The sequence below is a fragment of the Psychrobacillus sp. AK 1817 genome, assembly GCF_008807035.1.
Classification (GTDB): Bacteria; Bacillota; Bacilli; order Bacillales_A; family Planococcaceae; genus Psychrobacillus; species Psychrobacillus faecigallinarum.
Window position 1 is genome coordinate 2537544 of record NZ_CP031739.1, and the last position, 57671, is coordinate 2595214.

At 37.3% G+C, this 57671-nt stretch carries 56 protein-coding genes, 1 pseudogene and 2 riboswitches (2 of these 59 cut by a window edge); of the genes and pseudogenes, 32 read left to right on the plus strand and 25 right to left on the minus strand.

Going from position 1 to position 57671, the window contains the following annotated elements:
- Positions 1 to 714, plus strand: partial view of a spore photoproduct lyase gene (gene splB / locus D0S48_RS12615; protein WP_151111958.1) — the 3' portion only. The gene continues 315 nt to the left of window position 1, outside the view; only the last 714 of its 1029 coding nucleotides appear in the window; its start codon lies off the left edge, out of view; its stop codon occupies positions 712 to 714.
- Positions 715 to 763: 49 nt separating this feature from the next.
- Here splB and D0S48_RS12620 read toward each other — a convergent pair whose 3' ends face one another.
- Together D0S48_RS12620 and pgeF are read right to left on the minus strand one after the other, a co-directional pair.
- The gene (locus D0S48_RS12620) at positions 764 to 2437 is read right to left on the minus strand and encodes a M3 family metallopeptidase (RefSeq protein ID WP_151111960.1); all 1674 of its coding nucleotides are present in this window, start codon (positions 2435 to 2437) and stop codon (positions 764 to 766) included.
- A gap of 138 nt (positions 2438 to 2575) precedes the next feature.
- The gene (pgeF, locus tag D0S48_RS12625) at positions 2576 to 3337 is read right to left on the minus strand and encodes a peptidoglycan editing factor PgeF (RefSeq protein WP_151111962.1); all 762 of its coding nucleotides are present in this window, start codon (positions 3335 to 3337) and stop codon (positions 2576 to 2578) included.
- 300 nt (positions 3338 to 3637) lie between these two features.
- Between pgeF and safA the strand changes: the two genes are divergently transcribed.
- From safA to D0S48_RS12660, 7 genes are all read left to right on the plus strand, one after another.
- On the plus strand, positions 3638 to 4246 hold the full coding sequence (gene safA, locus D0S48_RS12630; protein WP_151111964.1) for a SafA/ExsA family spore coat assembly protein: 609 nt from the start codon (positions 3638 to 3640) through the stop codon (positions 4244 to 4246).
- A gap of 908 nt (positions 4247 to 5154) precedes the next feature.
- Positions 5155 to 5337, plus strand: a riboswitch (Lysine riboswitch).
- A 128-nt stretch (positions 5338 to 5465) separates the two neighbouring features.
- The gene (locus D0S48_RS12635; protein WP_151111966.1) at positions 5466 to 6302 is read left to right on the plus strand and encodes a transporter substrate-binding domain-containing protein; all 837 of its coding nucleotides are present in this window, start codon (positions 5466 to 5468) and stop codon (positions 6300 to 6302) included.
- Between the two features lie 112 nt (positions 6303 to 6414).
- A complete protein-coding gene (locus D0S48_RS12640; protein WP_144540145.1) occupies positions 6415 to 7176 on the plus strand; it encodes an amino acid ABC transporter permease in 762 nt (253 codons plus the stop codon).
- A gap of 17 nt (positions 7177 to 7193) precedes the next feature.
- Entirely contained in the window at positions 7194 to 7928 is a 735-nt protein-coding gene (locus D0S48_RS12645; RefSeq protein ID WP_151111968.1) for an amino acid ABC transporter ATP-binding protein, read from the plus strand.
- 164 nt (positions 7929 to 8092) lie between these two features.
- The gene (locus tag D0S48_RS12650) at positions 8093 to 8896 is read left to right on the plus strand and encodes an alpha/beta fold hydrolase (RefSeq protein WP_151111970.1); all 804 of its coding nucleotides are present in this window, start codon (positions 8093 to 8095) and stop codon (positions 8894 to 8896) included.
- A gap of 16 nt (positions 8897 to 8912) precedes the next feature.
- A complete protein-coding gene (locus tag D0S48_RS12655; protein WP_144540139.1) occupies positions 8913 to 9887 on the plus strand; it encodes a sensor domain-containing diguanylate cyclase in 975 nt (324 codons plus the stop codon).
- A gap of 11 nt (positions 9888 to 9898) precedes the next feature.
- Entirely contained in the window at positions 9899 to 10606 is a 708-nt protein-coding gene (locus tag D0S48_RS12660; protein ID WP_151111972.1) for a GNAT family N-acetyltransferase, read from the plus strand.
- Positions 10607 to 10665: 59 nt separating this feature from the next.
- Here the strand turns inward: D0S48_RS12660 and D0S48_RS12665 are convergent, their stop codons facing one another.
- Entirely contained in the window at positions 10666 to 11004 is a 339-nt protein-coding gene (locus tag D0S48_RS12665) for a heme oxygenase (protein ID WP_144540135.1), read from the minus strand.
- Between the two features lie 326 nt (positions 11005 to 11330).
- Here D0S48_RS12665 and D0S48_RS12670 point away from each other — a divergent pair, with 326 nt between their 5' ends.
- Positions 11331 to 12497: a TraB/GumN family protein gene (locus tag D0S48_RS12670; protein ID WP_144540133.1), complete on the plus strand. Its 1167-nt coding sequence runs from the start codon at positions 11331 to 11333 to the stop codon at positions 12495 to 12497.
- 208 nt (positions 12498 to 12705) lie between these two features.
- Positions 12706 to 13704 carry an EAL domain-containing protein gene (locus D0S48_RS12675; RefSeq protein WP_370455702.1) on the plus strand — a complete coding sequence of 333 codons (999 nt, stop codon included), beginning with the start codon at positions 12706 to 12708 and terminating at the stop codon, positions 13702 to 13704.
- A 54-nt stretch (positions 13705 to 13758) separates the two neighbouring features.
- On the opposite strand, the gene tatA is transcribed toward D0S48_RS12675, so the two are convergent.
- Both tatA and tatC read right to left on the minus strand, forming a co-directional pair.
- On the minus strand, positions 13759 to 13962 hold the full coding sequence (gene tatA, locus D0S48_RS12680; RefSeq protein ID WP_144540131.1) for a twin-arginine translocase TatA/TatE family subunit: 204 nt from the start codon (positions 13960 to 13962) through the stop codon (positions 13759 to 13761).
- A gap of 102 nt (positions 13963 to 14064) precedes the next feature.
- Entirely contained in the window at positions 14065 to 14829 is a 765-nt protein-coding gene (gene tatC / locus D0S48_RS12685; protein ID WP_144540129.1) for a twin-arginine translocase subunit TatC, read from the minus strand.
- A 480-nt stretch (positions 14830 to 15309) separates the two neighbouring features.
- On the opposite strand from tatC, the gene D0S48_RS12690 reads away from it, so the two are divergent.
- Genes D0S48_RS12690 through D0S48_RS12700 form a run of 3 tightly spaced genes read left to right on the plus strand, consistent with a single transcriptional unit; the run spans position 15310 to position 18225 of the window.
- A complete protein-coding gene (locus D0S48_RS12690; protein ID WP_144540127.1) occupies positions 15310 to 16509 on the plus strand; it encodes an MFS transporter in 1200 nt (399 codons plus the stop codon).
- Between the two features lie 24 nt (positions 16510 to 16533).
- On the plus strand, positions 16534 to 17595 hold the full coding sequence (locus D0S48_RS12695) for a CapA family protein (protein WP_151111973.1): 1062 nt from the start codon (positions 16534 to 16536) through the stop codon (positions 17593 to 17595).
- 21 nt (positions 17596 to 17616) lie between these two features.
- Positions 17617 to 18225 (plus strand): class I SAM-dependent methyltransferase, encoded by a 609-nt coding sequence (locus D0S48_RS12700; protein WP_144540123.1) that lies wholly within the window; start codon positions 17617 to 17619, stop codon positions 18223 to 18225.
- 97 nt (positions 18226 to 18322) lie between these two features.
- On the opposite strand, the gene D0S48_RS12705 is transcribed toward D0S48_RS12700, so the two are convergent.
- From D0S48_RS12705 to D0S48_RS12725, 5 genes are all read right to left on the minus strand, one after another.
- Positions 18323 to 20248: a GTP-binding protein gene (locus D0S48_RS12705; protein WP_151111975.1), complete on the minus strand. Its 1926-nt coding sequence runs from the start codon at positions 20246 to 20248 to the stop codon at positions 18323 to 18325.
- 71 nt (positions 20249 to 20319) lie between these two features.
- The gene (locus D0S48_RS12710) at positions 20320 to 21207 is read right to left on the minus strand and encodes a metal ABC transporter permease (protein ID WP_144540119.1); all 888 of its coding nucleotides are present in this window, start codon (positions 21205 to 21207) and stop codon (positions 20320 to 20322) included.
- Positions 21200 to 22093 carry a metal ABC transporter permease gene (locus D0S48_RS12715; protein WP_144540117.1) on the minus strand — a complete coding sequence of 298 codons (894 nt, stop codon included), beginning with the start codon at positions 22091 to 22093 and terminating at the stop codon, positions 21200 to 21202. The genes D0S48_RS12710 and D0S48_RS12715 overlap by 8 nt, the downstream gene beginning before the upstream one ends.
- A gap of 15 nt (positions 22094 to 22108) precedes the next feature.
- Entirely contained in the window at positions 22109 to 22858 is a 750-nt protein-coding gene (locus D0S48_RS12720) for a metal ABC transporter ATP-binding protein (RefSeq protein ID WP_144540116.1), read from the minus strand.
- 11 nt (positions 22859 to 22869) lie between these two features.
- Positions 22870 to 23787 carry a metal ABC transporter solute-binding protein, Zn/Mn family gene (locus tag D0S48_RS12725; protein WP_151111977.1) on the minus strand — a complete coding sequence of 306 codons (918 nt, stop codon included), beginning with the start codon at positions 23785 to 23787 and terminating at the stop codon, positions 22870 to 22872.
- Between the two features lie 334 nt (positions 23788 to 24121).
- Here D0S48_RS12725 and D0S48_RS20660 point away from each other — a divergent pair, with 334 nt between their 5' ends.
- Positions 24122 to 24298: a hypothetical protein gene (locus D0S48_RS20660; protein WP_169361273.1), complete on the plus strand. Its 177-nt coding sequence runs from the start codon at positions 24122 to 24124 to the stop codon at positions 24296 to 24298.
- Between the two features lie 345 nt (positions 24299 to 24643).
- Here the strand turns inward: D0S48_RS20660 and D0S48_RS12730 are convergent, their stop codons facing one another.
- Positions 24644 to 24862 carry a hypothetical protein gene (locus tag D0S48_RS12730; RefSeq protein WP_144540112.1) on the minus strand — a complete coding sequence of 73 codons (219 nt, stop codon included), beginning with the start codon at positions 24860 to 24862 and terminating at the stop codon, positions 24644 to 24646.
- Positions 24863 to 25089: 227 nt separating this feature from the next.
- A riboswitch (cobalamin riboswitch) is annotated at positions 25090 to 25279 on the minus strand.
- 102 nt (positions 25280 to 25381) lie between these two features.
- On the opposite strand from D0S48_RS12730, the gene D0S48_RS12735 reads away from it, so the two are divergent.
- Positions 25382 to 26614, plus strand: coding sequence for an MFS transporter (locus D0S48_RS12735; protein ID WP_191963800.1), 1233 nt, complete (start codon positions 25382 to 25384; stop codon positions 26612 to 26614).
- 207 nt (positions 26615 to 26821) lie between these two features.
- Here the strand turns inward: D0S48_RS12735 and D0S48_RS12740 are convergent, their stop codons facing one another.
- Positions 26822 to 27724, minus strand: coding sequence for an AraC family transcriptional regulator (locus tag D0S48_RS12740; RefSeq protein WP_151111981.1), 903 nt, complete (start codon positions 27722 to 27724; stop codon positions 26822 to 26824).
- Positions 27725 to 27817: 93 nt separating this feature from the next.
- Here D0S48_RS12740 and D0S48_RS12745 point away from each other — a divergent pair, with 93 nt between their 5' ends.
- A complete protein-coding gene (locus D0S48_RS12745; RefSeq protein WP_191697366.1) occupies positions 27818 to 28627 on the plus strand; it encodes a serine hydrolase in 810 nt (269 codons plus the stop codon).
- A 104-nt stretch (positions 28628 to 28731) separates the two neighbouring features.
- On the opposite strand, the pseudogene D0S48_RS12750 reads toward D0S48_RS12745, so the two are convergent.
- Positions 28732 to 30361, minus strand: a pseudogene (locus D0S48_RS12750) (FAD-binding dehydrogenase).
- Positions 30362 to 30518: 157 nt separating this feature from the next.
- Here D0S48_RS12750 and D0S48_RS12755 point away from each other — a divergent pair.
- From D0S48_RS12755 to D0S48_RS12765, 3 genes are all read left to right on the plus strand, one after another.
- On the plus strand, positions 30519 to 31472 hold the full coding sequence (locus D0S48_RS12755) for a TRM11 family SAM-dependent methyltransferase (RefSeq protein ID WP_151111984.1): 954 nt from the start codon (positions 30519 to 30521) through the stop codon (positions 31470 to 31472).
- A 25-nt stretch (positions 31473 to 31497) separates the two neighbouring features.
- A complete protein-coding gene (locus D0S48_RS12760; protein ID WP_144540100.1) occupies positions 31498 to 32142 on the plus strand; it encodes a LytTR family DNA-binding domain-containing protein in 645 nt (214 codons plus the stop codon).
- A 227-nt stretch (positions 32143 to 32369) separates the two neighbouring features.
- Positions 32370 to 33887, plus strand: coding sequence for a succinyl-CoA:acetate CoA-transferase ScpC (locus tag D0S48_RS12765; RefSeq protein WP_151111986.1), 1518 nt, complete (start codon positions 32370 to 32372; stop codon positions 33885 to 33887).
- A 431-nt stretch (positions 33888 to 34318) separates the two neighbouring features.
- On the opposite strand, the gene D0S48_RS12770 is transcribed toward D0S48_RS12765, so the two are convergent.
- On the minus strand, positions 34319 to 35215 hold the full coding sequence (locus tag D0S48_RS12770) for a YitT family protein (RefSeq protein WP_370455703.1): 897 nt from the start codon (positions 35213 to 35215) through the stop codon (positions 34319 to 34321).
- Between the two features lie 314 nt (positions 35216 to 35529).
- Here D0S48_RS12770 and adh point away from each other — a divergent pair, with 314 nt between their 5' ends.
- The 3 genes from adh (at position 35530) to nfsA (ending at position 38373) form a co-directional block, all read left to right on the plus strand.
- Positions 35530 to 37050: an aldehyde dehydrogenase gene (adh, locus tag D0S48_RS12775; protein ID WP_144540096.1), complete on the plus strand. Its 1521-nt coding sequence runs from the start codon at positions 35530 to 35532 to the stop codon at positions 37048 to 37050.
- A gap of 26 nt (positions 37051 to 37076) precedes the next feature.
- Positions 37077 to 37439 carry a DUF779 domain-containing protein gene (locus tag D0S48_RS12780; RefSeq protein WP_144540310.1) on the plus strand — a complete coding sequence of 121 codons (363 nt, stop codon included), beginning with the start codon at positions 37077 to 37079 and terminating at the stop codon, positions 37437 to 37439.
- 202 nt (positions 37440 to 37641) lie between these two features.
- Positions 37642 to 38373: an oxygen-insensitive NADPH nitroreductase gene (nfsA, locus tag D0S48_RS12785; protein ID WP_151111988.1), complete on the plus strand. Its 732-nt coding sequence runs from the start codon at positions 37642 to 37644 to the stop codon at positions 38371 to 38373.
- A gap of 52 nt (positions 38374 to 38425) precedes the next feature.
- Here nfsA and D0S48_RS12790 read toward each other — a convergent pair whose 3' ends face one another.
- From D0S48_RS12790 to D0S48_RS12815, 6 genes are all read right to left on the minus strand, one after another.
- A complete protein-coding gene (locus tag D0S48_RS12790; protein WP_151113817.1) occupies positions 38426 to 39508 on the minus strand; it encodes a CAP domain-containing protein in 1083 nt (360 codons plus the stop codon).
- A 17-nt stretch (positions 39509 to 39525) separates the two neighbouring features.
- Entirely contained in the window at positions 39526 to 40062 is a 537-nt protein-coding gene (locus D0S48_RS12795; RefSeq protein ID WP_151111990.1) for a superoxide dismutase family protein, read from the minus strand.
- Between the two features lie 194 nt (positions 40063 to 40256).
- Positions 40257 to 41432: an MFS transporter gene (locus D0S48_RS12800; protein WP_151111992.1), complete on the minus strand. Its 1176-nt coding sequence runs from the start codon at positions 41430 to 41432 to the stop codon at positions 40257 to 40259.
- 6 nt (positions 41433 to 41438) lie between these two features.
- Positions 41439 to 41843: a MarR family winged helix-turn-helix transcriptional regulator gene (locus tag D0S48_RS12805; protein WP_144540086.1), complete on the minus strand. Its 405-nt coding sequence runs from the start codon at positions 41841 to 41843 to the stop codon at positions 41439 to 41441.
- Between the two features lie 155 nt (positions 41844 to 41998).
- Positions 41999 to 42433 carry a collagen-like protein gene (locus D0S48_RS12810; protein WP_144540084.1) on the minus strand — a complete coding sequence of 145 codons (435 nt, stop codon included), beginning with the start codon at positions 42431 to 42433 and terminating at the stop codon, positions 41999 to 42001.
- Positions 42434 to 42496: 63 nt separating this feature from the next.
- The gene (locus D0S48_RS12815; RefSeq protein ID WP_151111994.1) at positions 42497 to 43669 is read right to left on the minus strand and encodes an alanyl-tRNA editing protein; all 1173 of its coding nucleotides are present in this window, start codon (positions 43667 to 43669) and stop codon (positions 42497 to 42499) included.
- A 202-nt stretch (positions 43670 to 43871) separates the two neighbouring features.
- Here D0S48_RS12815 and D0S48_RS12820 point away from each other — a divergent pair, with 202 nt between their 5' ends.
- The 4 genes from D0S48_RS12820 (at position 43872) to D0S48_RS12835 (ending at position 48915) form a co-directional block, all read left to right on the plus strand.
- Positions 43872 to 44315 (plus strand): ASCH domain-containing protein, encoded by a 444-nt coding sequence (locus D0S48_RS12820; RefSeq protein WP_151111996.1) that lies wholly within the window; start codon positions 43872 to 43874, stop codon positions 44313 to 44315.
- A 13-nt stretch (positions 44316 to 44328) separates the two neighbouring features.
- Positions 44329 to 44982 (plus strand): glyoxalase, encoded by a 654-nt coding sequence (locus tag D0S48_RS12825; protein ID WP_151111998.1) that lies wholly within the window; start codon positions 44329 to 44331, stop codon positions 44980 to 44982.
- Positions 44983 to 45250: 268 nt separating this feature from the next.
- Positions 45251 to 47872, plus strand: coding sequence for a cation-translocating P-type ATPase (locus tag D0S48_RS12830; RefSeq protein ID WP_151112000.1), 2622 nt, complete (start codon positions 45251 to 45253; stop codon positions 47870 to 47872).
- A 23-nt stretch (positions 47873 to 47895) separates the two neighbouring features.
- Positions 47896 to 48915 (plus strand): serine hydrolase domain-containing protein, encoded by a 1020-nt coding sequence (locus tag D0S48_RS12835; RefSeq protein ID WP_151112002.1) that lies wholly within the window; start codon positions 47896 to 47898, stop codon positions 48913 to 48915.
- Between the two features lie 3 nt (positions 48916 to 48918).
- Here the strand turns inward: D0S48_RS12835 and D0S48_RS12840 are convergent, their stop codons facing one another.
- Positions 48919 to 49101 carry a hypothetical protein gene (locus tag D0S48_RS12840; RefSeq protein WP_144540072.1) on the minus strand — a complete coding sequence of 61 codons (183 nt, stop codon included), beginning with the start codon at positions 49099 to 49101 and terminating at the stop codon, positions 48919 to 48921.
- A gap of 96 nt (positions 49102 to 49197) precedes the next feature.
- Here D0S48_RS12840 and D0S48_RS12845 point away from each other — a divergent pair, with 96 nt between their 5' ends.
- Positions 49198 to 49491 (plus strand): DUF6509 family protein, encoded by a 294-nt coding sequence (locus D0S48_RS12845; protein ID WP_151112004.1) that lies wholly within the window; start codon positions 49198 to 49200, stop codon positions 49489 to 49491.
- Between the two features lie 265 nt (positions 49492 to 49756).
- Complete coding sequence (locus D0S48_RS12850; protein ID WP_225321617.1) at positions 49757 to 51298, plus strand: Mur ligase family protein; 1542 nt, start codon at positions 49757 to 49759, stop codon at positions 51296 to 51298.
- A 45-nt stretch (positions 51299 to 51343) separates the two neighbouring features.
- Here the strand turns inward: D0S48_RS12850 and rluF are convergent, their stop codons facing one another.
- Positions 51344 to 52048, minus strand: a complete 705-nt coding sequence (rluF, locus tag D0S48_RS12855; RefSeq protein ID WP_144540865.1) for a 23S rRNA pseudouridine(2604) synthase RluF — start codon at positions 52046 to 52048, stop codon at positions 51344 to 51346.
- 93 nt (positions 52049 to 52141) lie between these two features.
- Here rluF and D0S48_RS12860 point away from each other — a divergent pair, with 93 nt between their 5' ends.
- The 4 genes from D0S48_RS12860 to D0S48_RS12875 all read left to right on the plus strand — a co-directional run bounded on the left by D0S48_RS12860 (position 52142) and on the right by D0S48_RS12875 (position 55252).
- Complete coding sequence (locus tag D0S48_RS12860) at positions 52142 to 53104, plus strand: DUF4003 family protein (protein WP_191963801.1); 963 nt, start codon at positions 52142 to 52144, stop codon at positions 53102 to 53104.
- A 52-nt stretch (positions 53105 to 53156) separates the two neighbouring features.
- A complete protein-coding gene (locus D0S48_RS12865; protein WP_144540869.1) occupies positions 53157 to 53660 on the plus strand; it encodes an acyl-CoA thioesterase in 504 nt (167 codons plus the stop codon).
- Positions 53661 to 53678: 18 nt separating this feature from the next.
- The gene (locus D0S48_RS12870; RefSeq protein WP_151112008.1) at positions 53679 to 54053 is read left to right on the plus strand and encodes a hypothetical protein; all 375 of its coding nucleotides are present in this window, start codon (positions 53679 to 53681) and stop codon (positions 54051 to 54053) included.
- A 389-nt stretch (positions 54054 to 54442) separates the two neighbouring features.
- Positions 54443 to 55252, plus strand: a complete 810-nt coding sequence (locus D0S48_RS12875; protein ID WP_144540873.1) for a hypothetical protein — start codon at positions 54443 to 54445, stop codon at positions 55250 to 55252.
- Positions 55253 to 55313: 61 nt separating this feature from the next.
- Here D0S48_RS12875 and D0S48_RS12880 read toward each other — a convergent pair whose 3' ends face one another.
- From D0S48_RS12880 to D0S48_RS12890, 3 genes are all read right to left on the minus strand, one after another.
- A complete protein-coding gene (locus tag D0S48_RS12880) occupies positions 55314 to 56408 on the minus strand; it encodes an RtcB family protein (RefSeq protein WP_186318256.1) in 1095 nt (364 codons plus the stop codon).
- Positions 56409 to 56428: 20 nt separating this feature from the next.
- A complete protein-coding gene (gene corA / locus D0S48_RS12885) occupies positions 56429 to 57391 on the minus strand; it encodes a magnesium/cobalt transporter CorA (protein WP_144540875.1) in 963 nt (320 codons plus the stop codon).
- Positions 57392 to 57497: 106 nt separating this feature from the next.
- A protein-coding gene (locus D0S48_RS12890) for a glycine betaine uptake BCCT transporter (protein ID WP_151112010.1) crosses the window boundary here: on the minus strand, positions 57498 to 57671 show its 3' portion. Its footprint extends 1317 nt past the window's final position; only the last 174 of its 1491 coding nucleotides appear in the window; its start codon lies beyond the right edge, outside the window — the gene reads right to left on this strand; it ends in the stop codon at positions 57498 to 57500.

Below are 57671 nucleotides of genomic sequence, written 5' to 3' on the forward strand. Positions count from 1 at the left end.
AGCAAGCCGTATATTCGAACCTATGTAAATGTGGAGGAAATTCTCGGAGCAGCTGACAAGTATATTGAAGAACGTGCACCAGAAATCACAAGATTTGAAGCATCCTGTACTTCTGATATAGTGGGAATCGACCATCTTACACATACATTAAAAAGGGCAATTGAACATTTTGGTCAATCTGAATTTGGCAGGCTAAGATTTGTGACAAAGTTTCACTTTGTAGATCACTTATTGGATGCAAAGCATAATGGGAACACGAGATTTCGCTTTAGTGTGAATGCTGATTATGTGATTAAAAATTTCGAACCAGGTACTTCTCCACTGGATAAGCGTATTGAGGCGGCAGGGAAGGTTGCTAGAGCAGGCTACCCTTTGGGATTTATCGTAGCTCCAATTTACCTTCATGGAGGTTGGAAAGAAGGGTATTATCACATGTTTGAAAGATTAGATGCTGAACTTCCAAAGGACGCTCGCGATAATATAACCTTTGAATTCATACAGCATCGCTTTACTAAACCAGCTAAAAAAGTAATCGAAAAAAACTATCCTATGACCAAGCTTGAGCTAGATGAAGAATCCAGAAGAATAAAGTGGGGAAAATATGGGATAGGGAAATATATTTATCAAAAAGAAGAAGAGGAAGATATTAAAGAACATCTTTACAGTTATATGGAAAAGTTTTTTCCTAATGCTAAATTTGAATATTTTACTTAAATAGCAGATAGCCCGATTCCTCAAAAGGAGAATCAGGCTATTTTATAATTTATATGAAATAACCTTTTTTTATTAACCATTTTTCAACAAAAAGTAAAGCATTCTGTATACTATCGTTCTCAAATGGTGAAGTAATGTTAGCGTTCTCTAGTAGCTCCAAAAAAGATAGACTTCCCCCAGCCTTACATAACTTTTCATAGTCATACCATGTCGTATGATCTAGTTTTTCCATATGCTGCCAAAACTGTATAGAAATAAGCTGAGCAAAATCATAATCGATAAAATAGAACGGCTCCTCAAAAATATGTGAAATTAAGTAAAAACTACCCCCACGTAGTAGAAACTTATTGTCACCGTAATTTTTAATGGGAAAATAACTGTTTTCAATATCTCGCCATTTGCTCTTTCGTTCTTCCATGGAGACATCTGGTGAGTCGTATAAATAGTGCTGAAATTCATCAACTGCACTAGCGTATGGCATCTTTGACAGTGCTGCAAGTAATTGACTAATAATATAGTGATGAGCGTTCTCTCCTAGGATAGAGTCTATCTTGCTCCACGCAAAGCGTTCCATGATAAAAGAGAAAATTTCGGCTGAATCCATTGGAATAATATATTCTGGGATTTTTTTATCTGTCATATAAAATTGAAAAGCATGTCCAGCTTCATGAGTTAAGAGCCGTAAATCATCTATACTGTTAGATAAATTTGCATAAATATAAGGTGTTACTTGTCCATCCTTCTGTAAGTAAGTAGCATAAGCTCCCCCAGACTTGGAGGAACGTGCATCTAAATCATAGTTTCCTTTAAAAATTTGTTGAGAAAAAGTTCCCATGTGAGTGGACAGTTCTGAAAATAGAGATTTTAATTTATCTATAAGTTCCTTTTCGGAAAGATTTATAGAAAGACTGTTTTCATAGAATAAAGTAGATTCATCGTAATAATGTAGTATTTCTAAATTCTTCTTCTTACATTGTAATAGTTGAAGTCTTGTTATAAAGGGGACAGCATGCTCTTTAACTTGAAATCTATACTTTTGAACATCGCTAGGTTGAATATCTGTTCGATGTAAGCGGGCATAGCCTAAAGGAGTAAAACTAGCATAACCAAGTTTTTTGGCTATAGATGTTCTCGTAGTCACCAGACTATCTAAGATTTGATCAAATTTTTCTTCATGGTCCTCTACAGCATTATACATAGCTTCTTGTGCTTGCTTACGTACCATATCGTCAGAAGAAAACATGTAAATTCGAAGTTTAGTTATGGAGACCTCTACTCCCTTGTAATTTGCTTTAAGCTTCGTTAATAATTGATTATATTCGTTTATTAGTTGATTTTCTTTTCTAAGGTCCTCTATTATATCTTTTGAAAAAGTGTTTGTTTTAATTCGGGCTATTCGAAAAAGCTGCTCACCCCATTTCTTTTTTAACTCCTTTTTAAACTTAGACTGTAGTAACTTGTCATAGAATCTCAGATTAAATGAATCATAATCAATTCTTTTTTCTGTAACACTATCATGTATTTCCTTGAAGTTGAGATTATTTCTATCTTGCCTAAAGTTTAAATTAGCTTCATTGTGTATGCATTCTATCTGGATCCGGTCTTCATTTATTCTTTGTAAGAATACGTCTTGCTCCATCCATGTTTGAGCATGTGAAAAGCGTAAGAGATTATCTTCTAATGTGTGTAACAAACTCTCATATACCTCTTTTTTATTTTCCATAAAAATACACCCCTTTCCTTTATTTTAATATAAATTACTTTTAAAGGAGATATAAATTACTCCAAAGAGTAATTTAATTCAAAAGGATGTCTTCAATAAAAAAAACACATCAGCTCAATTAGTGATGTGTTTTAAAAATTATTTCTTCCGCATGATAAAACTTAAATGTCTACCTGTATTTCTGTCTTCTCGATGAGAGAAACCATCAGGGTTTAAAAATGTGCATGTTCGATCGATTGAAATACGTTCAAGTGGAATACCAGCAAGCTCACATTGCTTTTGGACGGTGAGCTGGTTATCGATATGAAATTTACCAGTTTCATTTTTATAGTACATAAAGTCGTTCGCATAGCCTAAATCTTTAAACTTTTTATAGACATCTTCATCTACCTCAAATTTTTCTTGGCTGAGTGCAGAGCCAATTTGTACATGAAAGTCATTTGGGTTACAGTGTTCGTGTTGTTTTAAATACTCAAACAGCTTCCTTGTAATTTCTTTGACCGTTCCTTGCCAGCCAGAGTGTACTACTCCCACCAGATTATTTTTTTCATTGTAGAAAATGACAGGGACGCAATCTGCTGTAAAACTGCATAACAAAAGATCTGGTTCAAATGTATAAAGAGCATCTTTATCCTTAATGGCAGTTTCTAACAGCCTTGCGCCACGCCCCTTATCAGCTGCAGTTACCTTATGGAAATTAGCACTATGTGTCTGATTGGCGCAAATAAAATCATCCAAATCACATTGCAGTTGCTCCGCCAATCTCTTACGATTTTCTAATATATACTCAGGATTTTCACAAATGTGTAAAGCCATGTTGTTCTCTTCTAGAGCAGTAACATCTTTCATTGTCGTTCCTAGGACATAACGCTCGTTATCTAAATATTTTCTAATACTCATATAATCACCCATTTTTACTATAGTATAATCCATAGAAGTTGTATAGGAGAGCAGTATAATCAGTTCGGGTTAAGAGGGGATAAATCGAAAAGATTTTGTCTATAAAGGAATTATCCTCCTTGAATGTTTCAAAAATGTTACCTTCAAACAAGCATGAATTCGTTTAATACCGAGCTTTGCTTCTCTGTTGAGTTCTTTTGTAATATACCTGTAAAATTACATCCAATTATTAAGGGATGATTTCGATTCTTTTTTTCATTTACTATATTAGTAGAGTTAAAGAAGGAAAGGAAGATTACAATGTTTAAGAAAAAAATTAAAGTAGCTATTGTGGCGCTACTATCACTGATGTTATTAATGCCTATGTCTGCATTTGCCGCTAATTCCTATACAGTTGTTTCAGGAGACTCTTTATGGAAAATTGCTGTTAAGACACAAACAGGTGTTTCAGAATTAATTAAGGAAAATCCTCAATTAGAAAATGCGGACCTTATTTATCCAGGTCAAAAAATAAATGTCCCTACAAATGATTCTTATAATATGGAACAAGAAGTAATTAAACTTGTAAATGTGGAAAGAGCAAATGCGGGTCTTTCAGCATTAAAATATGATTGGGAGCTTGGAAGAGTAGCGCAATATAAATCACAGGATATGCACGATAAAAACTATTTTAGTCACACTAGTCCTGTCTATGGAACTCCATTTACAATGATGAAGAATTTTGGAATAAGCTATAAATCTGCAGGAGAAAATATTGCTATGGGTCAAAAAACAGCCGCAGCAGTAGTAGATGCGTGGATGAACAGTGAAGGTCATAGAGCCAACATCTTAAACAAAAACTATACTCATATTGGTGTAGGTTATGTAAAAGACGGTAACTACTGGACGCAAATGTTTATACAAAAATAAGTGAAAAGGGTGCAAATGAAGGTGGTAGCCAAGTCATTTGCGCTCTTTTTTTGCGGTTTACCGAAAAGATGAGAAGAATGAAAAGCATAAATTATAAATAGCTAAAGTTGCGCTTTAAACGAATTCTTTCTGTGGAGCATAGCGATAAGCCATACTGTCGCTTGTAATGTGAAACCAGCTTATCTCATGTTTTTTTATAATATAAAGTTTCATGTGAAACATTTTTCTTCACGTTCAAAATGGAAATTCTCCTAGAAGGGGGCTTCAACCAATCAACGAATGGTCTAAGAGATCCAAGAATGTATATGGAGGCTTTAAAGCGGGCTTTATTTGATTGGAGCGGCAGGCGGCGACTCCGGTGGGATGAACGAGACAGATAAGACATCACAAACGACGCGCAAGCGACGGTGATGGCTTATCGCTCACCCCACGGAAAGCGTCCGCCGAGAGCGGAAATCAACCATCACGTGTTAATCAAATAGTCAAAGTGAAAAGTATTTTATTAATAGCTTTAAATAATTGAGTTAGTTTTATCTATATTCCTTTCTCTTTACTATAAAACTTATGATTGGAGCGGCAGGCGGCGCTCTTATGGGACGACTGAGACAGATAAGACATCACAAACGAGGCGCAGCCAAGGTGATGGCTTATCGCTCCCCCTCGGAACCTATGCCCAAAGGGAAATAGAAAAAGTCTGATAAAGTTGAAAATGCGTTTACTTTAGCAGACTTTTTCTTATCAATTCCTCAGATTATTAGCTTTTTTTTAAAATAGGTAATGAAATAATTCTATAGAGATTACAATCTCAATAATAGTAATATTTTGTTTAATCAATAGAACACATGTTGACAGATGAAAATCTCTGTTGTAGACTATGAACAATAATTGAATATAACCTCGCTTTATAGAAGTGAGGTAGAGGCGCGATATTTAACAGTCCTTAGTGGAGCTTGAGTAGCTGTGATGCTAGGGAGAAGGAAATGTCGCCGAAGTTTGTAATAAACTCATTATTACATGCTGGGTCTGCAGTGAATAATTGCAGGACTGTCCGTTATAAACGTCCCGGTTTATAATGGTGTGCTATCTCATGGGGAAAAGTAGAGGATTTAGGGCAACCATACATATATGACCTGAGTCTATCTCAGGTCTTTTTTTGTACGGTTGTCCTTTTTGTATGCTTGCATACATATACTAATTTTAAAAAAGGAGATTAATAGAGATGAAAAAAAGACTATTCACTTTAACATTATTACTATCAACCATTTTACTGCTTGCAGCTTGTGGAACAAAAGAGGAAGAAAGCGTTGGATCAGCTTCTGATTTAGATACTTTTACAGTAGGATTGGAAGCAGGATATGCACCATTTAACTGGACTCAAATGGATGACAAAAATGGTGGCGTAAAAATTGACGGTAATGCAGAATATGCTGGTGGTTACGATATAGAAATTGCTAAAAAAATAGCTGAGGGCTTAGGTAAAGAGCTCGTTGTTGTTAAAACGGAATGGGACGGTTTAGTCCCAGCCCTAACATCCGGCAAAATTGATGCAATTATTGCGGGGATGTCACCAACTGCAGAGCGTAAAAAAACAATTGATTTCTCCGAAAACTATTATACTTCCAACTTTGTCATGGTGGTAAAAAAGGGCGGGGCATTTGAAAATGCTACCTCTATTCAAGACTTTAAGGGAGCGAAAATTACTGGCCAATTAAATACTTCTCACTACGGAGTTATTGACCAAATTGAAGGAGTAAAAAAACAACCGGCATCAGATAATTTTCCTGCAATGCGTGTGGCACTAGAATCTGGAATGATTGACGGCTATGTATCTGAACGTCCAGAAGGGATTAGTGCTTCATCAGCAAATGATAAATTTGTAATGATCGAATTTACAGAAGGATTCGTGGCAGATGAAGAGGAAACAGCCGTTGCAGTAGGATTGAAAAAGGAAAGTGACTTAACAGACAAAATCAATAAAATTTTAGCAGGAATCTCAGAAGAAGAGCGACAAGAAATTATGGACAATGCTATTTTAAATCAACCAGCTGCAGAATAAGCATATAACAACGGCTGCTACTATTTTGCAGCCGTTTCATTATTTACAGCATTTACTTACTTTCCTTGGTAAGTGTGTTTATGGGGTCAGCTAGTATGTAAGGAGGAAGACTATGAGTTTAGAATGGATTATATCCATAATTACAAATAATTGGCCAATGTTTTTACGAGGAGCCGGAGTAACCCTCTTAATATCCATTATTGGAACAATCTTCGGAGCTATCATCGGTTTGCTGGCAGGAGTTATAAGAACTGTTCCTATGCCAGAAAAGGGGATTAAAAGATACTTTCTTAAGCTGGTTAACTTAATGCTCTCTATTTATATAGAGTTTTTCCGTGGCACACCAATGATAGTACAAGCAATGGTTATTTTTTACGGCTCCTCATTGGCCTTTGGATTAGACATGGATCGTCTACTCGCTGCTATTTTCATTGTTTCTATTAACACGGGTGCTTATATGGCGGAGATTGTTCGAGGCGGAGTTATTTCCATAGACAAGGGTCAATTTGAAGCATCTCAAGCAATAGGGATGACGCATATTCAAACGATGCTTCATATTGTGTTACCTCAGGTTATCCGCAATATACTTCCTGCAACAGGTAACCAATTTATCATTAATATTAAGGATACCTCTGTGTTGAATGTAATCGGAGTCACTGAACTGTATTTCCAAACAAAATCAGTTGCAGGAAATAACTTTAGATATTTTGAGTCATTTTTTGTAGCTTGTATCTTGTATTTCATCATGACATTTGCCGTTACCTTGATATTACGTCATTTTGAGAAGAAATTGGATGGACCTGAAAACTATACAGTCATTGGTCAACCGATGCAAATGGCAGTCCTACCAAAAGGTCCACATGAAAATCAGTAAACAAAGGAGGAGCAACTATGGAAAAAGTAATTGAAATTCAACATTTAAGCAAATCCTTTGGAGCACATGAAGTATTAAAAGATATCGATTTCTCTGTTAAAAAAGGCGAGGTTGTATGCATCATTGGCTATTCTGGATCGGGAAAATCGACTCTTCTCCGCTGCATTAATTTGTTGGAAAAGCCAAGTGGTGGGCAAATCATTTATCAAGGGGAGAATATTCTCGATAATAAGCACGATATCCATTCCTACAGAACGAAGCTTGGAATGGTTTTTCAACAGTTTAATCTGTTTAATAATCACAATGTGTTAGGTAACTGTTCAGTTGGACAGGTAAAGGTATTAAAGCGTTCTAAGGAAGAAGCCGAGAAAATTGCACTGAAATACTTAAACGTTGTAGGCATGGATGGCTACGTCAATGCTAAACCAAAGCAATTGTCCGGAGGTCAAAAGCAGAGAGTTGCTATTGCACGAGCCTTGTCAATGGAGCCTGATGTAATGCTTTTTGATGAGCCTACATCAGCACTTGACCCAGAAATGGTGGGGGAAGTGTTAAAAGTCATGAAAGAGCTTGCGAACACTGGTTTGACAATGTTAATTGTTACTCATGAAATGGAATTTGCCAAGGAGGTTTCCGATCGAGTAGTCTTTATGGATAAGGGAGTTATTGCGGAGGAAGGCCCTCCAGAGCAAATTTTTAACAATCCTCTACAGGATCGAACGAGAGAATTCTTAAAAAGAACATTGAAATAAACTCTAGGTTGTTAGTATCAATTCACCTTTTTGTGTAGAAAAAAAATAGATAAAATAGTATATTGGTAATATATGCAATGGATAAATTATCAAATCTATGTAAGGCTTCCCTTTTAAAAGAAGAGGAAGCCTTTTATATAAGGAAAAAAACTAGAGGTGTTTTCATGAATGAAGTACTAAAACGTAATAATGTAAAAGTAATCGGGAACAAGGAAAAAGTAATAATGTTTGCCCATGGTTTCGGGTGTGATCAAACCATGTGGAGACATATTGTCCCTTCATTTGAAGAAGAATATCAAATTGTTTTGTTTGATTATGTTGGGTCAGGAGATTCAGATTTAAAGGTTTATAATTCCGAGAAATATGGTTCACTTAAAGGCTATGTTCAAGATGTGCTAGATATAATAGAGGCATTGAAGCTACACGAAGTAATCTTTGTGGGACATTCCGTTAGCTCCATGATTGGTATGCTAGCAGCCATTCAAAAACCTGAGGCATTTAAAAGTTTGGTTATGATTGGTCCATCCCCAAGGTATCTTAATGATAGCGAGTATTTTGGAGGGTTCGAAGAAAGAGATATTTATGAAATGTTAGATATGATGGAGATGAATTTTATAGGATGGGCAAGCTATATGGCTCCAATAGTAGCCGCTAATGACGTGCACCCTGCAGTGGCAAAAGAAGTAGAAAAAAGTTTTAGCTCAACCGACTCGAAGATTACAAAGCAATTTGCAGAGGTGACATTCTTTTCGGATCATCGTAAGGATTTAGAGAAATCATCTATTCCAACATTAATCATCCAATGCTCAGAAGATAGTATTGTTCCTATTCAGGTAGGGGAATACTTACATCGCCATATTGAGAAAAGTGATTTTAAAATAATGGATGTGAAGGGACATTATCCTCATCTAAGTCACCCACATGAAACAATACAGCTGATTAAAGAGTATCTTTACCAAATGCAGTGAAGGGAATGGTATATGTATGGATGAGCGTTTAAATCTTGCGCCTTGTGGTTACGTTACTATCAGCCAAGAAGGTATGCTAATCGATATGAATAAAACCTTCCTTCAAATGACAGGGTTTATGTATGAAGAGATTGCTCAAAAGCATATAGAAACAATTATGTCTAAGACTAATAAGTTTATATTTCATACTTATTTTTATCCCTATATTCGATTATACGGACACGTCGAAGAGTTATTTCTAAGTCTACTGCATAAGGATGGTCAAAGCGTTCCAGTATTGTTAAATGGAAAAAAAGCAAATCGAGAAGGTATAGAGGTAATTGATTGTGTAATGGTTTCTATGGGGAAGAGAATAGGCTATGAACAAGAAATTAGACTAGCAAAAAAACAGTTGGAGGAAGCGTTCCGAGAAAAGGAACTGGCGCTTTCTAAATTAGAGGAATTGCATGAGGAAATAGAGGAAAAGCAAGAAAGACTTATTGAACTAAATGGTAAGCTAGAGAAATTAGCCATAACGGATAAATTGACTGGTTTAAAAAATCGTCGTTATTTTCATATCAAGCTAGAAGAGATGATTATGCAATTTGAGCAGAACAAACAGTCCTTTTCCTTATGCTTAATAGATATTGACCATTTTAAGCAGGTCAACGATACTTGGGGTCATGCGATGGGAGACCAGGTGCTAGAAAGGTTGGCCAAGATAGCAGAAGAAACTGTACGTCCGAAAGATACGGTGCTTAGATACGGCGGAGAGGAATTTATTGTACTTCTCCCACTAACAAATGCACAAGAGGCTAACCATCAGGCGGAACGTTTAAGGTTGGAAATTGAAAAGACTACTTGGCCAATTGACGAAATTACGATAAGTGTAGGAGTTGCAACTTACACGTCTGAGGATACTCGTACAACAGTGGTGGAGAAGGCGGATCATGCGTTGTATTATTCTAAGAGGAATGGTCGAAATAGAGTTACCCATATAAACGACTTATAGGGGGAATATAAATGGTTGCTTTTAGTGTTATTAAAAAAGACCAGGAATATTGGTTAGCTGACCAAATAAAGATGGATATGTCTAAAGATGAATACTGGTCAAAATTGAAAAGTCTTTTAAAAGATTGGAAGGACGAACAGGTGAATTACCTTTCCCTTCTAATGGATGAAGAATACGAACAACAGCTAATGAATGAAGGCTTTTATAAGGTTTCCTCTATTGTGGAATATACACGTCTACTAGATGAAAATTTTACTCTAGATGATGCTTTTCATGTGTTAACTCTTTCAAGAAGTTCGCTCGTAGACGAGGAATTTGCCCTATTATACGATAAATGCAGAAGTGGATCTGCAAACAAAAATAATTTATTTTCCATTGAACAGATAATGGAAGCCTTTGTGAATGAGCTAGGATCTAATTGGCGTCATTATTGTCATATTTTCTTTAAAGGTGAAGAACCCATGGGTATCAGTATTCCGCATATAGAAGACGGAACGGTCGAAGAAGGCAGGCTATTTTACTTTGGAGTAGTACCAGAACAGAGAGGCAAAGGTTTCGGAAAAGTATTTCATCTGTATTCTCTAGAATTATTAAAAAAAATGAACGCCACTTATTATGTAGGAAGTACAGACGAAAACAATGAATATATGATAAGAATTTTCCAAGCAAATGGTTGCATATTAAGAGATAAAAAAGGAATTTATCGGATAGATAAATAAAACTAGGTTAAGCAAAAAGGAGCATGTGATGTTAAATCACTCGCTCCTTTTAATATTACTTATTTAGTGGAAATAGCTTCTACAGTAGAAGCCACTTTAGAAATTATTAATTCACTTCCTAATAGCGGAGATTCTTTAGAAGCTTCAGCAGAACCAGGTTCTGGACGTTTATGGGCTTCCTTGAAGATATCACTATTTCTCCAAGCTTGGAAACCTTCTTCATTTTCCCAATACATATTTACATTCATTTCATCATATTCAGTTGTACCTTGTGTAATAGTAACCTCTACTTTGATGAAGCCTTCCATTTCTTGAAGTGGACTTGGCTTTGTAAAATTTGGAGCCATTCTTTCAGCAAATCCTGGTTTTGTTTTAATACGATTTGTTACGATAATCATTAGACATTCTCCTTTTTTACTTATTTGAGTGTAATTATAACATTTCCTATACGATATATCTTTTCATAGTATCTAAACAGATATTCATCGGCAGATCTTTTAATGAGGAAGCTTAAGGGGTAAAGTAGACGAGCTAGCATGAATTCTACTAAAAGGAGGAGAACTAGATACGTCCTAGTAAGAATATGATTAGATCTTCTAGCTTTTTCACATAAACAAATTGAATTTTATGCTCAAGTGCTTCATTATTATAGATACAAGACTTTTCATAATCAATAAACAGACGATTATGTAAAAGAAATACATTTACACGAAGGAAGTAGTTTATGTCGGAAGCAAATATAACTCGTTTAGAGGTTGATGGCAAGGAAATTATTTTAATTGGTACTGCTCATGTCTCTAGGTTGAGCGCTGAGCAGGTTAAAGAAGTGATTGAAAAAGAAAATCCTGATTCCGTGTGTATAGAGTTAGATGAACAAAGATATCAATCTATTACTGATAATAACAAATGGAAAGAAACAGATATTTTTAAAATCATAAAAGAGAAGAAAGCGACTTTATTATTGATGAACTTAGCTATTTCTTCCTTCCAAAATCGTATGGCCAAGCAGTTCGACATTAAACCAGGCCAAGAAATGATTCAAGGAATTGAAAGTGCAAAAGAAACCGGAGCAGAACTTGTACTAGCTGACCGTAATATCCAAATAACATTCTCTCGTATCTGGCATAATCTTGGTTGGTTAGGTAAGTCTCAGCTTCTTACATCGGTTTTCTATAGCATCTTTAGTAAAGACACCATTTCCGAAGAAGAGCTAGAGAAGATGAAATCGCAGGACACTTTAAATGCAGTACTTGCAGAATTTACAGAGTCATTTCCAAGGCTGAAAACACCTTTAATTGATGAACGAGACCAGTTCTTAGCTCAAAAGATTAAGGAAGCCCCGGGTAAAAAAATTGTAGCAGTATTAGGAGCGGCACATGTTCCTGGTATTACAAAAGAAATTTACAAACATCAGGATTTAGAAAGACTTTCTACAGTCCCACCTAAATCAATTTTACCTAAAATAATTGGATGGTCGCTTCCTATCCTTATCATTGCATTGATCGCTTATACATTTATAGCAAACCCAACAGCAGGATGGGATCAGGCATGGAGCTGGATTATTTGGACGGGAACGATGGCAGCAATTGGGGCAATTGTAGCTTTAGGACATCCTTTAGCAATTGTTACAGCTTTCATAGTGGCTCCAATAACAGCATTGCATCCTATATTAGCCTCCGGTTGGTTTTCTGGCTTGGTCCAAGCTTATATGAAACGCCCCACAATTGGCGACTTTGAGAGACTGTCCGAAGACGTGTTTACGATAAAAGGGTTCTGGAAGAATAAAGTTACACGTGTATTACTCGTTTTAGTTCTAACTAATCTATTTGGTTCACTTGGTACAATAATCGGTGGTGCTGATGTCATCAGAGTGTTCTTTAAAAACCTATAATTATCACTAAAGGAGTAGCGGTCATTTTCGCTCCTCCTTTTTCTATTTTTAAGCAATAGATTTTTCTTTTTGTTATGATGTTTCAACATTATGTATCTTTAAAAGTGGAAGACTTCTGATTATGATTGGCAGATGAGTTCTACTATAATATTAGTTAACAGGAAAAAATGCTTAATTTTTAGGGATAAACAATAGGTCGGAGGGATTAATGGTGGAATGTAGTGGCTGTATGGTAAGAGACTTAGTATTGGAGTTTAAAATCGAAGGTGAAACTAATTTTCAAGTGTTGCCAGATGTAATGGATTTTATCCAAAAGAGGGCATTAAGATTAGAAGAGAACGGCCGTTATTTCACTCTTAAAGAAGATGATGCGCAGGATTTTATAGACTTTAGTAAAGACCATATGGATATCTCTCATATTTCCTTTCGAGTTCCTAAACAAGACTGGAAACCTTTCCATAAAATTGAGGAAATGTTAGAGGTTAAGTGGATTGACAAGGTGATTAAGAATGAACAAGTAATTTGCTACTATCAGCCAATTGTAGATACAGAGAAAAATATTTATGCCTATGAGATGCTTTCTCGATTTTTAGATGAGGAAGGGAATATCCTATATCCTGGAGAAGTTTTTGGCGCTGCTAAAGAGAGAGGGCGTTTATATGCTTTAGATCGGATATGTAGAATGACAGCAGTAAAGTACGCAGCAAGACTAGATAATACAAAAGCATTTATAAATTTTATACCTACTTCTATATACTCTCCTGAGCATTGTCTAAGATCCACCACTGCGGTAGCAAATAGCCTCGGTGTTAATCCTGGAAACTTAGTTTTTGAAGTTGTTGAAACAGAAAAAGTAGAGGATATCAATCATTTAAAAAAGATTATGGCCTTTTATAAAGCTAGAGGGTTTCAATATGCATTAGATGATGTAGGAGAAGGGCATAGTACGCTCCAAATGTTAGAAGAGATTAAGCCTCACTATATGAAGCTAGATATGAAATATGTTCAAGGAGTAGCTACCAATATAGAGAAACAAAAAGTTGCTTTACAATTTCTACATAAAGCTAAAGAAATCTATTCCATCCCATTGGCAGAGGGGATAGAAGAAAAAGAAGATTGGGAATGGTTAAAAAAGAAAGGATATCAATTATTTCAAGGATACTATTTTGGGAAACCTCTCCCACATCCTCTGGAAGATTCTAAATAGTTTAAGTAACCAAAGCTATAAAAAAACCGAGCAATAATATGCTCGGTTTTTTTATTATGCTTTCTTTTTAGCACTTGTATCTTTGTCTTCTAATTTAAATTCTTCTGCTACATCGTCCACAATGTCCTTTGTAGAGTTTTTGAATTCTTTAAGTGTTTGTCCTACTGCTTTACCTAATTGAGGTAATTTAGATGGACCGAATACGATTAATGCAATGATTAGAATGATTATTAAACCTGGTACGCCGATATTTGGCATGTGATTTCCTCCTAATGGATATAATTGTCTATCTATTCAAGTGACATGAGTGTTAGTTATGTGTGCAATGCTATTGTAGCATGCTAGTAAAGCTTATTCACATTAGTTTTCCTCAAGTTCTTTTTCTAAAAGAGCTTCTTTGGCTAACCGACGCTTATAAGACCAAGCTGATACAAGAATACTAATTTCAAACAATAACAATAAAGGTATGATAATGATGAAATCAGAAATAAAGTCAGGAGGCGTAATAGATACCCCTACAACAACTAATACAAAGTACGAAACTTTTCGCATCTTTCGTAGTCGATCTGGAGTAATAATTCCTAGCTTCGTAAGGAATAAAATAATTACTGGTAACTCAAAAACTATTCCAACTGGAATAATTAAATTGAACATAAATGTAAAATATTGCTGCATTCCATAGGTTTCTGTGGCACCTATAGACTCATTAATATTAGACATGAAGTCTAACATTAAAGGAAATAAAATAAAGTAGCTAAAGCTAATACCGGCCAGAAATAGGAAAAAAGAGACTGGTATAAAGTAAATCGTACCTCTTGCTTCTTTATCCAACAAACCTGGCTTAACAAATAGCCATATTTGGTGCATAGCTATGGGCAAAGTTACTAAAATGGCTAAAACTAATGCACATTTAACGTAAATTAGCAGTCCATCGGTATAGCCAAAAATGTTCCATTCTACGTGTGCAGCTGTAGGCTGTTGTTTTAGGAAATTTAATGTTTTAGGAGCCATCCAAAATCCTAAGGCAAGAGATAGGACAAAGGTTACCGCAATTACAATTAACCTTTTTCTTAACTCAGCCAAATGTTCTACAAGCGTTAGCTCTGGCTCTTGCGGAATTGCCATTATGTTTATCACCCCATCTTATTTAAACAAAGGGAAGCTGTGTTTATATTTAGCACTTAAAAAGCAATTTGTTACATGTTTGTCCTGTACCAACTACCCATTATACTCTTTCCCATGAATTTGTAAACTAGATAACTTTATATTTGTTATATAAGGGAAAAACTGATAACTCCTTATATTCTAAGGGTTTAATAAAAAAAATGAAATATTCAAAGTTGCATTTTTGTGTACTTTTTATGAAGAAATATACTAAAATAATTCTCCAATCATGATGTTGAAATTATTCTCATGACTTTTACGCACTTAAATTACTCTGACTTAAGTATTCTCGAGAAACAATTTATATAGTCGGTTAGTCTCTATCTTTTATTCATTTATATTTTATTATCGCCAGGTAAATATTTGTATAAACACTCTTGTTTTCCTGAAAAGGAAGTATATAATTCTATCTATCTCACATGAAATGGACGGAATGAAAGCATGAGAACGTATAACGAGAAGGTCAGTATTTATCATGGTATGGCTTCTACTATTGCTTTAAACTTTTCTAATAATTTTTTCCCGATTTTTGCTATTACTATTTTAGGGGCAACTAATTATCAGGTTGGCTTAATCAGTTCCCTTCCTCCGTTAATCGCTTTGCTAATGACAGTGCCAGCAGCTATTCTTTTAAACAAAGCTTACACACAAAAAAAGATTGTCGCTGGTTCCATTTTGCTTGCACGATTATGTTTCGTATTTATTGTATTAGTCAGTTATTTACCGTCCCATTCTATGCAGGCGTGGTCCTTTCTAATTATTATCGCCTTAATCAGCGTGCCCAATACGGTTGCCAATATCGGCTGGCAGACGTTCATCAGTGGGATGATTGAAGAGGAGCGAAGAGGACAATTTTTTAGTGATCGTAATAGATTACTGACATTAGTAGGACTTATAGCTACTTTATTTATCGGTATCGTAATGAGGGAGGCTTCTGCTAGTACAGGGGCATATCAAATTTTGTTTTTAGTAGCCTTATTATTTGGAATTTTAGAAGTGTATTTTATCATGAAACATAAGGAAGAACCTGTTCGGGTAGAAGAGAGTCTTCTAAAGAAGAAATCGATGGATTGGTCTATTTTTCGAGACTCCAATTACGTATCTTTTTTAGGAGCGGCACTGTTTTTTAACTTTGCCTGGCAGATGGCTTGGGGCTTGTTTAATATATATAACGTGCGAATAGCGGGGGCTACTATTTTCTGGGTTAGTATGTTTTCGGTAGGTAGTATGCTAATGCAGTTTTTTACATTTCCTTTATGGAAACGCTGGGCAGATAAATACAGCAATTTGCGGATGTTTATATGGGCAGCAATAGGTATGGCTACTACTCCTTTTCTCGTCGTGCTGTCTACCAATCTATATTACTTAACTATGATTCAAACAACGTCAGGCTTTTTTCTTTCAGGAACTGTGCTCATTTTATTTAATTTACTTTTAGAAAAGTCACCGGAACAGTCTAGAACGTATTGTATTACAACATATAATGTTTTATTGGCGTTAGTTGCGTTTGTTGCTCCTCAAGTGGGTATTATTTTATTAGAGATGGTTGGAATGGAGTCGGCAATGACAATTAATTCGTGTTTACGATTGTTAGGTGCTGGGGGATTTTTCTATGTGTATATTCGACAACGAAATAGATAAAGATGATAGAAGGAGGTCTACTTCATGAAAATTTTACTCCCTTTTCTATTAGTATTTATCATTGTTTTGTCTTTTTTCAATGCGCAAATAACTAATCCCTTTAAAGAAGACTTTCAAGGTAAACACGTAACCAATTTTCAGCAAGAGTATAAAGAGAGTCAGATAGAGATTGGTATGGTAGGAGATGTTTTATTGCACAGTCCCCTCTATGAATATTCTAGCTTCTTACCTTCCTTTCAGGAGGTAGAAAAAGAGATGCAAGGAGTAGACTTCTTGCTAGCAAATCAGGAGTCTATACCAGCAGGTACGTCATTCGGTTTGTCTGGATTCCCTAATTTCTCTAGTCCTGCTCATATCGTTAGGGATCTCAAAGCCGCTGGAGTCGATTTATTATCCTGCGCAAATAACCATACGCTAGATCAAAAGGAAGCTGGTTTATTAGCTGCTATTGAGTCAATGAAAGCAAACGAGATGCCTTATATGGGAGCCTATAAATCATTAGAAGACCAACAAACCGATAGAATATTTGAGGTAAAGGATGTAAGATTAGGTTTTTTAAATTATACTTATGGATTAAATGGCCATCGAATCCCTGAGGGTAAAGAATACTTAGTAAATATAATAGATCGTGAACAAATGAAACAAGACATTCAAGCTTTAGAGGAAAAGGTGGATGTTGTAGTAATAAGCATTCATTGGGGAGAAGAGTATGCCCTAAGGAACAATGAAACTCAAAAAGAGCTGGCGCAATGGTTGGCTGATGCGGGGGTAGACATTATTTTTGGTCACCATCCTCATGTTGTTCAGCCCTATGAAAAAATATCCACTAGCAAAGGAGATACCCATGTATTCTACTCACTAGGTAATTTTTTTAGTGCTCAACAATTTGACAGTACCAATATCGGTGGAATTGCTAGGCTACAAATCACGAAAAGAGTGGTTCAGGATAAAGTGATGATCCGTATTGAAAATCCTTCATTTATAGGGACGATTGTCTCAAAGGGAGAACCTTTTAAGGTGTCTTTGCTTGAAGAGGCTAACAGTCAAAAAAACGATTGGGTTCAGCAACATGTTTTTGGTGAATAAAAAAGAATCAAGGAGGTTGGGATGAACGAGTCAGACTATGAGCGATTATTAAGAATACAGACAGCTGGAATGAGAGAATGGCAATATCAGTCCTCCCATTATAATCGTTATGAGGCAACCCCATATAGCGCATTACAAACATTGTTTGAATTGTATGATTGGAAGGCTACTAACAGAATGGTAGATTTCGGCTGTGGAAAAGGTAGATTTCCTTTTTATGTCCATTATTTTTATAACATTTCTGTAACTGGAATAGAGATGAATGGACAGCTTTACCAGGAGTCAATGGAAAACCTCATGAAGTATATGGAAAAAGCTAAGCCAACTCGAGCTTCCATTAGATTTGAATGCTGCTTGGCCGAGGAATACAAAATAGACTCACAGGAAGACTGCTTCTATTTTTTTAATCCCTTCTCTACTCCTATATTTCAAAAGGTTGTTCATAATATTTTAGTGTCATTAGAGGAAGTGGAGCGAACAGTTGATATTATTCTCTACTACCCGACCCCGGAATATCTTCAGTTTTTGGAGGAGGCAACTGCTTTCACTCTTTGGAGAGAAATACGAATACCAGAGCTTTACGAACAAAATCACAATGAACGTTTTATGATCTATCGCTATGAAATATAAAGAAGAGGAAGAATCTGTTTTTAAGATTCTTCCTCTTTTGTGTATTAAATCTGTGGGTAGCTTCTTCAAAGATGTCTGGTAGTTTTAGATGTAATTCTTAGAGACAATGCATCGCTTTTTCTGCCTCCTGCCAGGGAACCTTATATCCGGTGCCCTTTGCACAAAAGATAGAGGTGGAGGTGTATTCCGGATCTGCCTCTTTGTTATACCCAATTCTTTCTATTACTGCCTCTTGGTTATGGCATCGGTCATAGCCACCAAATAAAAGGCTGAGCGTTCCTGTTCCGTGAGTAAAGGAGGCGAAAGTAGTGCTGTAGCTCATAAAAGTAGCTACAGGAACCCTTCCCTTTATAATAACCTTATCACCAGTATTTTCTGGCGGTTCAAATGTCCCGTGAGCTTGCTGAACATCCGACAAAACTCTTCCGATTAAATCCATATCTACTTTGATTTTGTAGTCATAAAAAGGTTCCAGAAGGATATTTTGAGCCTTTTCTAATCCTTGTCGTAAGGCTCGGTAGGTTGCTTCTCTAAAATCGCCACCAGAGGTATGTTCATTATGACCTCTTCCGGTCAGTAAAGTGATTTTAACATCGGTCAGTGCAGAGCCTGTAAGTATTCCATGATGATCCTTCTCTAAAAGGTGGTGCTTCACAAGATTCTGGTTACCTATAGACAAATCATTGGCATGACAAATATTATCGAAAGTCAGCCCAGATCCTCTCCCTGTAGGTTCGATCAGAAGGTGTACCTCGGCGTAATGTTTTAAGGGTTCAAAGTGCCCATAGCCTCTAACGGGTGCTTCGATTGTTTCCTTATAAAGAATTTTAGGCTCTCCAAATGTTACATTATAGTGGAAGCGCTCCTTCACAATTTGTACTAGTACCTCGAGCTGGATAACACCCATAACGTGCACATGAATCTCTTGAAAATACTCATCCCAATAAACCCGTAAGGAGGGGTCTTCAGCATCTAGTAGCCTAAAGGATCTTAGTACCTCTTTTACATGGATGGAATCGTCAAAGATTACCTTTGACTTTAAAGTGGGTATCAAATCGAAATGGGTCTTACTTTGATTAGCACCAATTGTATCTCCAATAGAAGCAGCAGTTAATCCTGTTACAGCAACTAGTTCACCGGCATTAGCTTCATCAATTGTTTTAAACTTGCTGCCGTTATATTGACGCAGCTGTGTTATTTTCTCATGCTCACTTCCAATTTTCACTTCATCCCTTACTCTCATCTTTCCACTTAAGACCTTTAGAAAGGTTACACGATTCCCGCTCTCGTCATGCCGTATCTTATATACTTGGGCTGTAAAAGCTCGGTCGATGTTGTAGTGTGTGTCTGTAAGCTTGTCGAGAGATTCTAAAAAATCCAACACCCCAATATCTTTTAAGGCTGAGCCATACGCACAAGGGAATACGATACATTCCTCAATCATTTGCTTGAACTTCTTTGTCCAAAGTAGTTCATCAAATCCATTTTCCATGTAAGCTTCCAAAAGAACTTCATCTCGCTCAGCGATAAATTCAATTAATTCTTCCGTATAGCTATTAGTTATGTGACAAGCATCCTCCGATAAGTTAGCAAAAATCTCCTGTAAAACAGCATCAGGATTAGTATCATCGTAATCAATTTTGTTGATAAAGAAGAAGGTAGGTATTTTATGTTTTCGAAGCAGCTGCCAAACTGTTTCTGTATGCCCTTCAATTCCATCAACGGCACTTATTATGATGATTGCGTAGTCCATGACTTGGATAGCTCGCTCCATTTCAGGAGAAAAATCTACATGACCCGGTGTATCGATAATATAATAAGTAGAATTATTATAGGAAAAAACCCCTTGGTCAGCAAAAATGGTAATACCTCTGTTTTTTTCTATGGAGTGACTATCAAGAAAGGAATCCTTATGGTCGACCCTACCTCGTTGTCTAATTGTTTTCGTATGAAAGAGTAGCTGTTCTGAAAAAGTGGTCTTTCCCGCATCGACGTGTGCTAGAATTCCTATAGTTTTATGCATAATATCACCTTTTGTTTACGTCCTTCCTTGTATTATAGCAAAAGGGAGGATAAACAAAAGGTGAGAGTGTGCTATCTAGAAAGAACCTTGGAGCCATTTGCCCTCATTCGATTAACAGCTTTCCAAACCCAACCGTCATGAGGCTTAAACAGAAAGACGAACATAAATAGAACGCCAATCATAGCGGCCATCATACCTGCAATAGAGGTGTTCCAAAGCTTTGCCAAATAGTATCCAGATATAGCTGCTGTAATACCAAAAGTCATACTCCATATAATCATCCCGCGAACGCTCTTGCTCATTAGATAAGCAGTAGCAGCAGGTCCGATGAGCATAGCAACAACCAATACTGCCCCCACGCTATCAAACGCAGCGACAGTCGTAAGGGAGACAAGTGTCATGTAAGAGTAATGCATCCCCATTATAGGTAACCCAATGGATAAAGCGAACACAGGATCAAAGGTAGAGAGTTTAATTTCTTTATAAAATAAAACTAGAAAAGCAATATTAAGGAATAGTACAAATAATAGCATCCAAACCGCTTTTGGCATTTCAAACCCTAAAATACTCCAAGTATCCCAAGGAACAAATGCTATTTCACCCATTAGTACATGCTCCACATCCAAATGAACGTTTCCTGCAAACAAGGTAATTAATAATACCCCTAAGGCAAAAAGTGAAGTAAATACTACCCCTATAGCCGCGTCTTCCTGCAATCCTCCTGATTGAAGCACCTGTACTAGAAAAGTGGTCAGTAGCCCTGCGAGAGCCGCACCTATTAGCATCCAAACGCCATTTAAAGATTGTGTAACCATGAAGGCAACTACAATTCCAAACAGCACTGTATGACTAATGGCATCCGCTATCATGGCAGTTTTTCTGAGGATTAGAAAGACCCCCGTTAGGCCACAAGTAATTCCGACAAGGGAGCCAGTTAAAAGAACCCAAAATTCATTCATTGCTTGTCACCTCTTGGGCTATGCGCTGCCGCTTAAATGAACGCTTTTTACGTATTTTAGAAAGTAACCCTCTTGTTGGAGCGAGAAAGTAAGATATTAAAAACAAAGCTGCGGCTACTAAAACGATTATTGGCCCAGTGGACAAGCCAGTACGTATAGAGCTAATCATAGTGCCGAGAGCTCCCGATAAAGCCCCAAAAAAGGCACTCGTGACCAAAATTATACCAAGGTGACTGGACCAAAATCTTGCAGCGGCTGCAGGTATTATAAGCATGGCTGCCATTAAAATAACCCCTACTGCCTGAATACCGGTAACAATTGTCAAAACAGTCAATGCGGTCAACAACGTACGTAAACGCTCCACAGGTAATCCAATCCCCTTTGCAAAGATGGGATCAAAAATCATAAGCTTCCATTCCTTGAAGAACAACAAGCACATAAGGATGATTAATATGGCGCTGCCAGATAGCCAAATAAGATCACTTTTTGCCATCGTTGCTGCCTTACCAAAGATAAAGTCATTTAAACCACTTTGATTACCAGTGCCACTTTGGTTAACAATTGTTATTAATACAATGCCTATTCCAAAAAAGACGGATAATATTAATCCAATAGCGGCATCAGCCTTCAGCTTAGAATGATTCACAATCCATTGAATCATATATACAGAAAGTGCAGCAGTGATAGCAGCGCCTATCATGAGGATAGGCAAATCCTTTTTCTCAAAAATTAAATAAGCAAGGGCAATACCAGGAAGTGCAGCATGAGCGGCTGCATCTCCTACTAAGCTTTGCTTTTGAAGAAAAGCAAATGTACCGTTTAAACCGGCTGCTACCCCTAAAAGAATAGCTCCAGTGAGAACCCAAAGAAGATTACCGGATAACATTAATAGTCACCTCTTTCATAAGTCATTTTTTCCTGACTTAGCTTGATCCATAAAAAATAGCTTACCACCGTATGCTTCTTGTAGGTTATCTGGTGTAAAGGTAACCTCGGTAGGACCAGAAGCTATAGTTGTTTTATTTAATAACACAATCCAATCAAAATAATCGGCTGCTGTCTGTAAGTCATGATGAACGACGAACACTGATTTTCCTTGTGATTTTAACTCCTTCAAGATGGAAATGATTGTTCTTTCAGTTGCAGCGTCTACTCCAACAAATGGTTCATCCATGAAGTAAACCTCCGCTTCCTGTGCCAGAGCTCTAGCCAAAAACACACGCTGTTGTTGCCCTCCGGAAAGCTGCCCTATTGATTGTTCTGCAAATGCTTCCATTCCTACGTTTCTTAAGCAATTCAGCGCTATTTGTTTGTCTCTTAAAGAAGGTCTTCTCATCACGCCGATATGTCCATATCGGCCCATTAATACTACGTCTAATGCATTTGTTGGAAAGTCCCAATCTACGGCATTACGCTGAGGAACATATCCAACAATATGATCCTTTGGATTCAGCGGACGCTCTAATATTGCAACAGAGCCGGTTTTATTTGGAAGCTGATTTAGCACGGCTTTAATCAATGTAGATTTCCCTGCTCCGTTTGGTCCAATAATCCCTGTGATTAGTCCCTTCGGAATGGTTAGACTGATGTTGCTCAACACAACTTTTTCCTCGTAAGCAACAGATAAGCTCTTTACCTGTAATGCATTCATTTTGCTACCTCCTATTTTAGTGAATCAACAATCGTATTGACATTATGCTTATACATTCCGATATAAGTTCCTTCTTCTGTACCTTCAGCTCCCATTGCATCCGAGTACAGTTCTCCTCCAATTTGTATGGTGTGTCCCTTTTCCTTCGCACCTTCAATTACAGCATTCATGGCTTTGTCTGACACACTGGATTCGATAAAGACCGCTTTAATATTTTGTTCTACTAAGAAATTAACGATATTCTGTATATCCTTTAGACCGTATTCAGCATCTGTACTAAGACCTTGTAATCCTCGAACTTCCATCCCATTGCTTTCACCAAAGTAATTAAAGGCGTCATGAGCGGTAACAAGAACCCGTTGCTCTTCGGGGATTTCGCTAATGCGTTCCTTCGTCCAACCATTTAGCTCATCTAGTTCCTCAAAGAACTTTCTTTCGTTTTCTGCAAACTGATCTCCATCAGTGGAAAATTCCTCCGTAAGTGATTTTGTGATTTCGTGTGTAGCCAATTTCCAAACCTCAATGTCGAACCAAATATGTGGATCAAATAATTCTGGATGAGCCTCGTCATTTAAGATTCTATCTTTCGGAACTACTTCTCCAATAGCCACTACAGATTTGTCCTTCTTCATTTTTTCAAAAATATCACTCATTTTCCCCTCAAGAGCTAGACCATTATAAAAAATAATATCTGCATCCTCTAATACTTGTAAATCGCCTTGAGTAGCCTTATAAAGATGTGGATCTACACCAGGGCCCATTAAGGATTTTACCTCCACAGAATCTCCAGCAATTATCCTTACGGCATCTGCAATTTGCCCTGTAGTTGTAACGACAAGTGGTTTTTCTTCCCCAGAACCCCCTGCGTTATTGTTACCACAGCCAACCAATAAAACAGCCACAATAAATAAAAATAAGATCTTTTTCACTTAGCACACTCCTTTTCCTTTGTTATAAAGTATTTCCTTAAGGAAACTTTTAGACTAAAAAAATATTATTTTCTTTTATGATAATAAATTTCCTTAAGGAAATATTTGTTCAATAGGTTAACACTTATTTTTTGAATTGTCAAAGTACTTTATGTAAAAATGAAAAAAAGGTGACTATATGTTGTTAAGAAAATCTGGGGCAGAATACGCAAGTGAGGGGCATTTTGTTTAGAAAGAATTCCAAAAAGGAGATACTCGAAAAACCTTTATTTTTTCGTATGTATTTTATACAAGTGCTATACTGTATGAACAATGATAGTAGGGAGGTAACGATATGCAATATTCAAAATCTAAAATGGAAGAGCTAGTAAAATTTAGTCCTGACTTAGCAAAAAGATTGAAGGAAGTAATGAAGGAGCATGACCTAGAAAAAAGCTTTGCTCTTAAAGCTTTGTACCATTCAGAAGTTAAAGACGGCGGGAAATATCAAAGGGATTACCAAGACCTTTAAATCAAAAAAACGAACCACATGATTAATCTCATTTGGTTCGTTTTTTATATCCTTAATTAAGATCCTACTTGTATTGAAATGACTCGGGACATGCTTGATTTAGCTTTAGGCGGATGCGTTCGGCGCGGCGAGCGGTACCCGTGGCTTGCGATCCTCCACTGTAGTCTCCGCCTGCCACTCCTAGAAGAGAGCCTTTTGGTTTGATAAATAGATACAATGAATGATGATTGTTGGACGAACCAAATAAATTGAACACTGGGTTCATGGAGCTAGAATTTAGATATATTCTTTTTTTCAAAGTTAATATTGGCAAAACCATTTTGGAAGCGTGCGAATGCGCCTTACTTATTCCTCCAATTTCCCTGAAATTTCATTTTTAATCTGATGATGGGCATCAATGAGATTTTGAAGAAAAATATTTTTTTCGTTCATACTCCAGGTTGAACTAAGTTCAATTTCTTTTTTCATTTCATCATAGATAGACTGTAGAGATATTGATGTACTTGCAACATAATTTGTCATTAATACTTGTTTATATTGTTCAATAAAATTCTCTTTTCTCATTTTCAAAATCCTTTCGCCTTTAACATAAAAAAGCATCCTCTTTTATAAAAAAGAAGATGCTAGTTAGTATGATTTAATGGTCAGTACGCTTGGAAACTCAATAAAATCCACGCTGAAAACAGGAGCCCAATAGCTCCAGTGATTTTATTATGTTTTTCGTACGACAGTATTTTCAAGCTATTGCTTGTACATAGCTGCACTTAACACCCCCTATCCGCGTAGGCTTGTGGTGTGTACTTGAAATAGGCAGGTCTCCTGGCTCATGTTCATCGCTCTTCTTTCCTTCCCGTAGTAACCTTACAGTGGTTTATAAAGAATCGCTCCCATTTACAGTTGCGGGACAGCGTCGGTCTTTCACCGAACTTCCCTTTTAAGTTCTCTTGCTAACAAAAGAACACCTAAATCTACACATTATTTAATTGTTCTTTCACTATAACATAAAGAAAGGTATTCATTATAGCAAATTTGGATAAGCGGCCGATGGTTTCCCTTTTTATAATCAATAGAGAGGTGAGGGAAATGATTAGAATGAAAGATTCGTATCGGCTGTATATTCATATTTGCTTTCTATCGCAATTATTTTTTACTTATATATTTACAGTCAATCTGTTGTACCAAGTAAGCGTTGTTAAGCTGGATCCGTTGCAGCTTGTTTTAGTGGGAACTGTGTTAGAGCTAACCGTATTTCTTTTTGAAATTCCAACAGGCGTCATATCTGACTTAAAAAGCCGGAAGCTGTCCATTATTATTGGTTATTTTTTGATAGGGACGGGTTTTTTATTGGAGGGTTTGTTTCCTTATTTTATAACGGTTTTATTGGCCCAGGTGGCATGGGGGATAGGCTATACCTTTACAAGCGGATCACAGCAAGCTTGGATTGCAGATGAAATAGGAGAAGAGAAGGCCTCTTTAGCATATATGAGGGGAGCTAAGGCTGGAAATTTGGGTCAATTAATTGCCATTCCGTTAAGTATTTTAACCGGTTACTACATGATTAATCTTCCTATTATTATGGGAGGCGTATGTATGATAGGCTTGGCTATTTTTCTTATAATTTTTATGAAAGAGAATCATTTTAAACCAATAAAAATAACTGAAAGAATTAATACATTGGAGACAATGAAAGAGAGTTTAGGGAAAATCATTCATTATTCAAAAGCAAGCTTTATCCTGCGAATGCTATTTCTAATTGCTCTGTTTATAGGTTTTTATAGCGAGGGCTTTGATCGTTTGTGGCTTACCCATCTACTGGAGATGGCTAGAATAACCAGTTTGCCAAATGAACAGCTAGTGTTATTGACTGGTGGTATTCAGCTGGTGATAGTACTCGTGTCATTTGCAATACTTCACTTTCTAAATAAAAGTACAATTTATCAGGATCTGCGAACGATATATATCGGTCTTTTTATTGGTAGCTTCAGTATAGTGGTAGCATTAATCGGCTTTGCAGTTTCGAAGTATTTCATTGGCTTGTTTATTTGCTATGTCTTAATTCAAGTGAGTCGAAAAGTAATGTACCCATTGGAGGATATTTGGTTAAATAAAATCATTCCAGATTCCTCGACTCGAGCAACGTTTTTCTCAGTCAAAGGTCAAGTGGATGCCATTGGACAAATAAGTGGTGGGCCTGTTATTGGATATATTGCTACAACCTTTACCATTAGGACTGCCATCATTGTAAGTGCCGTAATTTTAAGTCCAGTCCTGTTTTTATATCACATACTTTTAAAGAAAGCTAAGGGTCGGGAATAACAATATAAAGACCAGCAGGTATATAAATTTTAGCTACCATGAACACAAAACTATGTTCATGGTCTTTTTGTATGGAGGAAGCCTGATGGAGTATTGATAACCAGTTCTATTTAGCAAATAGAAAGGAATTCTACATATGCTTGTTTGAGCTGGATCTTCCCCGGCTAAAAGCAACCGCCTAAATCGGAAAATAAACTTGTTCTATATTTATTGTTTCTCCTTAACCGGAAGGTATATCTCCATGTAGATTTTGTCGTACTCCCAATCATGGCAGTGTTCATCATAGTATTCAAAATCATAGCTATCTTCATCTACTTCATAATGAGAGTCTGGTAGCCAGTCCTCTAAAATATATTGCCAAGTTCCCTTGATAGAGGAAACAAATTTCTCTTTTGGAACCATGGGTGTTTTAAATACCGCATATGTAGAAGCTTTGACATGAAACTTAAGAATTCCCTCTGGTATCGTAGTTCCCTCGTCAAAATTTACCGCAAATAAATACGTGAAATGATCTTCTAGCTCAGGTCCACTTAGATTAAAGCAGTACTCACCATGCTTTTTAGGGGACAGGAGATGATATAGAGTGGTCTCAATAGATTCTTCGGAAGATATTCTTTGATCCCAAAAGGCAGGAGCATCTCTTGTATAGGCTATATTCTGTAAGCGTGTTTCAAACGTTTTTCCTGCGACTGTAAAAGAAGGCATAGAAAGAATCTTAGGCTGAAGAACTATTCCTCCTGTTTTCTTTTGTAGAAGACTTTCCAAACATAGCCTTTGTGGTAATGAAATGGGACAGTGCATCTTATATAGGCTTGGGGGACTCCCGAAGCAGCGCTTAAATGATTTAGTAAAGCCGGCATGTGTTTCAAATCCATACTCATATGCTATATCAATAATCCTTTTTCCCTTTACCAAATCTACCAAAGCATATTGTAGCTTCCTTTTTTGTACATAATCCATCGGTGTATAACCAATAGTTTGATGAAAAATACGAGAAAAATGAAAGGGAGAATAACCGATAAGCTTTGATAGGGTATCAGTACTTATATCTTCCTTAATATGATCATCTATATAGTCAATTACCTTTTGTAATAGTAATAGTTGCGTCATGTAAAATACTCTCCATAAAATTTAAATTTTCAAAAAATATAATATATAATAGTCTATAATAAAAGATAGAGATTGACTAGAGGGGGATGGATAGTGGAGGAGCTTATTAGTAAGGTTCAAAAGTTGATTAAACCTTCCAAGGGAACTTGGGGAATTGTATTAGAGGATTTAAATTCAGGAGATAAGTGGGAATACAATGAACAAGAGCTGTTTTACGCAGCGAGTGTGATTAAGGTACCAATAATGGTTGCAGTTTTTCGAGCGGTGGAACGTCTTGAACTATCATTATCTGATTGGATAATACTGGATAAGGATGAGTGTGTGGGGGGCTCTGGAGTTCTTCAGCATTTAACTCCAGGTACTTCACTATCACTATCAGATATCATGCTTCTGATGATTATTCAAAGCGACAATACAGCAACGAATCTTTTAATAGATTTAGTTGGAGTAGAAAATATTCAACAGACGATGAAAGAAGCTGGTATGGAACATAGTACATTTTATAACAAGCTTATGTTGAGTAAGCCAAATCCACATGGCACAAATCGTATTGCTGCAAAAGATGTTGGTATCTTGCTGACTAAAATGGCTCAAGGAGAGATTGTTAGTGAACAAGCAAGCAAGCAGATGATAGAAATCATGAAAAAACAACAGATGAGAGATTGTTTACCAGAGAAGCTTCCTTCTCCATACTCTAACTTTGATAATGGGATGCCTGCTTGGGAATTGGCAAATAAAGGAGGTTGGATACCGGGTACTCGACATGATGTGGGAATATTTTTTGTAGGAGATAGAAAATTAGTTGCAACCGTGCTTTCGGAGAAGGAGGATGACGTTCTCGCCAAAAGGATTCTTTCTCAAATAGGCTATGAAATATATCAGTACTTGTGTAAAGAAGAATAGAGAATAACTATTCCTTCGTGTGTATATTAATATTCTTAAAAGAAAAAGAAACTGTATAAAAGGAAAAAACTTTGACTGAATAATGGTCAAAGTTTTTTATATGTTCATTCGGATAGTTCTTTGGCTAAAGCTCTCCCTGTTTCTCTTCCTGTGAAAAGACAGCCTCCTAAAAAGGTTCCCTCCAAAGAACGATATCCATGCATTCCTCCGCCACCAAAGCCTGTGACCTCACCAGCGGCATAGAGGCCAGGAACAGGGTATCCTTCTGAATTTAGGACACGACCGCTTAAATCTGTTTGGAGACCACCTAATGTTTTTCGGGTTAGAATATTCAAACGAACAGCAATCAAGGGACCATTTTTACTGTCCAATATTTTATGAGGAGCTGCTACACGAATAAGCCTGTCTCCAATGTAATGACGAGATCCTCTTAAGGCAGTGATTTGAAGATCCTTTGTAAACTTATTATCCATCTCCTGGTCACGAGCTATAATCTGCTTTTCTATATTTTCGTAATTTAACAAGCTATTGCCGGTAATTTTATTCATTCCTTCGACGAGTTCTTTTAAATTTGAAGCGACGACAAAGTCTTCTCCCTTATCCATGAAAGCTTTAACTGGAGCAGTCGGGCCAGGTAAAATACGTTTTAGCACTTGTGTGATGCTTTTTTTAGTAAGGTCAGGATTTTGCTCTGAGCCAGATAATGCAAATTCTTTTTCAATTATTTTTTCTGTGAGGATAAACCAAGAGTAATCATATCCAGTATCTTGAATGGCCTTTAATGTACCTAATGTATCGAAGCCAGGGAAGTTTGGCGCGGGAAAGCGATTGCCCTCTGCATCCAACCAAATGGATGAGGGACCAGGCAGGATACGGATTCCGTGTTCCTTCCATATTGGATTCCAATTCTTAATACCTTCAGTGTAGTGCCACATTCGATCCTTATTGACCAAACGACCACCGGCTTTTTCTGCAATTTCCATCATTCGGCCGTCTACATACTCTGGAACACCTGAAATCATGTTAAGAGGAGGGGGTCCAAGGCGTTTCGGCCAATTTTGACGAACTAGGTCATGGTTAGCTCCAATACCTCCACTTGTAACTACCACGGCTTTAGAAAAGAACTCAAACTGATCAATCACTTCTCTTGAACTGGCTTGTCCTCTTTCTACGTTACTTGCCACTAAAATAGATCCGCCTACACCAGTCACTCCATTATTATTAGTAAGTAGACTATCTACTCGATGACGTGGCTTATAAGTAACTAACCCCTCTGACATTGCTTCTCGCACACGTTTTTCAAAAGGAGAGACGATGCCGGGACCAGTGCCCCAAACAATATGGAACCGAGGAACTGAATTGCCATGCCCATCCGACTACCGGAAAGAATCGAACCCCTTTTTCATGCAACCAGGCCCTTTTTTCTTCATGGGCAAAACGTACATAAGCCTCTGCCCATTTTTTTGCCCAGTATTCTTCCTCATTATCGCCATCAAACCCTGCCGTTCCTAACCAGTCCTGCCAAGCAAGCTCATAGGAATCCTTAATGCCCATTCTTCTTTGCTCAGGTGAGTCTACAAGAAAGAGCCCTCCAAATGACCACCAGGCTTGTCCGCCTAGAGAGCTTTCTGGTTCTTGGTCTAATAGCAAAACCCGCTTCCCAGCATCGGTTAGTTCGGTCGTGGCAACCAGCCCAGCTAATCCTGCTCCAACCACAATTACATCAAAATTCATTCTCCTATCCCCTTTTTAAAAAATATACAAATAGTTCTGAAAATAATTAACCTAATACTATTATACTTCCTTTTTATGCTAATTAACTATCGGGTTATGATAACAGACTTTGAAAAGTGACCCATGTTATAATGGAAATATTATTGGAGGTAATACGTTGAAAAATTCAAACGAGTATCCGTCATTTATTTATACATTTGCATACAACGATGCAGAACGCTCTCTTTGTCATCTAGAGATGCGCTCTTTTTTTGGATATGATACAGAAAAGAAAATACTGAGAAGTGATATAAGGATAGATCCTAGTCGAAGCCCTTTTATGAAGGGAAGAATCGACATATTAGCAGAGGGAGATACTATAGAAGAAATTATTACTACTGCCCATCTATTTGGTAAAGAGGGGGAGACAAACAAGGTGGTCTTTCTCAAGATAAATGATAGGCAAGGAGACGATAAGATTCAAAACAATGAGCGTCTTCAAATTGAACGAGCTATTGGCTCTGAAATGATGGGGGATTTTGATCTTCATAATCCAGATCAACTGTTTGCTGTTGTTCCCTATGAAAAGCGCTGGTATTTTGGGACATATAAAAAAAGTGAGCCCATCTGGTTTAATCATATAAAAAAACCGAGAGAATATTCTACTGCACTTAGTACGAGAGTAGCGAGAGCTGTAGCTAATATTGCTGTTCCTCATCCAGCTAGTATTCGAGCAATCGATCCTTGCTGTGGTATTGGAACGGTGCTGGTAGAGGCTCGGTCTATGGGAATTGATATTGTAGGAAGAGATATTAACCCGCTAGTTTGTATAGGCTCAAGAGAAAATCTAGAATACTTTGGATTAACAGGCGATGTGAAAAAGGGTGCGATTCAAGATATTGAGGAAACCTATGACGTTGCAATCATCGATTTACCATATAATCTATATACTCATGCTTCATGGGAAGAACAATTGACCATATTAACGCACGCGAAAAGAATTGCTAAGCGGGTAGTGATTGTGACGATTGAATCTATGGACGATCGATTAAAATCAATTGGACTTCATATAAAGGATCGTTGTACTACAACAAAACAACAGTTTGAGCGAGAAATTTTAGTTTGTGAGTGAAAAGTATTAGAAAGGGGAGGAAAGGATGCAAGAGCTCTCTCTAGGTGGACTTTTAGATGTAGTTGGTCAATTATTTTCTGATGAGATATCGATAGCCGTCTCGGATAAAGAAAAATACATATACTATAGACCAAGCACACGCATAGACTTAAAGATAAAACCAGGTGACCCTATAAAAGAAGGAACACTAGCGTATAAAGCGTTGCATAGTAACCAAAAGGTCTCTGAGTTTATCAATCGAGAAATGTTTGGCGTTCCTTATCATGGAATGGCTGTACCCTTGCAGCATAATGGTGAGGTGGAGGGAACTGTATTAGCCATCTATCCTGCTTTAACTGATGGGAAATCCGTTATCACCATCAAAACGCTAGATGGTTGGATGCCTGTCCCTTTTTCAGATGTTATCTATTTGGAAGCAAGAGATCGAAAGACACATATCGTGACGAAAGATTTTACTGGCACCCATGCAGGTTCTTTACAGGACTTTGAATACAGACTGCCAAGAGAGTCCTTTATTCGCTGCCACCGCTCTTTTATCGTCAATGTTCATCAGATTAAAGAAATATACCCAGATACTCATTCAACCTTTGTATTAGCTATGCATACGGGAGAGAAGGTATCTGTCAGTCAATCATACTCTAGCTATTTTAGGAAATTATTAGGGTTTTAAATTACAAAGCTTGGATAAGGGGATAATCTCTTTTTATTCAAGCTTTTTTTATTTGTTCCTTTTTCTGAGACGGTCAAATATGAATTTTTAAAAAAATTTTTTCTGTTTTAGTCATTGTTTTTTCTGTTTTATCCGCTTTAAAAGTGTCTTCGACTGTTTTTATCAAATTTGTGACGATACACGATAAAATAATTAGACAAGGCAACGAACGAGGGGGATGTGTCTGTATGTTAAAAAATCTTAATCGTGTAAAAAATTCAAAACTACACGACTTAATAGTAAGCGCAGAAGAAGCTGCTTCCTGGATCCAAGATGGAATGACATTGGGTTTAAGTGGATTTACACGTGCGGGTGATGCTAAGGCGGTTCCATTAGCATTAGTAGAGAGAGCGAAAAAAGAAACATTTAAAGTGAATATTTTTACGGGGGCCTCTGTAGGTTCTGATATAGATAAGCTTCTATCAGAAGCAGGAATCATCAACAAACGTTTACCATTCCAGGCGGATGCAACTATGAGAAAGCACATTAATGCAGGTGATCATCTATTTGTTGATCAGCACTTGTCTCATACATCCGAATTAATTCGTAATGGAGTTTTACCGACAGTCGACTTCGCTATTGTGGAAGCGGTTTCAATTACTGAGGATGGGATGATTATACCAACTACTTCAGTAGGTAATTCTGCGACCTTCGTTACCCATGCAAATAATATTGTTATTGAAATAAACGTAGCACAACTAGAAGAATTTGAAGGCTTACATGATGTTTACGAACCGGCACCACAAGGAGAGAATAGAAAGCCAATTCCTGTAAGCTCTGTAGATGAACGTATTGGAACAATCGGTATTCCTTTTGATGCTTCTAAGGTTAAGGGGATAGTTTTTACTAAGTATACGGACTCTCCGTCTACAATTGTTCCTCCTGATGAGGAAACAAAGGAAATGGCAGACCATTTACTAGCTTTCCTTCGTGAGGAAGTAAAAGCTGGAAGATTAACAGAAAAGCTAGCGCCTATTCAAGCAGGTATAGGCTCGGTAGCAAATGCGGTGTTACATGGAATGATTGATTCGGAGTTTAAGAACCTTGAAGTATACTCAGAAGTATTACAAGACTCTGTTTTTGATTTGATAGATGCGGGTAAGGTAGATTTTGCTTCTGGGTGCTCGATTACTCTATCAGATGAAAAGATGGAACAGGTATTTGGCAACTTCGATCAGTATCGTGACAAGCTAGTACTAAGACCACAGGAGATCACGAATCATCCTGAAGTAATTCGTCGTCTTGGTCTAATCTCGATTAATACAGCATTAGAGTTTGATATATATGGAAATGTTAACTCCACTCACGTTTGCGGAACAAAAATGATGAATGGTATTGGTGGTTCTGGAGATTTTGCACGAAACGCCAAGGTAGCTATTTTTGTAACAAAGTCTATTGCTAAAGGCGGTAATGTCTCTAGTATCGTTCCATTTGTTTCACATGTGGATCACACGGAGCATGATGTAGATGTAGTAGTGACAGAACAAGGCTATGCAGACCTACGTGGTTTAGCACCTCGTGAGCGAGCGTCATTAATCATTAATAATTGTGTGCACCCGATGTACAGAGATCAGCTAAGTAGTTATTTTGTGGAGGCGCTTTCTAGAGGCGGACAAACTCCACATGTATTGGAGAAGGCATTCTCTTTCCATACAAAGTTTGCAGAAACAGGAACTATGTTAGACAAAGAAGAATCATTAGCATAAGAGAGAACCCGTATCTATTGTTGGATACGGGTTTTAAATTTAAAGACAATGAGTGGTTATTTGTATCCATCCCATAAACATACATGAAAAGCATGAATGATAGATTGCTGATTTCCGCTTTCGCCGAACGCGTTCCGCGGGGTGATCGATAAGCCATCACCGTCGCATGCGCGCCGTATGTGATGGCTTATCTGTCTCACTCATCCTGCTGGAGTCGCCGCCTGTCGCTCCAATCACACATATGTAGCACCGGTTAAGGAGTCTGGACATAGAAGAAGGGCAATGGACAGACAAACGTCCTTAGATTATTGAAAAAGAGGGTATACGTGACTCAAGTCACGGATATCCTCTCAAGATTTCCTTAGTATTGATATTGATAAGTCTTTACTCAAGCATACCGAAACAATAAGAAATGTCTCTTTAGCTTTTCATTAATGAATATCTTTTTTCTTAAATCTACCGCCTTGAACCTCGGCGATGTTACCTACTGCTAAAAAGGCATGGGAATCTATCTCTTCCACAATAGATTTTAGCTTGGCCTCCTCTAATCGAGTGACAACGGTAAAGATTACCTTCTTACTGTCTCCTGTATAAGCGCCTTCTCCATGTAGATAGGTTACTCCACGGCCGAGACGGTCCATTACAGTGTCTCCAATATCCTCTACCTTTTCACTAATGATGAAGACGGACTTAGATTCATCCAAACCTTGTATAACTATATCAATCGTTTTAAATGCTACAAAGTAGGCTAAAAAAGAATACATAGCTTGCTCCCAATTGAAGACAAATCCTGCTATGGAGAATATCACAAGATTGATAATCATAATAATTTCCCCAACGGAAAAGGGTAGGGACTTATTAAATAAAATAGCTAGTATTTCGGAACCATCCAATGATCCTCCGTTACGTATAACTAATCCTACACCAACACCAAGAACGATGCCTCCAAATACTGTAGATAACAGTAAATCCTTTGTAAAGGGATCGATATGATGCAAATAAGAGGTGCAGAGAGACAGTATAATAATACCGAAAAGGGTAGAAAGGGCAAAGGTTTTCCCGATTTGTTTGTAGCCTAGGAAAAAGAATGGGATGTTTAATATGAAGATAAAAATTCCTAATCTAACTCCTGTTAAGTGTGAAATGATGATAGAAACTCCTACAACTCCACCATCGAGAATTTGATTGGGGACTAAGAAAAGTTCTAGGCCGACCGCCATCAAGATAGCTCCAATAGCTATCATAATCATTCGTCCAGCAACAACTTTTTTGGGGGTTCTTCTGTGGGGCACTTTTAACTTTGCTAGCTCAATCGCTACTTCACTCAATTTAATCTCCTCTTTTCTAAAAAAATAGCCATTCTTCTATTTTATAAAAAAATTCAAACAATTAAAAGAGTAATCCAATATATTAATAAAATAATCTAAAAAATACTATTTAACACTATCGTTATCTAAATAGTTTAAAAATTTATTAAAGTCTGTTAATATAACTTTAGGTTAGCTTTAATAGAAGGAAGGGAGTTCAATAAACCTATCTTTTCAGAAAGCTCGTGTGATAAAAAACATATTTTGTAAGCGCATACATAATTATTTTTTTGCATACTATTTAAATGCGCTAATAAAAAAGGGAGGAATATAAGTTGGTTTATGCATTTCCAAATACAGATGGGGCAAAGGTTTCCTTTAAGGACAAGTATGAAAATTATATTAACGGAGAGTGGACGCCACCAGTAAACGGACAGTACTTTGAGAATGTTACCCCGGTGACAGGGAAAGTGTTTACCCAAGTTGCGCGCTCCACTGCGGAAGATATTGAATTGGCATTAGATGCTGCTCATGCTGCTAAGGATGCATGGGGTATGACCTCAGTCACAGAACGCTCGAACATTTTAAACAAAATTGCGAACCGTTTAGAAGAGAACTTAGAGATGCTGGCTGTTGCAGAAACATGGGACAATGGTAAAGCTGTAAGAGAAACGTTAAATGCAGATTTACCTTTAGCTATTGACCATTTCCGATACTTCGCAGGTGTAATAAGAGCACAAGAAGGCAAGTTGAGTCAAATTGACAACGATACGGTTGCTTATCATTTCCATGAGCCACTTGGTGTAGTTGGACAAATTATCCCTTGGAACTTTCCAATTCTAATGGCTGTATGGAAGCTTGCTCCTGCATTAGCGGCAGGTAACTGCGTGGTGCTAAAACCAGCAGAGCAAACGCCAGTATCTATAATGGTGCTAATGGAGTTAATTGAGGACTTAATTCCTCCGGGAGTAGTAAATATCGTAAACGGATTTGGCTTAGAGGCAGGTAAACCTTTAGCGTCTAGTCCTAGAATCAGTAAGATTGCTTTTACTGGTGAAACTACTACTGGTCGTTTAATCATGCAGTATGCTTCTCAAAATCTTATTCCAGTAACTTTAGAGCTTGGAGGTAAATCACCAAATATCTTCTTTGAGGACATAATGGATGAAGATGATGCATTTTTAGATAAAGCGATAGAAGGTTTTGTATTGTTTGCCCTTAACCAAGGCGAGGTATGTACATGTCCTTCTAGGGTGCTTATTCAAGAGTCTATTTACGATAAATTTATGGAGAGGGTACTAGCCCGAGTGGAATCTATTAATATAGGGAATCCTCTTGATCCGAATGTAATGATGGGAGCCCAGGCTTCTACAGAACAAATGGAAAAAATCCTGTCCTATTTAGATATTGGAAAACAAGAGGGTGCAGAATGCTTAATCGGTGGAGAACGTAATACATTAGAGGGTGATTTGGCAGAAGGATATTACATCAAGCCAACTGTCTTCAAAGGTCATAACAAAATGCGTATATTCCAGGAAGAGATTTTTGGACCAGTGGTATCCGTTACCACTTTTAAAACGAAAGAAGAGGCATTGGAAATAGCAAATGACACCTTATATGGCTTAGGGTCTGGAATATGGACACGCAATATGAATATTGCGTATCGCTTTGGACGTGCCATTCAAGCAGGGCGCGTATGGACAAATTGCTATCATCAGTATCCTGCTCATGCGGCTTTCGGTGGCTATAAAATGTCTGGAATAGGACGAGAAAACCACTTGATGATGCTCAGTCATTATCAACAAACAAAAAATCTATTAGTGAGCTATAGTGAAAACAAATTAGGGTTCTTTTAAGCAAAAATAAGAGAGGGTGCGTGTATATCGTTGAACGAGTTATCGCAACAGCTACTGCACTAGAGTTAATTGAATTATTGAAAAGTAAGCACGGTCCATTGATGTTTCATCAATCAGGAGGATGTTGTGATGGTTCCTCTCCTATGTGTTATCCAAATGGAGAGCTAATTGTAGGAGATCAGGACACACTCCTTGGATATATCGGCGATGTACCATTTTATATGCATAAAAATCAGTTTGACTACTGGCAGCACACACAACTCATCATAGATGTGGTAGAAGGAAGAGGAGGAATGTTTTCACTCGAAGGGGTGGAGGGCAAACGTTTCTTAACAAGGTCTAGGGCATTTACCTCTGAAGAAAACAGTCAGCTTAGTAGTAGAAAATAATAATAGTAAGCACAGAAATGGATATCCCTCTTTCTGTGCTTATTTTATTTGATTTACTAAATAGGTGAGCTCTTACTCTCTCCATTTTATTTGAGTTAAGACGCTTAAGCTATCTTTTCAATGCTATAGTTTGCTTTGTTTCATTCCTAAATTAAATTAAGCTATACTAAAATTACAACACACAAAGAAAGAAGGAAATCAGATGGTGAAAGAACTGTTACGAGCTCATGCTTCCGTAAGAAAATATAAGGACTACCAGCTATCAAGAGAAGAAGTTGCAGAGCTTATAGAAACAGCACAGCATGCAGCAAGCTCTCACTTTGTACAAGCCTATAGTGTTATATGGGTCTCGGATGAGGGGAAAAGAGAAGAGCTAGGTAGACTATCCAAAAATCCTACACAATTTAGCACTGCGGGAGCAGCTCTATTAATGTGTGCAGACTTTAATCGATTGCAAGCTGCAGGGGAAATACAAGAGAAGGAAATAACGATCGATACTACTGAAAACGTGTTAGTAGGAACGGTAGACGTTGCATTGTTCGCTCAAAATCTTGTTATTGCAGCCGAAGACAAGGGCTATGGGATTTGTTATATTGGTGGGGTTAGAAATGCCCCTGATGAAATAAGCACTATGTTTAATCTGCCAGAGGGAGTATTCCCACTTTTTGCAATCACCTTAGGGGTGCCAGATCAACATAACGAGGTAAAGCCAAGATTACCAGTAGAGGCTATTTTACATGAAAATGATTATAATTCTGATAAGTACGCTGAACTTTTAAAAGTATATGATGAAACGATGAAGGAATATTACTTGAGCCGTGGGTCAAATCAAAAAGTATCTACTTGGACAAGTCAAATGGCGGATTTCTTAGAAAGCCCTCGGAGACCTCATATGAAGAAATTTTTAGCGAGCAAAGGATTTAACTTAAAATGAGTATTAAAAGAAGAGGATCTCGAAATTAGTCGAGATCCTCTTTCATTGCTTTTTATTTTGTAAAAAAGTTTTCCGTGTAGTAGGGGGTAGCTGTATCATTAAATGCAGTACCTACTCCTAGGTTCCTATAGTTCGGGCTTAAAATATTTTTGCGATGACCAAGTGAGTTCATTAGTCCTTCATGTGCAAAGATGCTGCTGCTTTGTCCATATGCTAAATTCTCACCAGCATAGGTAAAGCTAAGACCGTCCTGCTCCATTCGTTCAAAGGGGGTCAGACCCTGTAAGTTATCATGACTAAAATAATTATGAATAGCCATATCTTCACTATGCTTTCGTGCCGTATCACTTACTGATTCATCGTATGTAAGGATAGGTAAACCTCGAATGGCACGTGCTGCATTTGTTAAATCGAAAAGCTGATATTCAAATCCTTTTTTGAGTTCCTCAGAAGGTTCACCAAAGGTTGCTTTATGATTTTTTTCTACAGATTCATCTACAATTTGAATCGCTGTGATCGCACTGCTCTCATGTATATCATAAAAAAATGTAATATAGCTGTTATTTATCAAAAACAGATCATACTCACCAGAGTCTGGCAGGAGGTAGACAATGTTACCTTTTTTCAAACGTTTAATAGGCTCACCTAAAGCTGCAACTACTTGATCTCTGTTGCTATCCATAGTCAATCCTAAAAACATAGAATTAGAAGGTTGATTGGTGAACATAGCATTTACTTTATTTTGTGAGTCATATGAGATCATCATAAAGTTTTGGTAGTTTTCATGATGAGTATGCCAAACTAAGCCATATTCGTTTAAGCTGACTCTTTGGGCCTTACCGTATATCGTTTCAATCTCACTTTTTTTCATACCCATCTTAATCTTATCTAGCTCAATGCCTGTATCAGAAAGAGGGATGTTTGTTTCAGTTGGTGATGATGTAGGATTAGATTTCATCTCTTGCCAGTATGCCTTTGCCTCATTAAGATACTGACCAACCTCCATAGAATCTATCCATTCATCTACAGGCTGAAGAAAAGAGAGATCAACATATTCAGTTGTATATTCTTCCCACAACGGTCTTGAGAAGAAAATGGCTACTAACAAAAGAAGAAACCAGCCTACTTTTCTCACGCGTTTCACACTCCAACTTATTTCTTAATTTCTCCACATACGATTCTTTTGCCAGAATTCCCTGCAGGGTCGGTTTTATAATCATCAGCACTTTCATGAATAACAATAGCACTACCATCAGCGTCTAACAAAGAATTACTTTTCCCTTGCGTTAATACTACTGCAGGTGAGATTGTCTCTAATTCTATAGTTCCATCCTTATCTACCTCAATATTTGGCAAATCCCCTGCATGGTATCCTTTTGGATTTTGAAAACCATGTTCTTTTCCAGTGGGGTTAAAATGGCTTCCCGCTGATTCAAATGTTGGTTTCTCACAGCTGGCGGTCTCATGAAAATGGATGGCCTTTACTCCAGGAGTAAGCCCCTCTGCTTTTAACAAGATATGGGTACCCTTGGAGGTTTCTGAAAGGGTGGCAGTTCCTACTTGTTTACCTTCTGTATTAATCAATGAAACATCAACCTTTTCATTTAGGTTGGCATCAACTGAAGAAAAGCTACATCCAGCTAATAAAACACTAGTTAGTACTATAGTGCCTACAATATGTTTATACACTTATGCCCCTCCTAATTTTATAATTATAATTCCACATAAGTCTTACCAAATATAGGGTTTATATACATCTATTTAAATTAAAAGCACAATGCAGTTGTTTATTCTGCATTGTGCTTTGTATTTAGAATATTGGATTCGATTCTTAGTATAGTTATATAGTAAAGGAATGCATGTCCAAATGAAGTAAAACAAGTTTATTTATAAAGGTTAGCTCTCAATTGTTTCATTCGCATTAAGAATACAATCAATGTCAAAACAACGATACCGCTAGATAATAGATAGAGACCTTGGTAACCCAGCTTAGATGCGACAATGCCGAGGACAAAAGATCCTATAGCGATGCCCGTATCAAACAATGTAAAGAAGGTAGCAGTTGCATATCCGCTCCGTTCATGAGTAGTAGATTGAATAGCTAGCGTTTGGAAGCTAGGCACAACCGCTCCGTATCCTAGACCAATAAAAGCACCAGATAATAAAAATGTAAAAGGACTATCCATATATGCCAATAAAATTAGTCCAAACATAAAGGATATTAATCCAGGTATTATTATGTATCTAGGCCCTTTTTCGTCAAAAATTCTTCCGGTGAACGGTCGAGTAACAAGCATCACGATAGCAAATATGGCAAAGAAGCTACTTGTTAGATGCAGTACACCTTTTTGCTGTGAGTAAATAGATAAATAAGAAAGAATACTTGCATATGAAAAAGCAATCAAGCTACCGATTAATGCTATTGGTAAAGATCTTTTCTCAAATAAATCATTTAGTGTCATTCTTGTTTTTACAGGTGGTACTGCTGGCTGTTTTTCTGCTGGAATAGATAATGCTGATAAAGCACCAATCAGTAGAAGTACACTCATCGCAATGAAGAATATATTATAGGAGAAATATTGTACAATCGTTAGTGCTATGAAAGGGCCAACTACTACCGCTAAGTTAGTAGACATAGTAAAGTACCCTAAACCTGCACCGCGTCTAGATGGTGGAATATTATCTGCTGCCAGAGAGCCACTTGCAGTTGTGGCGATACTAAACCAGATACCTTGTACAAATCGTAAAGCAAGTAAGATAGTAAAGGGCTCAATGAAGTAATACAACACTGTACATATCAAGTATAAAATTAAGCTAATCCAGAGCATTTTTCTCTTGCCAGCTATATCTAAAAGCTTACCGGTAAATGGACGCATAATGATTGCAGATAGTAAAAAGATGGTCATTAGTAAGCCAGCCTCTTCATCCGAACGCTCTAATACATCTGTAGCGTAAAGAGGAAGGACGGTTACTAAGCCATAGAAAATGATAAATATGGAGAAGTTTGTACTGAACAAACTGATAAAAGGTTTGGTCCATATTGGTTCCTTGTTACTCAAAAAACATTACTCCTTATTAATTTTTTTTAGCAATCCCATAAAAAGCTCTTGCTCTTCTTTAGAAAGGGCAGAAAGCATTTCGTTTTCAAAAGCATTCATGGAGCTTTCGATATTAGGGAATTCCTGTAGAGCTTTAGTTGAGAGCCTAACTATTTTTTCGCGACGATCTTTTCCAGTCTTTATGTCTAACCAGCCTAAAGTGGCTAATCGATTGACTGTGCGAGTAATAGTAGGTGCTTCTACATTTAAATACTTCCAAATTTGAGTCAATGTCATCTCGGTATGTTTATAAACACAGTTTAAGACCGACCATTGGGAGGAATAAAGACTATAATCCTTTAGCGTTTTGTTACTTTCATAGGATAAAAAACGAGTCTTTTGAAAAAGCTCATGAATAAGTGGATTTGTCATCTTAATGACTCCTTATCTGGAAATATATTTAACTAGCTAAGTTTTTATTTTAATTCTTACGACGAAATTTGTAAAGTGAATTAGAAGAAAATGACATTATTTTAATCTATACACTTTTAATAGCATTAGAAAAAGCCGAGAAAACTCGGCTTCTTTTAAAAACATTGAAAGGATGTAATTCTTCCAAGATCAGTTCCGTAGAAGGTCCAGCGAAAACCGTTCCAGCGGAAACCAGATACAGAGTTTCTTCCCACATACGTTGGGAAAATCCAAAAGCTTCTACCGTTGTTCAACCAAATATACGTGTTGCGAAATAGGCAGCTTCTTATAGCACCAGGGTCAACTGCAAAAACGCCTACATCCTGTCTTTGTTGGGGAACAAACGAGGGAGGAGGGCTAGTTGGAGCACCTCCTTGAGTATTTTGCCCAGGAGGTCTACCGGGGCTCCCTTGACCGCCAGGAGGTCTATTAGGGAAACCTGGAATACCTGGAATCCCAGGCATCCCAGGGAAGCCTGGAATGCCCTGCCCGCCAGGTGGTCCTCCGGGTCCTCCCGGAAATCCACCTGGAAAATTAAATTGATTTGTCAAATTAAAGCCCTCCTTCTACTTAGTCAAATTAGTATATGTATGAAGGAGTTAATTGGCACGGTATTACCTAATATGGGTTAAAGCGTTGTTTAAAAGGTCAGCACTAGAAAGTAATGCCTCTCCACCGCCCTGAGCAATCATTTCGTTGCCACCACCTTTGCCATTTATAGGAAGTATTATTTGCTGAATCCATAATTTCATATTTTCTTCTCTGTTTTTCCCCTTGGCAACCACGACTTGAAGCTTTTCATCATTATGTGATACAAAAATACACAATGAGTTAGGTGACTCCTCCACAAGGAAGCGAGCTAGCTTTTGAAGATCCTGGATAGTTCTATTTTCGAAGGTGACACCTATAACTTCATTATTAGACTCATTTAATAAATCTTTCGCTTCATATTGAAGGAGTTCGTTGTTTAATTCAGTTATTTGTTTTTCTAGTGATTTATTTGTGAATAGGATGCTATTTGCTGCGTCCTCCAGTTTTTCCTCAGGTGTGCTAAGAGTGCTAATCAGATTGAGCAGGATGGAATGCTTACGATGAAACTGAGTTATAACCCTTTGTCCACAAACAAATTCTACACGAACTTGGCGCTTTTGTTTCTCAGTTTGTAGAATTTTGATCGAGCTCACTTGTCCGGTAGTAGAGGGATGGATCCCCCCGCAAGCATTGTAATCATAATCAGGGATAATGACTAATCGAATATCTTCCTTTACACTTGTCGCCTTACGTAAATTATATTGAGCTAGCTCCTCCTCCGTAACCCACTTTGTCTCAATAGGACGGTTTTCTAGGATAATTTGATTGGCTAAATCCTCTACTTCTTGTAATTGCTCAGCAGAAATCTCGGGTACATCTAAATCTATAGTGACACTTTCTTTGCCTAGGTGGAAGCTTACTGTTTGCAGCTGGAAAAGCTCGGCGAACGCTGCAGATAATATGTGTTGACCAGCATGCTGCTGCATATGGTCGAAACGTCTTGACCATTCAATCTTTCCTTCAATTTTTGTAATATCCGGATCTAGCGGTTCGGCAAGAAAATGTCTGATTTCATCATTTACCACTTCTACATTGATCACTGAAATACCGTTTAATCTACCTAAATCACATGGCTGCCCACCACCTGTAGGATAGAAAGCTGTTTCTGAAATAACCACATATTCCGGTTCTTGTTTTACGATATTGGCAGTAAAGGTAGTTAGATAAGGATCTTCGTAATATAATTTTTTAGTCATTTCATTAGCTCCCTTGTTTTATGAGGATAGTTCTTCCTCTAATACTGTATATATCCGCTTCTTTTTAAAATCCTTCATTTTTCATATTCAAATGGTTAATTTATGTATTTTAAAGAGAACGGGCAAAAATATCAATAGTAATTTTAAAAATCCTTCCCTATACTAAAATTAACGAAATATTAAATAAAAGAGGTATGCAAAAATGAATATAGCATCAAGAGAATATTGGAACTTTTTTTGGAAAGACAATGAGGAAGAGCCAGAAGTATCTGCTTGGCAATTTGGAGATGATGCTGATACATTAGCAAGACTTGTAGTAGACAAAGTGAAATCTGCTACCTGTTCGGCACATATACTATATGAGATTGAAAAGGAGCCACTTCCAAAGGTCGGTGATTATAGTATTATCTTAAATGCAAGGGATGAACCGGTGTGTATTATAAGAACTTCTGATGTCAGTATTGAACCGATGAATAAGGTTTCAAAGGAGTTTGCCTACGCAGAGGGTGAAGGTGACAGAAGTTATGATTATTGGAAAAAAACGCACATAAATTTTTTTACTGATGAATTAAACAAAATAGGCTTAAAGTTTGAAGAAGATCTATTGTTAGTTTGTGAGCGCTTTGAATTAGTAGACGTTAAATAAGAGGGGTGCGAGGATGTTTAAAATAGTAACAATGTATACAAACAGGTTACAGGAACTGCGCGGCTTTTACGAAAATGTATTAGAGTTCCAAATTACCGAAGCAGGAGACCATTATTTTCAAATGGATATTGGTGAGTCTAAGCTTGTTTTTAAAGAATCAGAACACGCTTCGCTATATCATTTTGCCATTAACATTCCAGGCAACCAATATACACTTGCTAAGCTATGGGCAAAAGAAAGAGTATTGCTAAATAGAGAGGATGGGTTGGAAGACATTTATTATGCTCGGTTTGATGCAGACGCATTTTACTTTGAGGACCCGGCAGGGAATGTGATTGAGTTTATCGCTAGAAGACATGTGGATAAATGGAGTGATTTCACCATTGAATCTTTACTAAATGTAAGTGAAGTAAGTATAACGACACCTTTTGTAAAAGAGGTCGGCGAACAGCTTCAAGCGTTAGGTATTTCTGTATCCGGCCATGTCAGCATTGAGCCGGAGGAACTGAATTTCTTAGGCAGAAAGGATACATTTATATTATTAGTTCCCCCAAAGCGCAGATGGTATTTCTCTAAAAGAATGAGCGTTACATCCCCAATAAGCATCCAGCTAACTAATGGCAAAAGCATTACTGTCCTAGAAACTGGAGAATTATCGGAGGAATAATATAAGCGACTGATAACACTTCTGTGTGTTACAGTCGCTTTTTCTTAATATATTCAAGGGTCGTTTTAGAGGAAAATAGATTTAATATTTCTTCATCAAAAGATCTATGAGTTCTTTATTTAGACCCTGCAATTACTCCTCTTTATATTCTATTGTCACAAATAAAACATTTAAAATTCTAAAGCATTCTAAAAATTCTGCTATAACTATTATTTTTTACATTATAATGTATTTATTAAGGTAAGATATCCTTAAAGAGGAGGAGAGAATATCCATGTGGTATAAAAAATCTTCTGAAGAGATAGCAAAAGAGTTGCAAGTGAATGTACAAGGTGGACTAACAACCGAGGAAGCCAGGCAAAGGTTAGAAAAAAATGGTCCAAATCGATTGGCAACTGTTAAAAGGAAGTCATGGCCAGAAAGAATTTTTGCCCAAATTAATAATGTGCTTATTTATGTTCTTATTATTGCTGCATTTGTATCTGCTTTTGTAGGAGAAATAACTGACGCCATTATTATTGGGATAGTAGTTATTATCAATGCCATTGTTGGAGTCATACAAGAGTCAAAAGCAGAGGAAGCATTGGAAGCGCTAAAAAATATGTCCACTCCGAGAGCGGTAGTGAAAAGAGATGGTCAAACTAAAGAGATTGACTCCATTGAAGTAGTCTCTGGGGATATAGTGGTGGTAGGAGCAGGATCGTATATACCGTGTGATATCCGATTAATTGAATCCGCTAATCTTAAGGTAGAGGAAGCGGCATTAACTGGAGAATCTGTTCCAGTGGAAAAAGATGCATATACGACACTTAATGTGGAGGAAAAGACTATTCCGCTGGGAGACCAAAAGAATATGTTATTCATGTCTACACTTGTCACTGCAGGTAGGGGAACAGGTGTGGTAGTAGGAACAGGTATGAATACACAAATTGGTAAAATAGCAGGGATGTTACATACAGGCGATGAACAGACTCCATTACAAAAAAGCTTAGCACAGGTAGGTAAGTATCTAGGTTTTGCAGCAATAGGTATTTCCTTACTTATCTTTTTAATCGGCATGATTCAAGGAAGAGATTTACTAGAAATGTTCATGATCGCAATCAGTCTTGCAGTTGCAGCAATTCCAGAGGGGATGCCTGCAATTGTTTCAATTGTGTTGGCAATTGGCGTGCAAAGAATGATTAAACAAAATGTAATCATTCGTAAACTCCCAGCCGTTGAGGCCTTGGGGTCTGTTAACGTTATTTGTTCTGACAAAACAGGTACGCTTACACAAAACAAAATGACTGTAACTAAATTTTTCTTGAATGGAGAGATTCAAGAGATAGCAGATTTAGGGCGAGCTGGTGCTGGACATGAGCATTTAATGAAAATTTTTGTTTTATGTAATGATGCTACTTATACAAAGGATGCAGAAACAGGAGATCCAACAGAAATTGCGTTAATTGTAGCAGGAGTAAATCATGGATTAGAAAAAACACTGTTAGAGGCTGAGCTTCAAAGAGTTGCGGAAATTCCATTTGATTCTGAACGCAAGCTAATGACAACGATCCATAAATCTGAAGATGGCTACTATTATATGACAAAAGGGGCAATTGATCGCTTACTTGGTCGTTGTAATAGAATCTGGATGAATGGAGAAGTTAAAACATTAACAGAGGCGGATAAAAAAAGTATTTTAAATGCCTCCCATTCTATGTCTAGCTCTGCACTTCGAGTGCTGGCAGCAGCATACAAGTTGGAAAATGATGTTGCTGTTGAACAGGCAGAAAAGGACCTGATTTTCGTAGGGTTCGTAGGTATGATTGATCCTCCAAGGTTAGAGGTAAAGGACTCAATTGCTCTTTGTAAAAGTGCAGGTATTCGCACAGTAATGATTACGGGAGATCATAAAGACACAGCATTTGCTATTGCAAAGGATCTTGGAATAGCTTCATCAGATTCTGAGGTCATGGAAGGAATAGAGTTAGACTCCTTAGAGCAAGAGAAACTAATAGAGACATGTAAGAAGATTAATGTATTTGCACGAGTTTCTCCAGAACATAAGGTTAAAATTGTGCAAGCGATGAAGGCAGCAGGTAACACTGTTTCGATGACGGGTGATGGAGTGAATGATGCACCATCCTTAAAAGAGGCCGATATAGGAGTGGCTATGGGGATTACTGGAACGGATGTTGCAAAAGGTGCCTCAGACATGGTACTAACGGACGACAATTTTGCCTCCATTGTTAAGGCAGTTGAAGAAGGACGAAATATTTATAAAAATATTAAAAAGTCCATTATTTTCTTATTGTCCTGTAATTTAGGGGAAATTATTGCATTGTTTTTTGCAATTATTGCCGGCTGGCCGACACCACTACGTTCTATCCATATTTTATGGGTAAACTTAGTAACGGATACTTTCCCAGCTCTAGCTCTTGGTATGGATCCTGAGGAACCAGGAGTGATGAAGGAAAAGCCAAGACCTAAAAAGGAACAATTATTTCGCGGGATGCTTCCGTTCTTATTATTGAACGGACTTTTAATAGGTATTATTACTTTAGCAGCCTTCTTAATTGGTCTAAAAGGAGTCACAAGTAATGTCTCGGAGGAATTGCTTACACATGCTCAAACCATGGCATTTATCACTTTAAGCTTTTCTCAGCTTATTCATTCTTTTAACTTTCGTTCTATGAACCAATCCGTTTTTAAAGCAGGATTATTTAAAAACAAACTGTTAGTCTATTCCACACTGTTAGGTGTGGCACTGCAGGTGGTCATTGTTTCTGTTGGGCCTATCTCTGAATTATTTAGTGTACAGTCGTTACAAGCTAGAGATTGGTTAATTGTTATTGGACTAAGCCTACTTCCTTTAGTCTTAAATGAAGTAGTGAAGATTGTTAAAAAATAGAAGATTCATATGGGGGAAATAAAATGAAGAACTCAATAGATCAACAAATTATCTTAGCTCAAAGAGAGTCTCAGTTTTCAGGGAGTATTTTCGTAAAACAAGGGAAGTCTACACTAGCAGAATGTAGTTTTGGTTATGCCAATCGTTCGGAGGAATTGTCTAACATAGCAGACACTAGATATGGTATTGCTTCAGGCTGTAAGATTTTTACTGCAGTAGCTGTTAGTCAGTTAGTAGAGGCAGGGAAATTGTATTTTGACCAAAAGTTAAAGGATTGCTTGTCTTATAATTTCCCTTATTTTGATGAATCAATAACTATTCATCATCTGCTAACACATACTTCTGGAATACCAGACTATTTTGATGAAGAAATTATGGAAGACTTTGAGGAACTATGGATAGAGAAGCCGATGTATCATATGCGTAAGCTGGAGGATTTCTTACCATTTTTTCAGGAAGGGAAGATGAAATTCAACCCAGGAGAAAGATTTCATTACAATAACGCAGGATATATTTTACTTGGATTAATAATAGAACAGGCTTCAGGATTGTCCTTTCAACAATATATAGAAAAAAATATATTTGAAAAAGCAGGAATGAAAAGCTCAGGGTATTTTGCAATGGATGCACTACCTAAAAATACAGCCTTAGGCTATATAGACAAAGCAGATGGGACATGGAAAACGAATATATATTCTATACCTGTCCAAGGGGGCGCAGATGGCGGAGCATTTATCACAGCAGCGGATATGGTTCTTTTCTGGGAGGCCCTTTTAGATAATACATTTTTAAGTGAGGAAACCACATCTGCCTTGCTTTATCCACATGTACAGGAACAAGATGATGATTACTACGGATACGGAGTATGGATAAAGAAAAGTGGGAACAATATTAAAAAGTATCATGTGATGGGATATGACCCTGGTGTTAGCTTTCATTCAGCCTACTATCCAGCTCAACAAATTAAACTTGCAGTCTGCTCCAATAAGTCTAAGGGTGCTTTTGCTATGCTGAAAGTGATTGAGCAAACACAAGAGCTTTAATCCTTATTTACGATTCTTTCGCTCCTCACGTTGTTTACGTAACAGCGTAAATGCTAGATAGAGCATCGATATTCCTAAAAGAAACGATAAGATAGAATAGACGATATTATTAAGTCCATCCCCAAACACCAATAGGAGAAGAAAGACGGGAACAAGAATATAAATTATTTTTTCTGGATTAAGCATGGTGATTCTCCTTCTCTATTTTAATCTCTCTATTATAGCTAACTAAATAAGAAAATGCTCTGTAAAAATGATAAACTATAGACGGAGGTGGACTTTTTGAATATAACATCTTATGAGGTTGAAAAGATAAAGGATCCAACAGGAATTATTGCAGGTGACCGATATGAATTTTTACTAGGCTTTGAGGTTCCGGAGGACGACGAATTATTTGATGAGGCAAGCTCATTAGACTTACGAGTTATTTTAGCTGTTTTAGATACGGAGTCAAAGATTGTACAATATCATTTCCTTGATCGTAAAGATGGAAAAGTATTAGATTACGGTTTAGAGGAAAGTGAAGAGTCAGTTGTGCTTGCTTTTTGTGTAGAACATTATAGCGAAGCAGAATAAAAAGTGAGGTCGTAAGAAGAAAATCTTACGACCTTTTTATTTTTATAGTTGAAGTAATTTCGTAAATGGCACTTTCCCAATTGTAATAGCATGCGGGTGACAGTTTTATTTGTCCGTATAAACACCAATTATGAAATTTATTCAATTGAAGGACTATTTTTGTAACGCCTTTTCCGGAATCTTGGTTTCCCTTTTAGTTTCCTTCTTATTTGAATTGATGTAAAATTGACAGAGAAGATTTTACAAATAAAAGGTGGCTATTTTGATGGAACTAACAAATTTGATGAATCAACTATCTATAATTGACGTCAAAAATGCTAAAAATATTAATATTACAGGACTTGCTTATAATTCACGTAAAGTGGAGGAAGGACAAGTATTCGTTTGTATAAAAGGCTTTAAGGCGGACGGCCATAAATTTGCTGGACAAGCTGTAGAAAATGGTGCGGTGGCACTCGTAGTAGAGGATTTTATAGACGCTTTAGAAGTACCACAATACAAAGTGGAGGATGCACGTAAAGCTTTAGCTGCACTTGCATCTGCTTACTACGGTCATCCAACACGTAAGCTTAAAACAATAGGTATTACCGCTACTAATGGAAAGACATCTACTTCCTTTATGACTAATGCTATTTTAGAGAATCATGGTCTTAAAACAGGTTTAATGGGAACTGTAGTAGTTAAAATTGGTGATTATGCAGAGCCTTCAGAACTAACCACACCAGAATCTCTCGATTTACAGAGATTTTACGCTAAGATGGTAGACGAAGGTGTAACTCACGCTACAATGGAGGTTTCGTCCTCTGCATTGGAGTTAAATCGTGTAGGCTGTGTCGATTTTGACATAGTGACGTTAAATAATATAAGTAGAGAGCATATTGATTTACATTCATCCTTTGAAAAGTATTTTGAGCACAAATCAAGTTTAATACGTAACGCTGGTGCAGACAAAATAGCAATTTTAAATTTAGATGATGCGTATTCAGCCTCTCTAGTAAATAAAACGAAAGCTTCAGTTATTACAATTGGAATAGAAGAACAGTCAGCAGATGTAATATGTAAGGATTTAGACTTATCAACTGGACGAGCGAAATTTACGGTAGAGATTCAAAGAGATTTAGTGGCAGAAGATGTTGTAATTCCTCGTCAACAATTCTCTATTGAACTTTCTACACCTGGATATCATTCTGTTTATAACTCAATGGTAAGTATTGTTGCAGGATTGTTATGTGGAGTTCCTGTTAAGACGATTCAAAAGAGCTTGTTTGAGTTTGTAGGGGTGGAGAGACGTTTTGAAATCATTTTTGAAGACGATTTTAAAATAATCGATGATCACTTTGCAAACAGCGGAAATATAGATATAACACTTGGCACGTTAGAAAAAATGGATTTCAATCGTATTTCCCTCGTCTATGCTATTCGTGGGGACAGAGGAGTAATTGTTAATAGAGAAAATGCGGAGGCAATTGCCAAGTGGGCACCAAGATTAGGTATTGATGAGGTAATTGCTACTTTAAGTCGTTCCCATGTTACTCAAAAGGATGTTGTTTCCGACCAAGAGCTTGCCGTATTCAAAGAAGTAATGGATGAAGCAGGTATTGCTGTTCGTCTATATGAGGAACTTCCGGAAGCCATCAGTTCTAGCCTAAGAGAAGTTTCCGAAGGAGATTTAGTACTTTTAGGTGGCTGTCAGGGAATGGACTATGGTGCAAAAATTGCACTGGAACAGTTAGAAACCATCCTGCCAGATGTAGATAAAAAGAAATTATATCAGCCATTAGAAAAACGTGTAGCTGGTAATTCCTAATTTAAAAGCAGTCCATACATTAAATGTAGGACTGCTTTTCTAATACTATCGTTTTGGGGCGTAATTTAATTGGGCAAATAATTCTTTTCGTTCCTGATCTGTCAGTTCACGCCATTCTCCAATAGTAAGCCCTTCAATCGAGATATTCATTATACGCACACGTTGAAGTCTCTTTACGGTAAATCCTAGTGCAGAGCACATTCTTCTAATCTGCCGATTCAAACCTTGAGTCAATATAATATTAAATGTGTTAGGACCCATCTTTCTAACTTTACACGGCAATGTTTTAGTCCCAAGAATATTTACTCCTGAGGCCATTTTTTCAATGAATGTATCAGTAATTTTTTCGTTAACTGTAACGATATACTCTTTTTCATGTTTGTTTTCTGAACGTAATATTTCATTTACTATATCTCCATCGTTTGTTAACAAGATGAGACCATCTGAATCCTTATCTAAACGCCCAATATGAAAGATGCGAAGAGGGTGGTTAACAAAGTCTACAATATTTCCTTTTATGTGGCGTTCCGTTGTACTTGTGATTCCAACGGGTTTATTTAAAACGAGATATACTAGAGGCTGTTCGACAACCACCGGCTTACCGTCGACTTGGACATCATCACCGTCCTCCACTTGGCTACCGAGTTCGGCCAATTTCCCGTTAATAGTTACTTTGCCATCTGCAATCCACTTGTCCGCTCCACGTCTTGATACTATCCCAGACTCACTTAAGTATTTATTAATACGCATATTCAACACCTACTTTTCTTAGTGGTAATAGTATAACAAATTAGTGAAACCTTTATGGATATTAAACAGTAAAAAAGTAAAGGAGTGAGGAAATTGTTAGATGTACAAAAAATAGAGGCAACTTATAATGAACTGAAAGAGCTTTTGGGGTGGAGTATAGACAAAAGAATAATATTGTCCCTTGCAGGATATTACGCGGCATTGGATAAGGAAATCGATAAGAAAAGATTCAAGGAAATATCCGAAATTATTAAGAAACGAGTGGGTATGTTCTCTCCTTTACGTTCGCAGCTACAGCCACTATTTACTGCAACACTGGATGTTAGTGGATTAGAGCCGGAGGAAGCGGTAAATCTGTTGCTAGTAAAAGTCGAGGAACTAAAGAAAAATTCGTTTAAGATGAACAATTACTCATATCTCGCTGCCTTAATGATGTCGGATGAAAAAGAACAATGGGATTATGAGATTAGTCGAGCAAAAGATCTGATGGCAGCTATGAAAGTCCATCATCGCTTTTTGACAGCTAGTGATGATTACCCGTACGCTATGTTCCTAGGTAAGCTGGAAGGGGATACTGCTGTACGCGCAGAAACGATGAATAGATACTATGAGGAGTTAAAAAATCATAAATTCTACCTTGGAAATGAATTGCAGTGGATGTCCCAGGTTCTAACATATACGAATTTACATTTCGATCCAGAAGCGGTGTCAAGGGTCGTAGTTATTAGAGATGGAATGAAAAGTGTAAAGATTAAAGTCTCTACTCCACAGTATCCAATAATCGGTTTTATGGCTGCATTAAAATTGAACGAAAGTGAGCTCATGGACATTGTAGAATCTTATAGAGCATTGACTAGTATGAAACTATTCTCTTGGTATAAGGAATCCGCACTCCCTATTGCATTTGGTTTGTCCTTGAAATCTTCGAAGAATGTGTATGAAACAGCCGCTATATCCATGGCTACTTCTCTTGAAATGCTTATTCAAGCGCAACAGGCAATGATGATTTCTTCCATTGCAGCTACCAGTATCGCGTCTTCATCCAACTCAAATTAAAGAAGAAATGTTATACTAAGTTAATAAGATTTTAAGTAATACTTAAGATCTTATGGAAGTTAATCATCAAGGAGAGATTATTGTGAATACAAATCCAATGAGTCAATCAAGAACCATTCAAACCCATTTAATCTTACCTCCAGACACTAACCACCATGAAACAATATTTGGTGGAAAAGTTTTGGCGTTTATAGACGAAATAGCAGCAATCACCGCTATGAAGCATGCAAAAGGTGCTGTAGTTACTGCTTCTATTGACTCAGTAGACTTTTTATCTTCAGCGAAAGTTGGAGATGTAATTGAACTAGATGCAATTGTATCTTCGACAGGACGCACTTCCATGGAGGTGTATGTACGAGTGACTTCCATGAACCTCCTGACAGGTGCAGAGAAGCTGACAACGGAGTCATTTGTAACAATGGTAGCTGTAGATGAAGAAGGTAAACCAGTTCCGGTGCCGGGCATACATCCTGAAACGGAAGATGAAAAACGTTTATACGAAACGGGTCCAGCAAGACGTGAGCATCGAAGACAACGGTTAAATATGAAATACTAAGAGCAGGTGGGTGGCTGTATGCTAAAGCTAGTCGATGAAAATTATAAGTACCTAATGATTTTATTTCTTGCTATCTATTTAATAAATTCCATTTACTTACATGAGGTAACTATTACATTTACCGTCATTCTACTGGTAATCGTATTAGAATTATTCATACATCGTCACCAGATAAAACAGCTCTCCTACTCACAGCTTGCGATAATGGGAGTTGTTATTATTGCAGGAATTGCAGGTATTGTATATTTGTTGGTGTTGCTTCAAATTTTTATAGAGCCATTTAGTCTACCTTCAGCAGTAGAAACAATACTACTCGTATTGTTTTTAGCGATCGGTCTTTATGTCCTCTGGCAATTCCTAAAAAAATTGTTTAAACGTGCTCTAGAGCATTAGTAAAACCCCTCCAGGATATAATTTTTCTGGAGGGATTTTTGAATGGAAAAAAATTATATTGGATATTGAATATAGGAAAAGCTTAATAAACTAATCAACTTTACTTATTACACACACCAGAAATCACTTTGTTGATTGTAGCGGCAGGCGGCGACTCCGGCGGGAGGAGGGAGACAGATAAGACATCCCAAGACGACGCGATAGCGACGGGGAGGGCTTATCGCTCCCCCCGCGGAAAGCGACCGCCTAAAGCGGAAATCTGCCATCTATTATGCATGCTTTTCCTATAAATTATATTTATATGATTGATAAAATTGCTCTTAAAAGACGCTTGCGCTTTTCTTGAAACTATTTAAAGAGATTATCGTAAAATAATAGAGGTGATTTAGATGAAGCACATATACGAACGTACCGCCCAATATGCCAAAATGGGATGCCTAATTGGTTTAATCATGTACATATCGTTAGTTATAATCTTTAGAGACTCCCTATTAAAGGATTTTGAACTGCATATAACGATGGGGTGGACACTAATTATATTATTTAGCGTAGCCTTCATGTTTCAGCAAGCAGCCAACAAATTACCAATAGAACAAAAGATAGATACACAACAATTTTCTTCCGAATTTCCATTAAAGGAATTAAACTACCAAAGTGATGTCTCTATTATTCCGAGGAGCTATTTAGTGTCTCATACTGGTGAGAGACTTTATGGCATCAGTCCTACGGAGGAGCAGCCAGTCGTAAGAAAGCTTAATGCATTTCCATTTATCCGAAAGGGAATGTTATTGCCGGTTACTTATGATGTTGTAACGATGGACGGTCAGTTGGTTAGCAAGTTTACTATTGCGAACAAACTTAAATTTATGCAAATACAAGTATATGATCATAACCAAGTACATCTTTCAACGACAGTGCTTCCAATTTTTTCGGTAAAAAACAGAGCAATTGTGTTTGATTCAAATCGTGAAAAAACACATCAAATGGAAGCAAAAAGTATGTATGGAGATATAGATATAAACGACTTTAATGGCAAAAGATTAGCATCCTATCGTTTTGGTATGTTTCCTTATGCTACCCACCCGGCTTTTGAGCTACAAGGGATGAATGTTCATGTTTCACTTGCAGAAGGACTTTCAAATATAGAAAAGCTAACCTTTACTGCTTTGTTCTATTATTGGACAGCAAACCAGTCTTGATGGCTATAAGTAAAAAGAGAGGTTGAACATGAAATTATCATGATCAACCTCTCTGGCGTTCTCAGTGCGCCTTATAGTTATAAATCGGTTTAATAACTTCCAATACATCTACGGTTTCATCAATATGCGCAAGGATATCCTTCATAGCCTTATATGCAAAAGGAGACTCGTCTACAGTGCTTGAAACGACAGAGGTGCTCCAAATTCCTTCCATAGAAGCTTGGAAGTCCTCCAAAGCTACTTGTTTTCTCGCTTGAGACCTACTCATGAGGCGACCTGCTCCATGAGGGCCAGAATAATTCCATTCGGGATTTCCCTTTCCACGACAGATAAGCGAACCATCGCGCATATTCATTGGAATAATAACTATTTCACCATTCTGTGCAGATATTGCTCCCTTACGCAAAATCATGTTGTCTAAATCAATATAGTTATGAATGGTGTCAAACTCGGATTGGACACTCCAATTCATCCCTCTACAAATAACGTCAACCATTGTTTTGCGGTTAAAAGCCGCGTACTTCTGGGCAATAGAAAGATCGTATAAATAATCCTTCATATTGTCTCCCTCTACATAAGCAAGGTCCCTTGATACGCTATTACCTAAAGCATCAGAAGCTACTTGTTGATAATGCTCAGCAATTTGCTTTCCTAAGTTTCTGCTTCCAGAGTGAATCACTAGATAGATACTACCGTCTTCGCCTTCATTGAGTTCTATAAAGTGGTTGCCTCCTCCAAGTGTACCAAGACTCAGCCGTGCGCGTTGCTCATTGATAGGAGCAGATACCTCTTCAAAAGGAATTTCTATTGTATTTCGATGTTCTTTTTGTCGAATGCGAGTTCCGCTCGGTACATTTTTTTTAATAGTCTTATCGAGCTTTGCAAAATTCACATTTTCTTTCGTTGTATCGAGCTTTGCACATATCATTCCACAGCCTAAATCGACGCCTACAAAGTTTGGAACCACTTTATCGGTAATAGTCATAGTAGTGCCCACTGTGCAACCTTTTCCGGCATGTAAATCGGGCATCATTCTAATCTTAGTATCTTGGAGAAAGGGTAGACTACAAAGCTGCTCTACCTGAGATTTGGCTGTGTCTTCTATTGTATCCGTATAAACCACCGCATTATTATGTGTCCCTTTAATTTCAATCACGCAATCACCTCAAACAATTTTTAATTTCTAAACAGATTAAACCAGCCCTTGTATTTGAACCAAGCAATCATCCCAGTCGCAATAACTATCATTAAAGCAACCACGGTAAAGTAACCATACTTCCACTCCAATTCAGGCATATTCGAAAAGTTCATGCCATACACTCCGACGATAAACGTTAAAGGGATGAATACAGTAGATACAATGGTTAGTATCATCATAATTCGATTCATCCGACTAGCATTGATCGAATCATAACTATCCCTTATATCTGCTGTTAGCTCTCGATTTGCTTCTACCATCTCTGTTAGTTTTAGAAGATGATCATAAATGTCATCGAAATAAGCCCGTTCCATTTGATTTAAATTAATGCGTTCTGAATACATCACCCGGTATAGCAAATCTCGCATAGGAATGATGGTTCTTCGTAAACGTAATAAGTCACTACGTAGGTCAAAAACCTGATCCATAGACAAGTGATTCATATCCATTGATAACTTATCATCTACTTCATTCAAATAATCTTCGATATGGTAAACAATTGGAAAGTAAGTGTCTACCACTTTATCCACAATATTATAAGTGACGAGCATGGTCCCTCTATCCCATCCATTAGAATATAGCTTAATACGCTCTCTCGCATCATTTAACTCTCTCATCGGTGGGAAGTGAAAAGTAACTACAAAGTCCTTACCAACGAATAAATTTAACTCCTCTGCCTCCATCAGTTTCTCATTAAAGGTATGAAGGACAAAAAATTCGTGTTGCTCATAGTGATCCATTTTTGGACGTTGAAGCATTAGTAAACAGTCTTCAATAGCGAGAGGGTGAAAGTGGAAGAAAGTACTTAAGAGCTTCTCTTCTTCCTTGGTAGGCTCGCCAATATCGACCCAATACCATTCTAGTTGATTCGTTTGTATGTATTCTAATGGAAAATCCATAATTATTTCTTGGCTAGTTGTTCTACCTATCGTCTTTATCATGAGTAAACCACACTTTCAACCAGTTCTTTGTATATTATCTCATAATATCCCTTAAAAAATAAATTAAAACAAAAAATGCCAAGGAATAATCCTGGCATTTTTTTGTTTATTTTTTCTTTATTAACTTAGCTTCATCATTTAGTGATTTAAATAGTGATATGATCATAAGTATCATTATGAAAGAAAATGGCAGAGCCGCTATAATGATAGTGTTTTGTAAGGCGGTGAGTCCATTAACCGACAATAAAATAAGTGCAACGGTCGATTGAATAACGCCCCA

Coding starts and splice junctions, on each gene's coding strand:
- tatA (WP_144540131.1), bottom strand. CDS start 13,962: ATGCCAAATATCGGCGTACCAGGTTTAATAATCATTCTAATCATTGCA.
- D0S48_RS12670 (WP_144540133.1), top strand. CDS start 11,331: ATGTCGGAAGCAAATATAACTCGTTTAGAGGTTGATGGCAAGGAAATT.
- D0S48_RS20660 (WP_169361273.1), top strand. CDS start 24,122: ATGCAATATTCAAAATCTAAAATGGAAGAGCTAGTAAAATTTAGTCCT.
- D0S48_RS12865 (WP_144540869.1), top strand. CDS start 53,157: ATGGAAGTTAATCATCAAGGAGAGATTATTGTGAATACAAATCCAATG.
- D0S48_RS12840 (WP_144540072.1), bottom strand. CDS start 49,101: ATGCTTAATCCAGAAAAAATAATTTATATTCTTGTTCCCGTCTTTCTT.
- D0S48_RS12805 (WP_144540086.1), bottom strand. CDS start 41,843: ATGACAAATCCACTTATTCATGAGCTTTTTCAAAAGACTCGTTTTTTA.
- D0S48_RS12715 (WP_144540117.1), bottom strand. CDS start 22,093: ATGTTATCCGGTAATCTTCTTTGGGTTCTCACTGGAGCTATTCTTTTA.
- D0S48_RS12705 (WP_151111975.1), bottom strand. CDS start 20,248: ATGCATAAAACTATAGGAATTCTAGCACACGTCGATGCGGGAAAGACC.
- D0S48_RS12650 (WP_151111970.1), top strand. CDS start 8,093: ATGAATGAAGTACTAAAACGTAATAATGTAAAAGTAATCGGGAACAAG.
- rluF (WP_144540865.1), bottom strand. CDS start 52,048: ATGCGTATTAATAAATACTTAAGTGAGTCTGGGATAGTATCAAGACGT.
- D0S48_RS12710 (WP_144540119.1), bottom strand. CDS start 21,207: ATGAATGAATTTTGGGTTCTTTTAACTGGCTCCCTTGTCGGAATTACT.
- D0S48_RS12820 (WP_151111996.1), top strand. CDS start 43,872: ATGAATATAGCATCAAGAGAATATTGGAACTTTTTTTGGAAAGACAAT.
- D0S48_RS12645 (WP_151111968.1), top strand. CDS start 7,194: ATGGAAAAAGTAATTGAAATTCAACATTTAAGCAAATCCTTTGGAGCA.
- D0S48_RS12620 (WP_151111960.1), bottom strand. CDS start 2,437: ATGGAAAATAAAAAAGAGGTATATGAGAGTTTGTTACACACATTAGAA.
- D0S48_RS12655 (WP_144540139.1), top strand. CDS start 8,913: ATGGATGAGCGTTTAAATCTTGCGCCTTGTGGTTACGTTACTATCAGC.
- D0S48_RS12870 (WP_151112008.1), top strand. CDS start 53,679: ATGCTAAAGCTAGTCGATGAAAATTATAAGTACCTAATGATTTTATTT.
- safA (WP_151111964.1), top strand. CDS start 3,638: ATGTTTAAGAAAAAAATTAAAGTAGCTATTGTGGCGCTACTATCACTG.
- D0S48_RS12740 (WP_151111981.1), bottom strand. CDS start 27,724: ATGACGCAACTATTACTATTACAAAAGGTAATTGACTATATAGATGAT.
- D0S48_RS12665 (WP_144540135.1), bottom strand. CDS start 11,004: ATGATTATCGTAACAAATCGTATTAAAACAAAACCAGGATTTGCTGAA.
- D0S48_RS12690 (WP_144540127.1), top strand. CDS start 15,310: ATGAGAACGTATAACGAGAAGGTCAGTATTTATCATGGTATGGCTTCT.
- D0S48_RS12635 (WP_151111966.1), top strand. CDS start 5,466: ATGAAAAAAAGACTATTCACTTTAACATTATTACTATCAACCATTTTA.
- D0S48_RS12835 (WP_151112002.1), top strand. CDS start 47,896: ATGAAGAACTCAATAGATCAACAAATTATCTTAGCTCAAAGAGAGTCT.
- D0S48_RS12720 (WP_144540116.1), bottom strand. CDS start 22,858: ATGAATGCATTACAGGTAAAGAGCTTATCTGTTGCTTACGAGGAAAAA.
- D0S48_RS12760 (WP_144540100.1), top strand. CDS start 31,498: ATGCAAGAGCTCTCTCTAGGTGGACTTTTAGATGTAGTTGGTCAATTA.
- D0S48_RS12695 (WP_151111973.1), top strand. CDS start 16,534: ATGAAAATTTTACTCCCTTTTCTATTAGTATTTATCATTGTTTTGTCT.
- D0S48_RS12815 (WP_151111994.1), bottom strand. CDS start 43,669: ATGACTAAAAAATTATATTACGAAGATCCTTATCTAACTACCTTTACT.
- nfsA (WP_151111988.1), top strand. CDS start 37,642: ATGGTGAAAGAACTGTTACGAGCTCATGCTTCCGTAAGAAAATATAAG.
- D0S48_RS12640 (WP_144540145.1), top strand. CDS start 6,415: ATGAGTTTAGAATGGATTATATCCATAATTACAAATAATTGGCCAATG.
- D0S48_RS12700 (WP_144540123.1), top strand. CDS start 17,617: ATGAACGAGTCAGACTATGAGCGATTATTAAGAATACAGACAGCTGGA.
- D0S48_RS12875 (WP_144540873.1), top strand. CDS start 54,443: ATGAAGCACATATACGAACGTACCGCCCAATATGCCAAAATGGGATGC.
- D0S48_RS12765 (WP_151111986.1), top strand. CDS start 32,370: ATGTTAAAAAATCTTAATCGTGTAAAAAATTCAAAACTACACGACTTA.
- D0S48_RS12825 (WP_151111998.1), top strand. CDS start 44,329: ATGTTTAAAATAGTAACAATGTATACAAACAGGTTACAGGAACTGCGC.
- D0S48_RS12675 (WP_370455702.1), top strand. CDS start 12,706: ATGGTGGAATGTAGTGGCTGTATGGTAAGAGACTTAGTATTGGAGTTT.
- D0S48_RS12660 (WP_151111972.1), top strand. CDS start 9,899: ATGGTTGCTTTTAGTGTTATTAAAAAAGACCAGGAATATTGGTTAGCT.
- tatC (WP_144540129.1), bottom strand. CDS start 14,829: ATGGCAATTCCGCAAGAGCCAGAGCTAACGCTTGTAGAACATTTGGCT.
- D0S48_RS12735 (WP_191963800.1), top strand. CDS start 25,382: ATGATTAGAATGAAAGATTCGTATCGGCTGTATATTCATATTTGCTTT.
- pgeF (WP_151111962.1), bottom strand. CDS start 3,337: ATGAGTATTAGAAAATATTTAGATAACGAGCGTTATGTCCTAGGAACG.
- D0S48_RS12730 (WP_144540112.1), bottom strand. CDS start 24,862: ATGAGAAAAGAGAATTTTATTGAACAATATAAACAAGTATTAATGACA.
- D0S48_RS12850 (WP_225321617.1), top strand. CDS start 49,757: ATGGAACTAACAAATTTGATGAATCAACTATCTATAATTGACGTCAAA.
- corA (WP_144540875.1), bottom strand. CDS start 57,391: ATGATAAAGACGATAGGTAGAACAACTAGCCAAGAAATAATTATGGAT.